Origin of the sequence: Gottfriedia acidiceleris (assembly GCF_002128425.1) — a bacterium.
In the GTDB taxonomy this organism is placed as follows: domain Bacteria; phylum Bacillota; class Bacilli; order Bacillales; family Bacillaceae_G; genus Gottfriedia; species Gottfriedia acidiceleris.
In genome coordinates this window covers 575,992-633,662 of the sequence record NZ_NESS01000001.1, presented here as the reverse complement: position 1 = coordinate 633,662, position 57,671 = coordinate 575,992, and the positions used below count along the sequence as shown (strand labels likewise).

Below are 57,671 nucleotides of genomic sequence, written 5' to 3'. Positions count from 1 at the left end.
AAGGTGGTATAGAAACAATTCATTCATTTTTTAAATTTGAAATTACAAATAAAAGAGGTCCTAATGAAGTAGCAGAATTAATGAAAGAGCAATTTGAATCTGAACTGCAATTTATTAAATCAAGACCTTTGTATTTCGAATGGGAACAATATGTATTCGTTCATGCCGGAGTCGATCTTAACCTTGAAGATTGGAAAGAAACGACAGACAAGGAATTTTACTGGATTCGCGATGAGTTCCATTACGGAAAAAATGAAACAAGCAAAACATTTATTTTTGGCCATACTCCAACATCAATCCTTCACAAGACTGAAGGTAAATTCGATATATGGTATTCACCTTGTAAAACGAAGATTTGTATAGATGGGGCAGCTGCATATGGTGGACTATTACATGGTATTAAGGTTAATAAAGATGGAATTCTGTCAACATATTCAATAACTTCTAAGACAATTTCTACCAAGTATGAAATTTAATTTTATAAAAACTTGAAGAGCTTCAGTGATTATATTTAGTAGAAATCAATTTAGTTTTCCAAGAAAGGTAGCCTTTTTTAAGAAGAAGGTGCCTTTTATTTGATAATAACCTGGTCAAATTAATTGAAAGTAAATGAAGTTGTAGGAATTGATATTATAAAAAAATAGGTACTATTATATGTTTTTGGACTATTATGATAAAATTAAACATATTCAAGTTCATTCTGAGGTAAATGGTAATTTGAATAGGAAGAAGAGCTATTTATGTGAGCTCTGACCTTTAATATTTCAGAGGTTGACTTTCCGACTACAAGAGAAGCCATTATGGCTAAGGAGGAATTAAAAATGACAAAACTAGACCTACTGAAAGATTTTATTCTTAACAAAGAATTAGACATCGATGTATCTTTACCTACGGATGATTATACAAATTTTTCTTATAATGGATTTGATGCGGGTACAGTCTATAATAATGACACCTACAGAATTTCTGTAGCTCGTGGAACAAAGGTAGAACGACTATTCCGTAAACGTAAATACAAAATGAAGGTTTCGAAAGACAATAACAATAATCTAGTTGCAATCTTTGAACTAGCAAGTGCTGAAGATTTTGTACAAGTTAAAACGTTGCTTTTGAATATGGATAAATTAGCTAGCAACGGACTTCGTGAAGAATTGAACCGCGCAAATTAATTTCATTTCATATTAATTTTATATGAATGTACAACTAACTATGAACGTTTGTTAAATAATATGATCGAACCCACCAATATAAGGTGGGTTTTGTTTTATCTTAATTCCCTACAATTCTTCTAAATAAGTCCTATCTAACTAATAAAGCATCCCGACATAAAGAAAATAGCATTAGTTATCTAGAACTGTTTTATACACCGATTTTTAGGTACACCGTCACGATGAAATCTAGTATCCAGTTCACTTTTGAATATTCAGATATTTTTGTAAAATTGAATAAAAGTAAATAAAAAGGTGATAAACATATGTGCAAAAATAATAAAACAATCATAACAATGAATAAATATTATGTAAGACCAGGTGACGAAATCGAATTTATGCCAAAAGAGGAAAATGTAAAAGAGATCAAACCGAATTTAGTAAAAGGAATTGTAACAAAAGTTCTTTCAAATTCTGTAATTGTAGATATGAGAAGTGACCGTACCCACCGCAATTATTACGAACATGATCATACTGTAATCAACCACAAAAAGTATAAAATTTTAGTTTCTATTTCAAAAAGCTAACAATGTTGATTTCCTAGAAAATAGCCTTATCCCACATTTAAGGGATAAGGCTATTTTTATCATTTTTTTGAAATCTATAGGCTTATTTCTTGCTGTCATTTTGCTTCATACATTGAGACATGAGTGACTATGAATTTATTCTGAACAAGTTACAAAAAAGGTGAAACTTACAACATTTTTCATAATTTAGTAACAATTAATGGAAAAAAAGTAAGTTGAAAAAGGTAATTAAAAATGGAAAAACTCAAATAAGTTAACAGAAAATACACCAATATTTCACTGAATTTCCACTATTTATGTAAAGAATTTATTGGAACTATATTAGAATATTTATAGAGCGCTCTATAACGTGATTGTTGATACTATCGTGTTAATTTATCAGAGTACATTGCCCCAAAACATTAATAAAAAGTAACAGAAAATCATCGCACCTATCTTTAAAAATGACTTTCTATTTTGATATAACCCATATATCCATAGCATTGTAAAAAATACAAAACCTATTTGTCTGATAAGAGAAGGATCGTTGAGTACATCAAATATGTTTATGATTAAAAACAATAAAACTATTAGAATTGACGTTACAACTATTAATATAGGCTTTTTCAAAATACATACCACCTTTTACTATTTTTTAACCGGGTATTAATTTACTTAATTATACTTTAAACTTTTTATTTTGAAAGGAGAAAAAATTATGAAAAAAAAGTTAATCGCAATGTCAACTACATTTTTACTATTGGGTTTAGCACCTTTTAAAACAAATGCAGAGGATATTACTAATGGAGAAAATCCTGAGAGTGTAATTAATGAATTTGAAGTTGTAGACGAGACACAAGAACAAGAAATTGTATCTAGTTTTACTGAGGTTGTTGAGTATAATCAAGGTGGTGAGTTTAAATCAAAAACAATTGTTGAAGAAGGTATACCAATGTCATCCCAAAAACAATCTCGTGTAGCAGTTGGCGAAGGAACTTCTATTGATTATAAATTAATAGATAAGTTTAATGGTTCTAGTAAAGTTATCAGATCATTAAGTGATTGGACATATTCTTTTGCATCAGCGTACATACCAGAAAAGTTTTTGAAAAAACCTTGGTCTAAAGCAGCTGCTACTGCTACACTAAACGCTTTATACAAAGGTTCACAAGTAAAATATTATACAACAAAAGTATATCAAACAAAGGATTCCGTTTATTATTACGGTAAAGCTGTATCTTATGAATACTCAGATTCCGCAAGAACTAAATTATCAAAAACAATCACACATATTTCAAGAGTAGCTAAATAATAACGATTCATTTTCCGTTCTAAATCAAATAAAACTAAATATTGCATAGAAAAGTACAATTGTACATCCGGTAAGCGCAATGGGGTTTAGAAAATCTTAAAAAAGTTGCAAGTACAAATAAAACGTCCCAAGAATGATTTTAAAATATTAAAGTAAACATAAAAATATTGTTATTATTAGAGTAGTTTTAAAGCAGGAAAAAACTGCTTTTTTTTTTCAGGAGAATAGGGATAAAATACTAATAGTACTGCCACTTTCATGGAATAATCTATGTTTATAGATTAATAAAGATGGATTATTTAAGTTAATAAATGTGTGAAGATCTCCTTGATATATACCACGATAAGCTACCTAAAATTACTCTTCTAAATTTACTAAACCCTCTTAAGAAGTAAATATTTCAAAAAACGGTGGCGAAACTGCAGATAATGTAATATTTTTTATATTTTTGTAATATTATCTTCCATTTTTTAACAAACTCAGACTTTAGACCGTTTTGTTCTCCAATTTGTTTTGTTAAAATGTCATTAGAAATTTAGAAAATATTGGAAATAAGGAGGACGAAATGAAAAAGGCAATTGTACAAATTAAGAACTTATCAAAGGAAATAAAAGGGAAGAAGATTGTTTCTGATTTAAGCTTTGATATTTTTGAAGGCGAAGTTTTTGGATTTTTAGGCCCAAATGGTGCTGGTAAGACGACTACAATCAGGATGATGGTTGGTTTGATGAATATTTCTGAAGGTGACGTTGTCATTAATGGTCATAGTATTAAGTCCAACTTTGAAGATGCAATTAAGAATGTAGGGGCAATTGTAGAGAATCCAGAATTGTATAAATTCCTAAGTGGTTATGATAATTTACTGCAATATGCTCGAATGGATAAGAATGTCACAAAAGAGAAGATTGACGAAGTTGTTGAATTAGTAGGTTTAACTAGTGCTATTCGTCAAAAAGTTAAAACGTATTCTCTTGGTATGAGACAGCGTCTTGGTTTAGCTCAATGTTTACTACATGATCCGAAGGTTTTAATTCTTGATGAACCTACGAATGGTCTTGATCCAGCGGGTATTCGTGAAATGAGGGACCACCTGCAGCTTCTAACGAAGAAAAAAGGAATGGCCATTATTGTATCGAGTCACTTATTAGCAGAAATGGAAATGATGTGTGATCGAATTGGTATTATTCAACAAGGTAAGCTAATAGATGTACAGACTGTTACAGAGCTTACAACTGAAGATGTTCAAACATATTCAATTGAAGTGAATAATAATGAAACTGCACTTAAAGTGCTATCTAAACATAATGTTCAAATTGTCGATGGAGAAATACATATTGAATTAACAAGGGAAGACGTACCGAATGTAATAGAATTATTAGTCGAAAATAGCATTCGCATATATGGATTTAAGGCAAATGCAAAAACATTGGAAGATCGTTTCTTAGAAATTACGAATGTTTAACTACCCTTAGAAGTCTCATTGTTTCTTAGAAATTTAAAAAGAAAGGAACTTAAATCATGTTAAAATTGATTCAAAATGAATGGATAAAGATTATTAAAAGACCAGGTACAATTGTGATGGTTGCTCTTATTATTTTACTAGTAGGAGCTACAGGTTCATTTGTAAAATATTATGAACATAAAAAAAATCAAAATGCAGATAAGAATTGGAAGCAAACACTACAAGTACAAACTGCAGAATACAAAAAGGAATTAAAAGGTTTAAGTGATAAAGATGACCTTCAAAGACCATTTTTAGAACGAAATATTGCAATTAATGAGTACAGAATAGAGCATAATATTTCACCAAATGAAAAGACGAATGTTTGGACTTTTATGGATGTTTCATCAAGTTTGATTATATTAGTAGGACTATTTACGATTATCGTTTCTGCTAATATAGTAGCGAGTGAATTTAATTGGGGTACGATTAAGCTATTATTGATCCGTCCGTATTCAAGACAAAAAATTATTATGTCAAAATATTTAACTAGTATTCTATTTGGTTTTGCTATGTTATTTATATTATTTCTTGTTTCGAATTTATTAGGTTTAGCACTATTCGGTGCAGGTAGTGGAAATACTTCATATTTAGCATATGTTAATGGTCATGTTGAAGAGCAAAGTAGACTTGTCTATTCTGCAAAACTTTACGTAATGAGCTTCATCGAAACATTTATGCTAGCTTCGATGGCGTTTATGGTTTCAACTGTGTTTAGGAACAATACAATTGCAATAGGTATTTCAATTTTATTATTAACAGTTGGAAGTACAGTGACTGGTATTTTGGCTGGATTTTTTGATTGGACAAAGTATATCTTATTTGCCAATACAGATTTAATGCAGTACGTTAAAGGTACTCCACTAGTAGAAGGAATGACGATGACATTTTCAGTAATTATGTTATTAGTTTATTTTGTAATTTTCCTAGGATTATCATTAGTTGTATTTTCAAAGCGAGACGTAACAGCTTAAGTTGTGAGATCAAGGGACTAATTTCATCAAAAAGCCTTATTCTGATTGAAGAATAAGGTTTTTTGATGTTCAATTAGTTAAACGATGTAATTTTTTACCATTAATTAGAATAATTTCCATCCCTTTTTCAAATCATAAAATAAAATCAAAATAGGGGAACAGTATGAGAACTTATAAAGATGGTATGAAAAGAGATTCCTCAAAAGAAAATTGGATTGATGAATTATCGAAATCAAATGATTTCGTTAAATTTAGAACTTCAAGTGATCTAGAGAATGATAGTTACTATAGCATTTATTTTTTCCGAACGTTAATTAGGTCTGAAGTTATGCATGAACAAGTACTTCCATATTTGACGAAGAACTATTCATTAGAAGATTTGATGTCTCAGCTTCCTGTCCAACAACTTACGATTACTTCAGATAGTTCTAAAATCATAAGTAAACTTCTAAAAGGCTATACTGCAATTCAGTATGGTGAGAATAAAACTGAATGTTTACTTATTAATATTTCGAATAATGTTTCAAGAACGATTGGTCCACCTATAATGGAAGCTACTACTTTAGGTCCACAAGTTGGATTTGTAGAAGATATGGATGTAAACATAAATTTAATTCGAAATAAATTACCAATTTCTGATCTTCATGTGGAGGAATTGGAAGTTGGAGAGCTATCAAAGACAAGTGTTGCGGTTATCTATTTAAGTGGAATTGCTGATGAGGAAAATATTAATACAGTTATACAACGGATTAAAGATATCCAATATGATCATATACCTGATAGTTCTTTTATTTCGTCTATGATTGGGGATAACACGCATTCTATTTTTCCACAATCAATTCCTACTGAAAGACTTGATCGAACAGTAGGAGGATTAACTGAAGGGAAAATTGCCATAGTTGTGGATGGTTCACCAAATGTTCTTCTTACACCTGCTTTAATTGACGAAACTTTTATAGCAATGGAAGACTATTATGTTAATTGGGTGCTTGCAACGTTTTTCCGTTTTCTTAGAATGTTTGGTTTTGGACTTTCGATATTTATTACGCCTTTTTATGTTGCTATTTTGACCTATCATTACGAGCTTATTCCACCACGATTACTCGAATCACTTGTTATATCCAGAGCTTCCGTACCCTTTCCACCAATTATTGAGGTCCTATTTTTAGAGATTACAATTGAGTTAGTGAAAGAAGCTGGTCTTCGTTTGCCATCAAAAATTGGCCAAACGCTCGGGATAGTTGGTGGGATTGTAATTGGTCAAGCAGTAGTTGAGGCAAAGCTAACAAGTAATATTCTCTTAATCTTAGTAGGTCTTGGTACACTTGCTTCCTATACATCTGCAATTTATAAGTTTAATAATACAATCCGGTTTATTAAGTTTCCAGTTGTATTAATGGCGCAGTTAATTGGACTATTAGGTATTTTCATGGGGTTTGTATTTTTAGTTGCTCATTTACTTAGATTGACGTCTTTAGGTAGACCATATTTGGGCACTTACCCTTTAAGAAAAACTGCATTTTATGACTTGTGGTTTAGAATGCCATTTGCTAAACAGACAAAAAGACCGACGAATTTGAGACCAGCTAAACTTTTTCGAGCAACAAATGATATAAAACGTCCTGGTCCACCTAGTGACTTTGATGAATAATCTATGAGGAGATTGATCTATGACAGTTTATAGAAGACAACAGGTTTCTCCCTATCTCCTGTTTTTTATTATTACTGGCTCACAAATTGGCGTGGGTGTTTTAGGGTTTCAACGAATTATTGCTAAAGATGCAGGCTATGATGCTTGGATAAGTGTCATAATTGCAGGGCTTTTTGTTCATATCGTTGTATGGTTAATGTTTAAATTATTAACAAATGCAAATGGAGATATAATCGATGCCCATAAGCAGTTTTTTGGTCATATAATCGGATCAGCCTTTAGTTTAGTCATTATGGCTTATTATACAATTGCTTGTATTTCTGTATTAAGATTATACATTGAAATAGTCCAAGTATGGATGTTTCCGACGCTCTCAACATGGTTATTAGCTATAATTATTCTTTTGTTATGTTATTACATCATTTCAGGTGGTTTTCGTGTTGTTGTTGGAATTGCTTTCTTGTCAGGAATTTTCACTGCACTTCTTTACACGCTATTATTTCATTTGCCACTTAAATATGTTCATTTGGATAATATTTTTCCTGTTTTTGATCATTCGTTTAAAGATTTATTATTATCTGCAAAACAGTCGGTTTACACGATGGCAGGTTTTGAAATATTGTTGATGGTATATCCCTTTATTCGCAATGGAAATTCTTCTCAAAAATATGCTCAATGGGGAGTCGCTTTTTCAACTTTAATTTTTACTTTATCTGCTTTTACAACATTTTTACTATTAAGTGAGAAACAAATAGAACATGTAGTCTGGGCAAGAATTTATATAGCTAAATTAATTCATTTTCCATTTTTAGAAAGGTTTGAATATATTTTAATTTCTACTTTCCTAGTTAAAGTGATCTCAATTTTAACTACATTATTATGGAGCACCAGTAGAGGACTAAAATTAATTTTTAAATGTAAACAGAAATATACATTAATTTTTATTAGTGTTATTAGTCTTATTGTCTGTCAATTGATGGAAACTCGTTACCAAATCAATTTATTCACAGATTATACAAGTAAAATCTCAATGTGGCTTTTTTATATTTATATCCCACTTTTCGCGATTATTTACACTTTTATAAAACCTAGGAGAAAATTATGAAGTATTTCGTCTATCTGATCATTTGTTTAATTAGTTTATTAAATGGATGTTCACTTGTTCCTGCTACAGATGTTAATGAATTAAATTTAATAGAAGGAACAGGATTTGATTTAACAAAGCCAACCGAGTATAGAGGAACTGTGATTTTTCCGAATTTTCGTTCAAATGGTTCGAGAGATTTTGACGTGATTTCTGCAAAAGGAGAAACAATAAAAAGAGTAAGGACTAAACTGGATAGTCAAGTAAGATATAGGTTAATATCTGGCCAGCTTAGGCTTGTTGCCTTCAGTATGAATTTTGCAAAGAATGGGATTTTCCCAATCATCGACACGTTTAATCGTGATCCAGTTGTAGGGAGTTTATTGCAATTGGCTATAGTAGATGGAGAAACATTTGATTTACTATCATTAAAGGAGTATAAAAAAGAAAATCTAGCACTATATCTCCACGATATGCTATTACATAATTCAGAAACTGGTCCATTACCTTATACTGATTTTTCAACATTTGTCTATCAATATTTTGAAATAGGTCAGGATCCCTATCTTCCAATTTTAAAAATTGATAAGAAAAAGATTAAAATATCTGGGATTGCTCTTTTTAAAGGCGACAAAATGGTTACAACTATTCCTTGGAAATACGTATTTATTTTTAAAAGTATAATGGAATCCTATAAACAAGGGTTGCACCAGTTTAAATTCAAAGATGGAGTTTATATAGCAATTGATAATGTAAAATCGAAAAAAAAAGTTGATATTAAAATTAAAAAAAATATGCCTGAATTTACTATTAAATTGAAGATGAATGCTAGAATTCAGGAATATACTGGTGATAAACCAATCATGTTTCCAAAACATATTAAAGAAATTAATAAAAAGTTAGAAAAACAAATTGAAAAAAATGGTCAGGAGCTAATATCAATACTTCAAAAAAATAATGTTGATCCACTTGGTTTAGGCTCAAAATTAGAAGCCCACCAAAGAGATTTTGATTTGAAAAAGTGGGAAAAACAGTATCCTAATGCGAAAATAAAAGTAAGTGTTGATTTAGACATACTACATAGCGGAATTGTTGAATAGATTTGTGTAAAATAATTAGAGGTTTTATTAAGAAGCAAAGATTTTTTTAATAGGCGTCTTAAGGTCATAGGTGACATAAAGATGTCTATTTTTATTTTGTCCTCATTCAAAGAAGTTCATTAATTGTATAAAGACAATGTTTTTCGAATAATTCCTATTTATTTTAAGGTAATTCCTGGAGGGATTATGCTTTTTAAAAATATTTTTATAACCCATGCAATCATCATTAGTTTTTTTTATCTAACTTCTTCCATATTATGGGGAGGAGCAAGACAAAGGTTTACAGGGAAATCGAAGTTACAAGAATTTTTTATTGGGATTCTATTGAGCGGTTTAACGATTTTATTAATTGATTTCCCAATTATCACAGATCATGGAATGAATATTCAAATTAGAGCTCTTGGAATGGAAATCGCAGCAATCTTTTTTGGGAATCTTACCTTAATTACAATGTTTTTCTTCGATATTATCGTATTTTATTTTATTAATGGATTTAATGATTTTTACATAATTGACTCACTTTTACTATTGTTTGTTTTATTTTTTGGATTTTATATGAATTATCAAAAATGGGATGAAAAGAAAAGAATTTTTTTTCTGACTCCTATTATCATTTTATTTAGAGGTATTAGTTTTTATATAATCGATAAATGGATGCTAACACCGATTGGTGAGATTGTATTAGGAAGGTTACTTCAAACGATTGGGTTGTGGGTTTTAATGTTTGTTCCAGCATTATTATTAAGTTACTTTATAGCTTATCAAACACGTAATACAGAAATTAAATTAAAGAAAATGGAAAATATCGCAAATGTTGACAGTCTAACTGGACTATATAACCGTAGATACTTTGAAAAACAACTTTTAAAGGGATGTTCCAATTCCTATCAATCATCAATACCAATGACACTATTAATGATTGACGTGGATTATTTTAAAAAATATAACGATTTATATGGTCACCCAAAAGGTGATGAATGCTTAAGAAAAGCAGCAGCAAGTTTACAATTAGAGACGACAAGCGCATCCGGTATAGTTGCACGGTATGGTGGAGAGGAATTCTCAATCTTGTTACCGAAAGCTGATCTGAATGATGCAATGAAAATAGGCAATCGAATATGTAAAAATATAAAAAAATTAAAGATTGAACATGAGCAATCAGATAAAAAATTAGTTACATTAAGTATAGGTGTAGCATCATTGATTGCTGAAACAAAACAAGATTATCAAATTTTAATTAAGCAAGCAGACCGAGCATTATACAAATCAAAGCATAATGGAAGAGATCAAGTGAATTGCTAAAAAGTGTTGAAAATATGTATAGTGTAATATGCGAAGTAGTGTCCGAAAAAAGGATATAATATAGATTCAAATCTAGTGAGACTTTAGGACTCACTAGATTTTTTTTGTAAATAAAAAATTAATGATAAATGAGCAGTTAGAATAATAATGTTAGAATAAGGTACATAAAACATATTTAGAGGAGAGATGTACATATGAAACAGCAAAGCTTAGATCATCACGTCAGATATCATCCAGTTTTCCACTTTTTTGGTGCACCATTAGCGTTAATTACAATCATTGGTTCAATCGTTAATCTATGTTTTTCGATTAAAAACAGCGATCATGTTTGGTTAGCGGTATTTATTTTAGTCACTTCGCTTTTATTAGTTATTTCATTTTTTTTAACAAGACTTTATTCCAACAAAGTTCAAGATCGTGTCATTCGAATGGAAGAAAATTTTCGTCACTATACTTTAACAGGTAAACCTTTAAATTCTAATATTACAATGGGTCAGATTATTGCTTTGCGATTTGCAAGTGATGAGGAGTTTGTAGAGTTAAGTGAAAGAGCGGTAATTGAAGGGCTGAGTTCGAAAGAGATTAAACAAAATATTAAAAATTGGCGTGCTGATGAGTATCGCGTTTAATTTAGTATTAAGGACCTTACTTAGTGTAGGTCTTTTTTTTATGCATTATTTTCGTTAATTAGTAGTAGGGATCGTTCTTCTTGAACTTTTACTTTTGAAATAATTACTTACGAGCTTAATAGATTAAAAGCCTTAGTTTAGGAATATTCCGTAGATAAATTGTTGGGTTTTTTAAATTATTTCGATAAATATAAAGGGTAAATTTGGAAAATTTTGAATCTTTATAGTTGTACTATAAACAAAAGGGGAGAGTATTGATGAGAAAAATGAAACGGATTGGTAGCAAACTATTGTTAAGTTCTGTATTGGCTTTTCAAGTTTTCACGCTACCAGCATATGCGAAGTCTTCTGAAACTACATCTGTAGTCAAGACCATTCCGCAAATTGATCGTCTAGTCGCTGATTTATCAAAAAACTCAAGCACAATCGGTATGCATGCAGGAATTGCAGTGTATAACATTAAAACAGGAGAAATATTGGATCAATACGACGCGGAAAAAACATTTGTACCGGCTTCTAACTTAAAGCTGTTTGTAACTGCAGCAGCACTTGATAAACTTAAGTCTAATTACCAATTTAAAACTGAAGTGTTCACGACTGGTCAAATTAACAAAAAAGGAGTGTTGCATGGCGATGTAATTGTCAAAGGGTACGGTGATCCATCCTTATCAGAAGTGGATATGCAAAATATGGCAAAGGAACTGTCAAAGAAAGGTATTACATCCATTAGTGGAGATCTATTAGTAGATGATAGTTACTATGATGACGTCCGACTTGGAGCAGGATGGATGTGGGACGATGAATCATATGGATATAATGCTCAAATCAGCGCATTAGCTGTGCATGAAAATATGATAAGTCTTTCTATTACTCCAGATGGTGCTACTGGTGAATCACCTTCATTAGGGATGAATCCTATTACCGATTATGTAACTGTTCAAAACAATGCGCAAATTGTTGATGGTAGCAAAAATAACATTACGATCGATCGACCTCGTGGAACAAATACAATTGTTATTAGTGGTACGATTGGTAAACTTTCATCGGCCTATACTGAAGATGTAGCGATAGACGACCCAGCTCTGTTTGCAGGTAATGTTTGGAAAAAAGCTTTGAATACGGAAGGAATTGACATAACAAAGAAAAAAGTGCAAGTAGAAAAGACTAAAATGACAACAGGTACTCCGATTCTTGTACATAACTCCAAACCCCTTAGTGAATTGATTGTTCAGTTGAATAAGCAAAGTGACAATTTCTACGCGGAGATGCTTTTGAAAGCATTAGGAGTAGTTGCTAAAAATGAGGGGAGCTTTGATGCAGGAGCAGACGTTATTGAGGAATTTCTCAAAAAAGCTGAAATTGATACAAACTATAGACAGGTTGATGGATCCGGTTTATCGCGTATGGATTTAATTTCACCAAAGCAAATGGCACAATTATTAACTTATGTGTCTAAACAAGAGTATAAGGATGTATTTGAACGGTCATTACCAATTGCAGGTGTTGATGGAACGATTAAATCACGAATGATCGGAACGAGTGCTGAAAAAAATGTACACGCCAAAACTGGTTCTATGAGCGGAGTAAATAGTTTATCAGGTTATGTAACAGATCAAAATGGTGATAAGCTTGCGTTTTCAATTTTCTTAAACGGTGTTCGCACATCATCTTCAGCCACAGCATTTCAAGATGCGGTTGCTGTTCTGTTGAGCCAGTATCCAAATCAAATAGGTGAAGGAGCACAAACAATAGCTGATACATTCTTACTTTCTACCATTATAGATCCTATTTTGGATCAAGAAAATTTAAAAGGTGTAACTACAGGTATAGTTGTTGGTTCACTTGACCGTAAGAGTGGGGAAGAAGTGCTGTATCAACGAGATGGTGATGATCTACTTACGCCTGCTTCAAATATGAAACTTTTGACGGGAGCTACTGCACTAAGAGAACTCGGTTCTGACTATGTATTCAAAACGGAACTTTATTTAACTGCGCAACCAAATAAGCATGGAAAAGTAGAAGGGGATGTCATTATTAAAGGATACGGGGATCCAACACTGCAGTCAGAAGATCCATCTGGCCAACAAGACGGTACAAAGATTGCAAAACTAGTGGAGGATTTAAAGAAAAGAGGAATTACTCAAATCACTGGTAATATTATAATTGATGAAAGCCAGTATGACTCACAGCGACTTGGAACTGGATGGGCATGGGATGATGAAACATATGGATACAATGCCCCGATAAGTGCGTTATCAATTAATAGGAGTTCAGTTCTAGTAAACTATCAACCTAGTGAAGTGGGGAAACAAGTATCCTATCATTTAGAACCTCAAACCGAGTATGTGCAAATTATAAATGAATCGAAAACAGTATCAGCTGATGCAAAGAATACATTTGCAATTGAAAAAGAACGAGGCAAGAACATAATTCACTTAAAAGGAGACCTACCTTTAGGTGTACAACCTAATAATGAACAGATCGCTGTAGAGGAGCCATCTTTGTATGCAGGTACAATTATTAAAGAAGAAATGGAAAAAGAGGGTATTAAATTAAATAAGCGAGTAGTGGTAAAGACTGGCGTTGTGACAGAAGGAAGTGAGAAAATAGCTCAAATAGCATCTCCTCCGTTAAGGGATATTCTTGGCTATATGAACAAAAACAGTGACAATTTCTATGCTGAAATGATTCTAAAGCGACTTGGAGCGGAAAAGAAAGGGGAAGGAAGCTCTTCTGCAGGTGTACAAGTTGTTAAAGACAACTTACTTAAGTTCGGTATTGAGCCAACATATAGAATGGTAGACGGATCTGGTTTAAGTAGATATGATATGATTTCTGCCCGCCAAATCGGATCTTTACTTGTAGGAATGAGTAAAGAACCTAATTTTGGTGTATATTATCAGTCTCTCCCGATTGCAGGCGTTGATGGCACATTGAAAAACCGAATGGTACAAACACTTGCTGAAAATAATATGCATGCTAAAACCGGTACCCTTACAGGTGTGAGCGGACTGTCAGGCTATGTGACTACTAAAGATGGTGAACATCTGTATTTTGCGATTCTAATGAACGGGTATACATCAACTTCAAGTACTCTTACAGATGCACAAAATAAAATTGGCGTAGCATTAGCTGGAGTTACATTTAAATAGAACAAAACTAAGATCAACAAAGCCGTCTATATGAAGAGACGGCTTTTATTCTTCAAAATAATTAATATATGTAACTTATGTAATTACTTTAGTCATATTTTGTAATATTCATTTAGTCTATAAAAGAATGAGCTAGAACCGAATACCACGGGGGATTAAACTTGAAAAGAGGCTGAAGAAATGCTTTTTTTGCCGATAATTCCATAATTTTTGATATATCACTGTAATAAACATGCTGTGAAAGTAAATGATTTATCATCTCCCTGTTACTTTTTTCTCGAAAATCTATGTTACGATTAGTCTAAATTAGCAAACGAAGGAACATGGAGGGTAAAAGAAATGCTTAAAAAATTAATAACGATTACAGCAGCTACTGTACTCTCAGTAACTGTAAGTGCTAATGTACAGGCTGCAACGATCACAGTAAAAAAAGGGGATACCCTTTGGGACCTATCTCGTACAAATAATACTTCTGTACAAAATACTAAAATGTTAAACGGTTTAACTTCAGACCTTATTCATCCTGGTGATGAACTAACGATTGCACCAGAAAAACATTATCTAGTTGAAGAAGGTAATACTTTATGGGATATTGCAAAAAATCATAATACAACAGTTTCACAAATTAAAGAATGGAACAACTTACATACGGATCTTATCCACCCTGGATTAAATCTATTAATCTTTGAAGGTGTAAAAAATATTGCTCCATCTGAAGTTGCAAATACTGCAACAAAAACAGAAACTACTTCAAATGTGCCATCAGAAACAGTGTCACAAAAGATTGTAGCTGCACCAAAAGAAGAAGTATCTACACCAAAAGTAGAAGTAGCTGCACCAAAAGAAAAAGTAGCTACACCAAAAGTAGAAGCATCTGCACCAAAAGAAAGTGCACCTGCACCAAAAGTAGAAGCATCTACACCAAAAGAAAGTGCACCTGCACCAAAAGAAGAAGTATCTAAACCAAAAGAAAATGCATCTACTCCAAAATCAAAAGGCTCTAAAGTAGTTACAGTGGAAGCTACTGCATATACAGCTTCTTGTAAAGGGTGTTCTGGGGTTACAGCTACTGGAATTAATTTAAAAAAGAATCCAAATACAAAAGTCATTTCAGTTGATCCAAATGTAATTCCACTTGGAAGTAAAGTGTATGTAGAAGGTTATGGTGAAGCGATCGCTGGGGATACTGGAGGAGCAATCAAAGGAAATCGAATTGATGTCTTTGTAGCAAATAAACAAGATGCGATTAATTTCGGAAGAAAACAAGTAAAAGTAACAATATTAAACTAATATCCTATAAAAAACACTGGAATTCCCAAAGGGATCCAGTGTTTTTTTATAAAAGGTGAGTGGATAGCATATATAGACTGCTCTTATTTAATAGATTACTACCGGCTCATACGTGCTAAGATTATCAAACACAGTTTTCATTATACTAGGTGGTGTGTTAACGCAGCCACCCGAACCAGCAGTTAAAAAGGCATTACTTGACCAGTTAGTTCGCCAGCTAGCATCGTGGAAACCTTGACCACTATTTGTGAATGGTGCCCAATAATCGACCTTAATTTCATAAGACCCACTACCTACGTGAGAGCCCTTGAGAATAGATGGTGTCCGTTTATAAAGGATATACCACACTCCTTTTGATGTATCTTCACCAGTAATGTGTTTACCGGTAACGACATTTGTTGTGACAACCAATTGGCCATTTTTATAAAGCCAAATACGTTGCTCTGCAATCGATACTTCGGCATAAGTATCGCCAATGCCATTGTTTGTTGTCGTAGTATAACCATAACCTTCGTTATTCCAGCCATGTCCTAAAGTATGAGTAGCAGAAATAGATTTTTCTCCTGATTCAAAAGCCGCCTGAACTTGTTTTGATTCTTTCTCAAGATCTAATGCCCAGCCATAGCCTTGTCCTTTAACTGAAATGACTGATCCTGAATGGGTTTTAAATGTAAAATTTTTATCTAATGTAGATTGAGAATCATTTATTTCAGCAATCTTGTTTTTCAGACCAACTGAGTCTATCGTTATCTTCATATCTTTTGAGACAGAGGCATTCTTAATTAATTCGCTAGCATTTAAAGAATAAGTTTTATCTTGAACCTTATAATCAACTGTGTGTCCTAGGAGTGCCTGTAGTTTTTTCTTTTCATTTTTTATTATTTGATTATCTTCTTTGATAGGTTGTATGTAAACAGGTTTTAGATGGATTATACTAGCATATTCTTGTCCTTTATAGTCTTTTAATAGACGATCGACATCATATTGCTCACCATTAATGCTTTTAGAGACAATAATTTTACCTTGTTTCAATTGAACAGCCGCATCTTTTGGAGCTTTTAAGCTCTTATTAAGAGTGAGAAGTTTATCTTCAATCTGTTTTTTCATTGTATGAATTTGATCTTCATTACGTTTACTTGGCATTAAAGTAAAATTTTTTTCTTTTGAAGAAGGCAAAAACGTCCGCTGGTTTTTTACTATTTTTTTAATCGCTGGCAGATCATTTTCCGTAAAGCTCATCTTTGTATCTTTACTATCCAAGATTTGCAAGTCGCCTACATAAACGATGTTTTTATGTTCGCTTGTTTTTAATTTATTAAGTGCTTGTTTAGCGCTCAGCCCACCTATATTTATGCCGTTTATCTTGATTTGAGCATTAAAATGGGTAGCTTGATAGCTGAATGCAATGATAAGTGCAATTATAATAATGATCCCAAGCGTAATGAAATGCCACGGTAAAGACCGTTTAAATGATCTTCTTTGTTGAATATTAGTTCCTTTAACATTTAAAGTGCTTTCCAAAACAATTCCTCCCATAATCAAGTAGTCCTAGTCCATCTATCCATGTTTACTTAACTTCAGATCGCAATATTACAATTATATTACATTATTTAATTATATGTGACTATTCTACAATTTTCTTCGGTCGAACTCTGTCACAATTTGTTTAGATGTAGAAATTTTTTCCTTTTTTTAGTTAAGAGGAATTAGGTCACTGAAATTCTAATAATAAATTTCTATCTACTAATGAAGAAAATGAAAAGTGTGATTGTTCAATTCAACATTCTATTAATGTATTCAAGTTTATAAAACTCTTTATTTATTATTCACTTTATTATATTTGAAAATTAAATTTAGTAGCGTGGCCATTTCGTGTAGCTTTCAAAATGCTTTTTTATGAGAGACAGAGTTGAAAATAATAGTTTACTAATGTATCATTAATAATAATCAGAATATTCCGTTAAGGGTAGGGGGAAATGTAAATGAGTAAACAAATTCCTGAAAAATGGTGGAGTCAGCTGAGAGTGCCAGCTATATCTGCACCTATGTTTTTAGTTTCTGGTCCTGAGTTAGTAGAGGCAGCATGCTTAAATGGTGTAATTGGGTCATTTCCAGCACCGAATGCTCGCCCGATTGAGGTACTTGATCAATGGATGAGTCAATTAAATGATCATCTTGCTTTGGCGCGCGCAAATGAGCCAGATCGTAAAATAGCACCATGGGCAATGAATATGGTCGTTCATAGCTCTTATAGCAGATTACAAGAAGAGCTTGAACTGTTGAAAAAACATAAGCCTGAGCTTGTCATTACTTCATTAGGTTCTCCAAAAGTAGTGGTTGATATTGTACATAGTTATGGTGGACTTGTATTCTCAGATGTGAGTGATATTAAGTTTGCTAAAAAAGCAGCAGAGGCTGGTGTAGATGGACTAATTTTAGTTTCATCAGGTGCAGGTGGTCATGCTGGAAATTTAAATGGATTTGCGTTTGTTGATAGTGTTCGTACGTTCTGGGACGGCATTATTGTGCTAGCGGGTGGTATTTCTACTGGTAAAAGTATATTGGCTGCACAAGCTGCGGGTGCTGATTTAGCTTATATGGGAACACGCTTCATCGTTGCGAAGGAAAGCTTAGCAAATGATGAATACCGTCAAATGTTAGTTGATGCAACGCAAGATGATATCGTATTGACTGATGCATTCTCTGGTGTAAAAGCAAATATGCTAATTCCTAGTATTGTGAAGGCTGGTCTTGATCCTGAAACATTGAAAAAGAAAGATAAAGTCGATTTCGATGGAATGAAAAATGAATCAAATGCGAAGGCTTGGAAAGAAATATGGTCTGCTGGTCATGGTGTTGGGGCAATTACAAAAATCAGTTCAATTGCCGATATTATAGATGAACTCGAAGAAGAGTATAGTGAGGCAGTTAATAAACTAAATAAAAACGCTGAAAAATTAAAATCAGCGGTAAGTAAATAATAATATTGTAAGCGTTTTACCTTTCATACCGTGTATCTATTGTTTAATTATCAATTTAAGATTATAATAAATTTATTGAGATGGAATCATAGTATGGAAAATGTTATGACTCTATCAATTTAGTAAACAAAAAAATGGATTGGTATGTTAGTACGATTTGCTAATAAACTATTCCACCATGAAGACATAAAACCTTTATTAGGTATGTGTATTTCATGGTGGATTTTTTTATGGAAAAAAGGGGAGGAAAACCGTGAAAAATAACATGGTTACAATCACGATTGACGGGAAAGAAGTAATCGCAAAGCAAGGTTCTACAATTTTACAAATCATCAATAAAAATGAAATTAGTCATCCGCAAATTTGTTATGTTCCTGAAGTCGATCCAATTCAAACTTGTGATACTTGTATTGTAGAAATTAATGGTGAGCTAAAGCGCTCATGTTCAACAGTAGTTATTGACGGAATGAATATTCAATTGACTTCACCTAAAGCGAAGGAAGCTCAAACTGAAGCAATGGATCGTTTATTAGAAAATCATTTATTATATTGCACAGTTTGTGATAATAACAATGGAAATTGTAAGCTACATAACACGGTTGAAGAAATGGGCATTGAACACCAAAAGTATCCTTACAAGCCAAAAGTTGCTTCTTGTGAAGTAGATCTGTCACATCCTTTTTATCGATATGATCCAAATCAATGTATTGCATGCGGTCAGTGTGTGGAAGTATGTCAAAATCTACAAGTAAATGAGACATTATCAATTGATTGGGAGGCAGAGCGTCCACGTGTCATTTGGGATAAAGGTGTTTCAATTAATGAATCTTCATGTGTTAGTTGTGGACAATGTGTAACAATTTGTCCTTGTAATGCATTAATGGAAAAATCAATGCTTGGTGAAGCTGGGTTTATGACTGGATTAAATGACGAATTACTTGATCCGATGATTGATTTAGTTAAAAAAGTAGAGCCTGGATATAGTGGTATTTTCGCAGTTTCTGAAGTTGAAGCGGCAATGCGCGAAACACGTACGAAAAAGACAAAAACAGTTTGTACTTTCTGCGGTGTTGGCTGTACATTCGAGGTTTGGACGAAGGATCGTAAAATCTTAAAAATTCAACCGAGCTCTGATGCACCAGTAAATGCAATTTCAACTTGTGTAAAAGGTAAATTTGGCTGGGATTTCGTTAATTCCAAAGAGCGTATTACAAAGCCATTAATTCGAAAAAATGGTGTATTTCTTGAAGCGAGCTGGAATGAAGCCCTTGATTTAGTTGCAAGTAAACTTGGTTCCATTAAACAAGAATTTGGTAAAGGCTCTGTAGGTTTTATTTCATCTTCGAAAATTACGAATGAAGAAAACTATTTAATTCAGAAGTTAGCACGACAAGTATTCGAAACAAATAATGTTGATAATTGCTCACGTTACTGTCAATCACCAGCGACAGATGGCTTATTCCGTACGGTTGGTATGGGTGGAGATGCAGGAACGATAAAGGATATCGCAAAAGCAGGACTAGTTATTATCGTCGGTGCGAATCCAGCAGAAGGACATCCTGTACTTGCGACTAGAGTTAAACGAGAACATAAGCTACATGGACAAAAATTGATTGTTGCGGATCTACGTAAAAATGAAATGGCAGAACGATCTGACATTTTTATTAGACCAAAGCAAGGTACAGACCAAGTATGGCTGATGGCTGTAACAAAATATATAATTGATCAAGGCTGGCACGACTTAAAATTCATTTATGAGAATGTTCATTTCTTTGAAGATTTTAAAGTTGTACTTGAAAAATATACACTTGAATATGCCGAAAGCGTAACTGGCATTTCAAAGGAAACGTTAATTCAAATTGCTGAAATGATTCATGAAGCTGATGGAACTTGTATTTTATGGGGAATGGGCGTTACTCAAAATACGGGTGGTTCTGATACATCTGCTGCAATTTCGAACTTATTACTTGCAACAGGAAACTATAGACGTCCTGGTGCTGGCGCTTATCCGCTTCGTGGTCACAATAATGTACAAGGTGCATGTGATATGGGTACACTTCCTGGTTGGCTTCCTGGATACCAACATGTAACGGATGACGCGGCACGCATGAAGTTTGAAAAAGCGTGGGGTGTTGAAATCGCTGGAAAACCTGGTTTAGATAATATCCAAATGCTTCAATCAATTGAAAAAGGCGAAATGAAAGCTATGTATTTAGTTGGTGAAGATATGGCGCTTGTTGATTGTAATGCAAATCATGTGGATGAAGTTTTATCAGATTTGGACTTCTTTGTTGTACAAGATCTCTTTTTCTCAAAAACAGCGCAATATGCAGATGTTATTTTACCTGCTGCGCCATCACTTGAAAAAGAAGGAACATTTACAAATACTGAGCGTCGAGTACAAAGATTATATCAAGCATTACCAACTCTTGGTGAATCGAAGGCTGACTGGTGGATTGTCCAAGAAATTGCAAACCGATTAGGTGCAAATTGGAATTATCAACATCCAAGTGATGTATTTGCTGAAATGGCAAGGTTGGCACCATTATTCTCTCAAGCTAGCTACGAAGTGATGGAAGGCTGGGATAGTTTCCTTTGGGGAAGCTTAGACGGAGCAAGTACGCCACTGCTTTATGAGGATGGATTTAATTTCCCTGATAAAAAGGCAAGATTTGTTTTATCTGATTGGATGGAACCTACTGAGTTTCCAGAAGAATTTGACCTATTAATTAATAATGGTCGTATGCTTGAACATTTCCATGAAGGGAATATGACGAATAAATCATACGGTATTCAATTAAAAGTGCCTGAAATTTTTGTGGAAGTGTCACCAGAGCTTGCGAATGAACGTGGCATTAAAGATGGCTCACTAGTTCGATTAGTATCGCCGTATGGAGCGCTAAAATTACCAGCACTAGTAACTGATCGAGTACAAAAAAATGAGTTGTTCTTACCGATGAATTCAACAAGTAAAGAATCTGCAATCAATTTCTTAACAGGTCCAGCAAAAGATCACCGTACAAATACACCGGCTTATAAACAAACGAAAGTACGAATGGAAGTACTACGTGTAGAAGGTGAAAGTCCGTTGCCAAAATCAAACCCAAGAAATAAAAAGCGAAACCCTCAAAATGGAGTTGAGGTACAGCGTAAATGGGAGCAAGAAGGATACGTCCACTTAACGACAAAATAAAGGGGAATAGATATGGCACAACCAATCACGACCATTCAAAAATACGTTCCAACTAAGGAAGAGCAAAACCAACAGAAACTAGAGGATTTGAAACTTCTATTAGCAGAAAATGAAGATTCGTTAAATAAAATTTTAAACATCGTGTCTGATTTAAATGACACGGGTGTCCTTGAAGCTGCTAATTCAATGCTAAAATCAAAAGAGAAAATTGCAAAAATTGCTTTAGGACAAATGAACCGCGAGCCAGTAACGAATATCATAAATAACTTAATGGGAGCTGCTGGAGCACTTTCAAGTGTGGACCCGGAGTTAACAACAAAGCTAATCAATTCCGTAACAAAAGGAATCGATGAAGGAAATAAACATCTTGATAAGGATGATAAAATAGGAATTCTTGATTTAGTAAAAGTTTTAAAAGATCCTGATGTAAATCGTGCAGTTGGTTTTGGTATTAACTTTCTAAAAGGTATGGGAAAAGGTCTAAAAGAATAATAGAAAAAACAATTTGTATTTCATAGAAAAGAGTTTAATAATAAGAGATGAACCTTTTAATTAAAAAACTAATTGATAGGTTTATATCTAAATGAATATTTTTTGAAAAAGATGATATTATTTCAGGAAGAAGGGAATCGATAACGATGCTACCAACTGAAGTGAGAAGAGGAATTCTCCGCTTTGAAAATGGTGAAACAAACGATATTGAAGACAGCGTTGTCACAGAATTTCCCGTCACAGTAAAAATCAATGGACAAGAATTTGTTACGATGGTCAGTACCCCAGAATATATTGAAGATATGGTCGTAGGATTTCTAGCATCCGAAGGGGTCATCCGAAAATACGAGGATATTGAAAACATATGGTTCCAAGAAAAAGAAGGATTTGTCCATGTAAAAACAAAAAATATTAATCCATATTATAAAGATATTCAAAATAAAAGATATATTACATCATGCTGTGGAATGAGTAGACAAGGATTTGTTTTTGTAAATGATGCATTGACTGCAAAAACAATGAAAGAAGTGAATGTTCAACTATCATTTCAAGATTGTTTTCGATTAATGAATGAGATGCAACAATCTGCATTTTTATTTCACGGTACAGGTGGAGTCCATAATGCTGCTTTATGTGATTTAAATGGGATTGTTTTGAATAGAATGGATATTGGACGTCATAATGCCTTAGATAAAATTTACGGGTATTGCTTGAAAAATAATATAAGCATCTCCGATAAAATTATTGTTTTTAGTGGTCGTTTATCGTCTGAAATTTTACTAAAAGTCGCTAAAATTGGGTGTGAGGTAATTCTGACTAAATCTGCTCCAACTGAATTGGCTCTGCAATTAGCTGAAGAATTAGGTATTACGACAGTTGGATTTATTCGAAATCAGTCACTCAATGTTTATACTCATTCAAAGCGAATTATAAAATAGAAACTTGAATAGATCATTTAAGAAATAAAAAGAAGTGAGGCAATGGTTATGAAAAATGTTGCATTGGATAAACATCAACGACCTTTACAGGATTTACGTATATCTGTTACCGATCGCTGCAATTTTCGTTGCCGTTATTGTATGCCAGAAGAAATTTTTGGTCCGGACTATTCTTTCTTATCACAAGATAAAATACTATCCTTTGATGAAATTGAGAGATTAACGCGTATTTTTGTATCTTTAGGTGTAAGGAAAATTAGAATTACTGGTGGAGAACCTTTATTACGTAAAAATTTACCTAAACTGATTGAACGTTTAAAAAAAATAGATGGTGTTGAAGATATTGCTTTAACAACGAACGGTACATTACTTAAAAAGTTTGCAAACGATTTATATGAAGCCGGATTAAGAAGAGTGACAGTAAGCATAGACTCTTTAGATGAAGAACGATTTTCATATATGAGTGGTAATCGCGGAAATGTAAAGTCTGTACTTGAGGGGATACAAGCCGCTGCTGACATTGGTATGAAGGTTAAAATCAATATGGTTGTTCAAAAAGGAAAGAATGAACAAGATATTATCCCGATGGCACAATATTTTAAAGAGAAAAAACATATTCTTCGTTTTATTGAATACATGGATGTTGGAAACTATAACGGCTGGAAGCTTGATGAAGTAGTAGCAAAACAAACGATTATCGATATGATCAATGAAATCATGCCTTTAGAATTTACAGAAGCTAATTATGTAGGAGAAGTTGCTAATCGATATCGTTACAAAGATAGTGATGATGAAATAGGAATTATTTCATCAGTGACCGATTCATTTTGTTCAACTTGTACAAGAGCACGTATATCTGCAGAAGGAAAATTATATACATGCTTATTTGCATCGAAAGGTTATGATCTAAAAGAATTGGTAAGGTCTAATCAAAATGATGAACAAATTAAAGAAACGATTCTTTCTATATGGAGCAATCGAACTGATCGTTATTCAGATGAACGATTAAGTAATACAAAAAAAATGAATGATAAATCATCACAAAAAATTGAAATGTCACATATAGGTGGTTAATCATTACCAATAATAAAAGGTTTGGAGTTTATGCAATTTCTGTATAGCGCTCTAACCAATAATTAGAAAGTGATGATTGGTATCTCTGTTCGTTTAGCAGGGAAATTAAGCAGCATTCAGAACTCCTTATATGATGAGGATTTCTTAATGCTGCTTTATTTAATACAGGAAAACCAAGAAAAGCAGAAAAATTGGTGAGGATACTCGGAGAAAACTTTTTTCTCTGATCGCAAGGATCCTGCTCTTAAATGGAGGATATCTTATGTCAGAACGTTATTCACGTCAGCAGCTTTTTACTCCAATCGGTGAAAAAGGACAAGAATTAATTAGAAAGAAACATGTTTTAATTGTTGGGGCAGGCGCATTAGGAAGTGCTAGCGCTGAGGCACTTGTAAGAGCGGGAATTGGAAAGTTAACTTTAATTGATCGAGATTATGTTGAAATGAGTAACCTGCAAAGGCAACAACTTTATAGTGAAGAAGATGCATTTGAGAAATTGCCGAAAGTAATTGCCGCTAAACGTCGTCTACAAAAAATAAATGCAGAAGTGAACATCAATGCACTAGTAATGGATGCAAGTGTAGATAATATGGACATTTATTTGAAGGACACGGATGTTATGATTGATGCAACAGATAATTTTGATATTCGCTTTATCATAAATGATTTATCTCAGAAATATGAAATTCCGTGGGTGTATGGCTCTTGTATTGGGAGCTTTGGGATGTGTTGCACCATTCTACCAAGTAAAACCCCATGTTTAAATTGCATATTAAAAGGTGTACCAGTACCTGGAGCGACATGTGATACAGCAGGGATTATTAGTCCAGCCGTTCAATTGGTGTCAGCATACCAGGTTGCGGAAGTATTAAAACTACTAGTTGAGGATGTTTCAGCTATTAATCCAAAATTCCTTACATTTGATTTATGGAATAACCAACATTTTTCATTTAAAGTGACGAAACTCAAATCAGATGATTGTCTTTCATGTGGAACAAATAGGACGTATCCTTATTTATCTTTTGAAAATCAAACGAAAACTAGTACACTTTGTGGGCGAAACACGGTTCAAATTAGACCTTCAATGACTAAAAATTATGATTTTAATGAACTAGAAAATCAACTAAAACAACACGGAAAAGTAGGGCGGAATCCGTATTTGATCTCTTGTCAATTAGAGGATTATCGATTTGTTGTTTTTCAAGATGGAAGGGTTTTTGTTCATGGCACAAATGATATCAAGGAAGCTAAAAAACTATATTATCGTTTATTAGGTTAATAGTGAGAGGATGAAAAGAATGGTCGAAAAACGAATTCCACTACCAATAGAAGAAGCAGTTCGTAAAGTGATGGATTTTGCTACACATGGATCACAAGAAATGGTATCAATTGATTTAGCATATGGACGACTATTAGCTGATGATATTAAAGCGGATCAGGATATACCTGCATTCGACCGCTCTCCATATGATGGTTTTGCGATTCGAGCTGAAGATACTATTCTTACAAGCAATGAAAATCCAACAATTTTTGAAGTAGTTGGAGAAATTGGAGCCGGTTCAGTTTTTCCAAGTGAAGTAGCGCCATTGCAGGCTGTTCGTATTATGACCGGGGCTCAAATACCTCAAGGTTGTTCAGCCGTTGTCATGCTTGAATTAGCGAAAGAGATTAAAACTGAAGGTAAAACGTTTATTGAAATTAAACGTTCTTATCAAAAAGGCGATAATATTTCATTCCAAGGGGAAGAAACGCATAAAGGTGATATTCTTGTTAAAAAAGGAACTGAAATCAACCCTGGAGTTATCGCTTTACTTGCTACATTTGGATATAGCCAAGTTCCTGTTGCGAAGAAGCCAGTCATCGGAGTCATTGCGACAGGGAGTGAGCTGCTTGATGTCGATCAAGAACTTGAACCTGGTAAAATTCGCAATAGTAATTCTTATATGGTTCTCGCTCAAATTCAAAAAGCAGGTGCGATTCCTAAATATTTAGGAAAGTTTAGTGATGATTTGGATACTTGTTTTTCAGAAGTTAAAAATGCCTTAGAGCAAGTTGATATTTTAATTACTACAGGTGGTGTATCTGTCGGTGATTATGACTATTTACCAGATATTTACGCCAGATTAGGAGCGACAGTTTTATTTAATAAAATCGCAATGCGTCCAGGAAGTGTAACAACAGTAGCGCATTTTGAAAATAAATTATTATTCGGTTTATCAGGAAATCCATCTGCTTGTTTTGTAGGATTTGAACTATTTGTGAGACCGATTATCCAAACTTATTTATTTAACGAAACACCACATTTTAAACGAGTAAGTGCAATTTTAGGAGAAAACTTTCCAAAACCAAATCCATTTACAAGATTTGTAAGAGGAAAAATTGTTTATCAAGAAGGTCAATTAACAGCAATTCCAGCAGGTTTTGATAAGTCGAGCGCTGTATCTTCGTTAGCTTATACAGATGCTTTTATTGTATTACCTGGAGGAACTAGAAAATATGAAAAAGGTATGTCAGTCGACTTACTATTATTAGAAGGCCATGAAGGAAGTAAATGGCCTTGGTATGAATTTATTCCAGCGTATAAATAAGCAGTAGTATTCTATTAATTTAAGAAAAGTGAAGTGGTTTACTTGGAACAAACATTATTTAATATTGTCGATACACCTATTGTTGTTGAGGAAGTTTCAGATAAAGTAAAAAGTAGAAATGCAGGAGCAATTACTGTTTTTATTGGTACAGTCAGGGAGTTAACAAAAGGAAAAAAGACTTTGTCGCTAGAGTATCAAGCATATGAAACAATGGCCGTAAAAAAACTTGCCCAAATTGGTGATGAAATCAAGCAAAAATGGCCAGAAGCAATTGTTGCGATTACTCATAGAGTAGGAAGATTAGAGATTAGCGATATTGCTGTAGTCATTGCAGTTTCTTCTCCGCATCGTAAAGTTGCTTACGAAGCAAATGAATTCGCAATCGAACGAATTAAACAAATCGTTCCGATTTGGAAAAAAGAGTTTTGGGAAGATGGTACGATGTGGATCGGTGACCAATTAGAAAATACACCATACGAAAAAGGAAAACCAAATATGGAGGAATTCAAATGATTAAAGTTTTATTATTTGCTCATTTACGTGAGAAAGCTGGTACTGATGAATTGACGGTAACTGATAAAAGTGGGATAAACGTAAAAGAGTTAAAAGACTGGCTTATGAATAACTATGATTTACCACAACTGAATCAGATTATGACTGCAATAAATGAAGAATTTGTAACAGATGAAGAAATTGTAAACGATGGAGATACGATCGCATTTATTCCACCAGTAAGTGGAGGATAATGGATTTAATTAGGCATGAAAGAAGGTGGAATGATGCATAAACATAATGAAAAAGCGGTTGTTACAGCTGCGGTTTTAACAGTTAGTGATACTAGAACTGTTGAAACTGATGAGAGCGGTAAACTAATTAAAGCTTTGTTAAATGAGAAAAATCATATTGTTCATGATTATAAAATGACAAAAGATGAAATAGCATTAATCGATTCGATTGTTAGAACGTGGAGTGAAGATGATTCGATTCAAATTATTATCATAACTGGTGGTACTGGTTTTACGAAAAGAGATGTTACATATGAAGCAATTTCTAAGATGCTCGATAAAGAAATGCAAGGATTTGGAGAACTGTTCCGTTCATTAAGTTACTCAGAAATCGGTGCAAAGGCTATGTTTAGTAGAGCAATCGCAGGTAGTTTTCATGATAAAGCGATATACGTAATTCCAGGTTCAAAGAACGCAGTAAATCTAGCAATGTCAAAACTTATTTTACCAACATGCCAACATTTTGTGGAAGAATTAAATAGACAATGAACATAGCTGGCGTCGTTTTAGCAGGTGGGAAATCCTCCCGTTACGGTAAACCAAAAATGTTTGAAACGTATAAAGACAAATTATTGTATGAATATAGTGTAGAAGCCTTAAAGGAAAATTCTATTTCACCTATTATCATTTCAACAAACGAAAAACTAGTTCCGTATTTTAGTAAAAATGATCTAGACTTTGTCATTGAAGGAGAAGCTGAAGAATACCAAGGACCTTTGTATGCGATGTACAACGCATTTTCAAACAGACCACGCTATGACTGGTATTTTGTCTTAGCCTGTGACACACCTTTTATTACAGCTGACTTTGTAAAAAATATGATCGCCAAGGCAGAAAATACGAATGTTGATGCAATCGTACCGATTCAGTCCGATAAACTACAACCACTATTTGCGCTTTATCATCGGAATAGCATCGAAAAAATGAAAGAGATTTTAGATAAAAACAATCGAAAAGTTCAGTTATTATTCAGTGAAGTGCATGTAATGACTGTCCAATTTTCAAGTGACGATATGATCTTTAAGAATATAAATCGTCCGAATGACTGGATTTGAAAAAATGAACAATCAAATTTAAGAATTACCAGGAGGAACTCCCATGAGTGAATTTTCCCATTGGAATAAAGAAGGAAGACCTAAAATGGTCGATATATCAGAAAAAGACATTACAACTAGAACAGCAATTGCGCAAAGTACAATTTCGATTTCAACGGAATTGTATGAAGCAATTCAAAATGGATTAATTAAAAAAGGTGATCCGCTAAATGTTGCACAAATTGCTGGCATTATGGGAGCTAAAAAAACTTCAGACATTATTCCAATGTGTCACCCAATCGCACTTTCTGGGACTGACTTTACATTCGAATATGTAGAGGCACCTAATGGTTACGATTTAATCATCCGTGCTACAGTGAAATGCAGTGGGAAAACTGGAGTCGAAATGGAGGCACTTACAGCTGTAAGTGTAGCAGGCCTTACATTTTACGATATGTGTAAAGCCGTTGATAAAAGTATGGTCATAAAGGAAACGTTTTTAGTTCAAAAAACAGGTGGTAAAAGCGGCGACTTTTTCCATAAATAAGATTGGAACATAAGCTTAATTAATTAATAGCATCTCCTATTTAATCAATTAAGTTTTCCAATTTTTTATCAAACACAAATACTGAAATCGCAATATCTTCTTCAACTTTCATATCGGAGAAAAGATTGATAAACTTAGCATCAACGATTTCTTCTAACTTAACTGGAGGATTTTTCGCATATACATCTTGAATCATCTTAGTTCTAGCATTATGTACGATATCACGCCCTTCAGAAGTTTGAGCGATAAATAGCTCGGTAGGAGTAAGATTTCCATACAAAGTTGAAACAGCCATATTTTCAACAAAAACAGTATGGATTCTTTCAGGCCCTTTACCAAATAGCTCTTTACGCAGTTTTCGTATATAGTCATTAAATTCATGGATGACTTTAGACATTACAAATACCCCTTAACTTAGTTCTGTTTTTCTTATCATAAAACAATGGTTAGAAAATTTAAAGAAAAAAACTTTTGTGCACATCTACAACTAAATTTTAGTTAAAGAAAGTTCGAAACTAGTAATTGAAATAAACTACTCAACCATGAATCAAAATCGATTAAATTGATTTTTGTATTTATGGTGTTTTTTAAAGTGGGCTCCTTATAATAAGAGTATTTCATAAAAAGGAATTGAGAGCGATGAATAAGAAACATTCCATTATACAAATCGTAGGCTATCAAAATAGTGGGAAAACAACACTGACTGAAAAACTAATCAAACAGGCAAATCATCAAGGATTATTAGCTGCTACTATAAAACATCACGGGCATGGCGGTGCTCCTGATTTAGAAACAAATCGTAAAGACAGTATTCGTCACTTGAATGCAGGAGCAATCGTTTCTAGCGTTGAAGGTGATGGAGTCTTACAATTAAGAACAAATTCAATCAATTGGAATTTAAAGAAAACAATTGAATTATATCGCTTTTTTTCTACTGATATTATTTTTATTGAAGGTTATAAAAGGGAAAGTTACCCAAAAGTAGTATTAATAAGAAGTGAGGATGATCTAGATTTACTTGATTTATTATCGAATATTAAATGTGTGATAAGCCATGTTGAGATTGAAGAGAGTAGATTGAAAGAGTATCACTATTTCCTTCTTGAGGATGAAGAGAATTATTTAGATTTCTTGATAAATGAAATTACAGGAGATAATTTCATAGAGGATTAAAAGGTAAAATATTTAAGAAATAGATGAAAAATGATTTGAAATGAGGAGATTAATTGTTAGAAGAGTTTTTAATACCCCTTAAGATTTCCCTTAAGGTTACGATCGTCGCAGGAGTTATCGTTATTATTTTAGGGACTATAGCTGGAAGAATTCTCTCTATGAAATCTTTTAAAGGTAAAACACTTCTAGAAACAATTTTAATGTTACCTTTAGTTCTTCCTCCTACTGTTGTAGGATTTTTACTATTAGTCATTTTCGGAAGACAAAGCTTTGTCGGAAAAATGATCGAATGGCTATTTAAACAGCCAATTGTTTTTACATGGTGGGCCGCTGTAATTGCTTCAATTGTAGTTGCATTTCCGCTTATGTATCAATCGGCAAAAACTGGATTTCAAAGTGTAGATAACGAGATTGAAGAGGCAGCTCGAGTTTGTGGAGCAAATGAATGGAACGTTTTTTTCTTTATTTCAATTCCACTTTCATTAAAAGCCATTATCTCAGGAAGCATTCTAAGCTTTGCTAGAGTACTAGGGGAGTTCGGTGCTACACTTATGTTTGCTGGAAACATACCAGGTGTAACTCAAACTGTCCCGACGGCAATTTATTTAGCAATTGATTCTGGAAATATGAAAATGGCTTGGTTATGGGTGCTTTCAATGGTCTTAATTTCTTTTATTATGCTTTTAGTAGTACAGTTGAAACAAAAATAATTTTGCAAATTTATATTGTCTCTTAATTAGTATATAATCTGTATGTAGGAGATTTTTCCTTTTAATTCCAGAATTCTAGTTTACATAAAATAAAACCGAGTTTTACCATTAGAAACCTTAAAAGGAGATGGTGGAAAGTATGGCAAATAAAGTTGAGTTAATTAATCTTGCAGTAGGATTACCGAGTAAAATGGAATACGGCGAAAACAAAGAGATGATAACGGGGATTTGTAAAAAGGAAATAGAAGAAGTTTACTTATCCAAAGAAGGCTTTAAAGGTGATGGAGTTGCCGACTTAAAGCATCATGGGGGCCCAGATCGAGCTGTATGTGTGTATTCATATGAGCACTACGAGCTATGGGAAAAAGAGTTTAATATAAATTTACCACTTTCTGCATTTGGAGAGAATATTACAGTTACAAATATGCTAGAAAAGGACGTATGCATTGGCGATATCTACCAAATTGGTGATGCTATCATACAAATTACACAAAGTAGAATACCTTGTGACACAATTACAAGGAGAACGAATGTAGCACTTAAGAGAATCGTAGAAACTGGTTTTACAGGCTACTTATGCCGTGTATTAAAAGAAGGAACGATCAGAAAAGATTCAAAAATAGAATTAATCGAAACTCAAAAAAACAAAGTTTCGGTTTTATATTGCAATGAGATTTATTTCCATCATCCAAAAGACGTTGAAGGGATTAAAGCGATATTGGAAGTTCCTGAGTTAGCAGAAGATTGGAGAAATCGGTTAAATAAGCGTTTGGAGAATTTAGTTTAATATTTTACTAGTTAAAGGGATGTGGATTGAGTTGGTGGGCTCCTTTTTATTAATAAATAGGCTATTTTAAATTAAACTGGTTTTTTTTGAATTAAATTAGACAATCCTAAAGTATAGTGTGACTAACTGCAAGCTATTTTACAATTTCTAATTAGTATAAAATAGGCTTAAGAAATTATATTTTAACGGGGTGGTAATGAAAATGAAGATTTTGTATGATGAAACTTACACTTCAGAAGACGGAAAGCGAACAAGTAGGAATATATGGTATGGAGATGCTGATTTAACTGTTGAGGGTAAATTTGGAAAAGTCATTAATCTTAATGAAGATTTTATGGATAATTTATGCGAAATAATAAAAAATGACTTATCTAAAAATGCAAATAAAAAGCCAACTGAAACTAACTGGTATATTTATGGAAGTGGTGTAACGGCGGAATCGATTGGTGAAAATAACCGTCCGACAATTATGGTTCGTGAAAGGTCTGACGAGTTTATAACTAATTTTAATATCAGTGACCACGATTTTGCTGTAAATATTGATGCTATTCTGTTGTTTAAGGCGAATTTTGAAAAACGTTTAGCTAGTAAATGAGGAGTCACTATAAGTATTTTCAAACTATTTGGAGGATGATTTCATAATGAATTCATTCTCCTTTTTCATTTTATGTGAGTGGAGGAAAAGGATATTTATTGAATCAAAAAAGAGATGCCGAAGCACCCCTTGTTGTTAAAAATAAAAATCTATTAACGATCGACTGAAAATGTAGTTGTATGCCAATGTTTCGAACTTGTTTTTTTATTTGCTATCCAACCATTCTTTTTAAGTTCTTTAGCAATCAACAGATTAAAAAATCCATGGCCAACCAATACAATATGCGAATGTTCTTGGGCATATTGTATTAATAATTTTGATGCTTTTTCAGCTCTAATTTTTGCGTCATTCAAAGACTCACAGTTACTTGAATACCCGCCAAACCAAAGACATCTCAATATAACTGCCCAAATACTTGGTTTTAACCTCATTCCAAACAAATTTGTTAAAGAGGTTTCATCAGGCAAACGAGCCTATCATACCCACCTCTCCAAGTAAAGTCCTATCGTTGTTTACGTTGAAAACTATAATTAATTATTAAATATAATAAGTAAACAAAGATAGAAAATAGGCTGTTTTTATATCGTTATTTACGTTGAATACGGGTAAAAACGATACTACAGATAAGCATGCGTTAGTTGAATAAGTATATCGTTTTAATCATTAAAATAATGATTATACCTTCTAAATAAAGAGTTTCTTCTTTTATTAATTGGCTCATTGTAATGATCAATAAACCCATTACCTAAAGTCATACTACAAAAGTCTTTACTTACTCCAAATGTGTATTTTCCAGGTACAAATGGGAATTCAACTACTTCCCATTTTGCTTCTTTATGATTTTGTACAACTACTTCTCCAAAATAAATTGCCATTACTTTTTCAAATTCATTTCTATTTATTCCTAACTTAACAAATTCATTATTTTCATATAACTCAAAATACCATTTTTCCAAATTTTTTAAGCTTACAATTATATAATCAGCTTTAAAAATGTCGGATTCTTGGCTAATTAATTCTAATTGTTTTAGTAAATCATCTTTATACTTCAAAAAGAACTTCTCTGCTTCCTTAATATTATCAAACTCTTGGAGTTTTTCTCCATACTCAATAGCAGCTTTTAATCCCTCTTTAGACATCAAATTCACCTTTCCAATTACGCGATAACATATTTTATTATATAGAATTCTAAGATTTTAAGCATAAACCTTCTTCAACTATATTGCATTATGTTGAATAACAAAATCAAACCAATAACAATACCAAAAAATAAAAAAACACGTTTACCCAAAAATAAAGTAAACGTGTCAAAACAGCGAAACATTTGTATTCTTTAAGTTCCCATTATTCTAAAACCCGATCATTCCCGCTTTCCTAACTCACCAGTTGATTCCCTAATAATTAGTCTTGTAGGTAATAAAATTTCATGTATTGGCTCGTCTTTGTTTTCAATTCTCCAGCATAATTGTTCAACTGCTTTTTTACCGAAGAAGTTTAGGTCGATATCCATTGTCGTCATTTTTGGTGTTGCAATTTGAGAAAGCTGACCATTGTCAAAGCTACAAACAGATACATCATCTGGTACATTGAATCCTCTTTGTTGTAATTCAGTTTGAACTAGAAAACCAAGTCCATCATTTACACAAAAATAGGCAGTAGGTTGTTTTGAAAATTGATCAAGGGAATCTTTAATATGAGCCTGTTCTTCTTTTGCGTGATTTAACAGTAGGGCTTCATCATGTTCTATTCCATATTTTTTTAGAGCTAAAAAATATCCTTCTAATCTTTCCTGGTAGCTTGGTGAAATGTCTACATCTCCAACGAAGCTAATTTCTTTATGTCCTAATTTAATTAAGTGCTCAACAGCTGTAAATGCTGCAAAGCGATTATTCGTTAAAATTGAATCAGCATGAAGGAATGGTTCATGGTGGTCAATTAAAACGGTAGGAATACCGGAGCTTATAACTTTTGCAGTGTAGTCTGTATTAATATGAGACAAAATCAATAATCCATCAATTTCTTGATTCGTTAATAAAGTAGGCATAATTAAATTTTCAACCGAATGCTGATCGATTGATTCAATTAAAAAGTTTATGTCTTTAGTTTTTAATTCTTTTTGAATACTTAAATAAATTTCACCAAAAAATCCAGTTAAAGAAAACGCAAGATCTGAAGCAATTAATCCAATGGTTTTTATTGTTTTTTCTTCTACTTGTTTTTGGGTACGAATAGTTGAATAGGAATAACCTAATTCATCTGCAGTATCTTGAATTAGCTTTCTTGTTTCTTCACTAACGCCAGGTTTTCCGGATAAAGCCTGCGATACGGAGTTTTTTGAGATGTTTAATCGTGTTGCAATGTCTTGCATTGTAACTTTCTTTTCCATTTATAAATTTCTCCCCTAAATAATCTATCTAAATTATATCCTAAAATTTATTGTAAGTTTATTGTAACGTTACAAAACTAGTAATGCAACTATTTGTAATGTTGTTTAATTAATTTTATTGTTAAAAAACTATGAAAATAGTAAAAATTCACTTGACTAATATTATGTTAGGTGAAATAATCAGCTTATAAGTTTGTTAATAACGTTACAAATTAGCAATTACATATATTTGTAATGTTGTAGTAATGTTTGTTTGTGTATTTGTAGTATTAATTGAATAAAGGGCACAAATAACTATTTTTATGAATGACCTAACAACTATTATACCTTTTTTTCGAGTATTTGTTAGCGCTTCCAGGTTAATGAATTACATAAGTGTATTAAAAATAGTCAACGTGTTTTTCTTTTAAAAAGAGTTTTGATTCTATCTTAATCATTGGAGGAAATACCAAATGAAAATGAAAAAAGTATCATCAGTCTTATTAGCAGCTTCTTTATCTGTAGCTGGTTTATCTGCATGTTCTACAGGTAACAAGGAAGTAAAAGGTGGAGCAAAAGATGGTGTAACGACGATTGAATTTTGGGCTGCACCAAATCCAACTCAACAAGTTTATTGGAAAGAAGTAGCTGAAAAGTTTACAAAAGAGAATCCAAATATCAAAGTAAATGTAAGTCCGATGAAGGAAAGTCCAACATCAGAAGCTAGTATTCAATCTGCAATAGCAGGTGGAAGCGCTCCAACAATGTCTGAAAATATTAACCGAGGATTTGCAGCTCAGTTGGCTGATAGTAAAGCACTAGTTCCTTTAGATGAATTAGATGGCTTTGACAAAGTGAAAGAAAATCGTCATATGAACGATACAATGAAAGGTTGGCAGTTTGCTGACAATCACCAATACGTAGTACCAATCTACTCAAATGCAATGTTATTTGGTTGGAGATTAGATATTTTAAAAGAATTAGGATTTAACACGGCACCTAAAACGTACAATGAAATGTTAGCGGTTGCGAAAAAGTTAAAAGAAAAATATCCAGATAAATATGTTTGGGCTAAAGCAGACCTTGCAGATCCTACAGCTTGGAAAAGATGGTTCGACTTTTTCATGCTATATGATGCAGCATCTGGAGGTAACAAGTTCGTAGAAGGTTCTAACTTTACAGGTGATAAGAAAGCCGGAGAGCAAGTATTTGATTTCGTGAATGACTTACGTAAATCAAATGCATTACTAACTAGACAAGCAAAAGATCCATTTGAAACTGGATTAGGAATCTTTACTGATATTGGTCCTTGGACAATCTCTTATTGGGCAGATAAATTCCCTAATATGAAGTTTAATGAGTCATATACATTATCTACACCACCGGTTCCAGATGGTATGTCTACTGAAAATGTTAAAACATTTGCAGATACAAAAGGCTTAGTAATTTATGCTTCTGCTACAAAAGAACAACAAAAAGCAGCGATGAAGTTTATCAACTGGGTGTATTCAAATCCTGAAAATGATTTGAAATGGCTTGAGAAAACGAACTTACCACCAGCACGTGATGATTTAACAACAAATGATACATTTAAGTCGTTCTTTGATAAAAATCCAGCATTACAACCATATGCAGCAGCCGTTCCTAATGCGATCCCGCCAATGGATAACGCAAAATACAATGATATTCAAACTTATATTGGCCAATATGCATTCAATCCTGTAGTAAAAGGTGAAAAAGATTCTAAATCTGCATGGAAAGACATGAAAGAGGCTATTGAGGGGGCTCTTAAGTAATGAGCACGAAACAAGGAAGGTTGGGCTGGCTATTTGCCAGTCCTTATCTTATTTATGCAATAGTTTTTTTTCTAATTCCTCTAGTGTGGTCTTTGTTTCTATCACTAACTGATTGGAATTTAATCGCTCCTACTTTTAGCTTTGTAGGAATCGAAAATTATACAGAAGCTTTTAAGAGTCCAGGAGTACAAAGCGCATTTTTCGTTGCGTTCAAGTTTATGGCACTGTTTGTACCGATGGTTGTAGCATCTTCAATCATTGTAGCTTTAATCGTTCAAGGTTTACCAAAGTTTAAAGGGTTATTTTTAATCGGATTTTTTCTTCCGTATCTAGCATCAGGTGTAGTTTCTTCATTAATTGTAAAAGGGCTATTATCATACAACAGCCCGATTAACGAATTCTTAAGAAATTCATTAGGTTTAGATATTAACTGGTTAGGGTCGCCGTTTGGTGCTTTATTCACTGTAGCGGTAATTATTGCTTGGAAATTTACGGGATACTATGCACTAATCTTAACTTCAGGTTTTGATAGTATCGATAAAGAAGTTTATGAGGCAGCATTAATTGATGGTGTAACACCAATGCAGCGTTTTTGGAAAATTACATTTCCTTTATTATATCCTGCATTATTTACAGTATTAATTTTAGCAATCGGTGTAACATTTGGTATTTTCACAGAGGTATATCAATTAACAGGTGGGGGTCCGAATTTCGCAACGAATACATGGCAAATGGAAATCTTTACGAGAGCATTCTCGAATCTTCAAGCTGGTTATGCATCTGCCATTGCGATAATTGCCTCTGTAGTAACATTTATATCAATCTTTATTATTCGAAAACTTTTAGAAATGTGGGGAAAACGAAATGGTTGGAATTAAGAAAAAAAGACTATGGTTTCGTTACCTAATTGCCTCAATTCTCTTACTAGTTATGATTTTTCCATATATTTATATGGTTTTAAATTCATTCGCTGATTGGAGTCAAGTAGACCGAAAATTAATTCCAACCGGTTTTACTTTGAAATCATATAGCTGGTTATTAGCTGGTGGTGAATCAGCAATACCAAGGCCATGGATCAATGCCTTTTTTAATAGTTTCTTTGTATCAGCTGCATCTACATTATTAATGATGGTGACAGCAGTTATGGTAGCATACGCACTTGCTAAAATTCCTTTTAAAGGAAGAAACTTTATTAATAACTTTATTTTATTTCAAATGTTTTTCCCTGCGATTATTTTATTAATCCCTACATTCCTGGTCATTCAAAAAATTGGGATGTATGACTCATATTTGGGGATGATATTGCCAAAAGCAATGAGCTTATGGGCAGTCTTTATGTACACAAACTTTTTCAAAGCTATTCCAGAAACATTTATAGAAGCAGCTAAATTAGATGGTGCTAGTGAGTGGCAAATCATGTTTAAAATCGTCTTGCCGATGTCCAAATCAATCACAACTGTTATTTTCCTCTTCTTATTTATGGAAAGATGGACAGAGCTTTTATGGGACATGCTAGTTGCAAAAAGTGACAATATGCTGACGCTAAACGTTTTATTATCTCAAATGTTTGGACCTTACGGTGGTTACCCAGGGCCAATGTATGCTGCAGCAGTATTACTAACCATGCCTATCATTATTATCTTCTTATTATTTGCTAAAAAGTTTAAAGAAGGTATGCAATTTACACTTAAGTAATTCATGGATCGGAGTTCTAACAAAATGGCAAATTGGTGGAAGCAAACTACTTTTTACGAAATTTATATGCCGAGCTTTATGGATGGTAATGGAGATGGAATTGGCGACTTTCCTGGTATCATTTCAAAACTCGACTATTTAAAAGAATTAGGAATTGGTGGAATATGGCTAACTCCGTTTTATCCATCACCTAAGGTTGATAATGGATATGATATTTCAGATTATTATTCAATTGATCCGGATTATGGAACAATGGAGGATTTCGAATTATTTATCGAAGAATCACATAAACGAGGAATACGTATTATTGCTGATTTAGTTTTAAATCACACTTCCTCTGATCATAAATGGTTCAAAGAATCAAAATCCGCTAAGAATCATCCAAAACGAGATTGGTATATTTGGAGAGATAAACCAAATAACTGGGAATCATTCTTTGGTGGGACAGCTTGGGAATATGATGAAATCACAAACCAATATTATTATCATGCATTTGCAAAAGAACAAGTCGATTTAAACTGGGCAAATCCTGAAGTGAAAAAAGCTATGTTTGATGTAATGGACTTTTGGCTTCAAAAAGGAATAGATGGTTTTCGTTTAGACGTCATCAATTTTTTAAAGGTAAATAATTCGTTCAAAGATAATCCAAATGAAATTGAAAAGAATGAGCAACTTCATTTGCATGATAAAGATCAAGAGGGAGTCCTATCAATCATTTCTGAAATAGCTGAGTTTGTAAATCGCTATAAGGATAAGTTTTTAGTTGGCGAAGTTGGATCAGAGGATTTATCAATTCTTAAAGACTACTCAGGTGTTAATAAATTAGACGTAGTTTTTAATTTTAATATTGGAAGTATTTCAGAGTTTGATCCAAATAGGATTTTTCAACAATTATATGAAACGGAACAAGCTTATGATGAAAACCAACTTCCTACACTGTTTTTCTCAAGTCATGATATGTCCCGTTTTACTTCAAGATTTGGCGGAGATGAGGTGCGAGCAAAGCTAGTTGCTACTTTGATGCTTACAGCTAAAGGTGTCCCATTTATTTATTATGGTGATGAAATTGGCATGCGAGATTGGACTACTGATGACATAAAAAAAATGAAGGATGTTCAAGGATTGACCGCATACGAATTAAAAATGCAATCGACAAATTCAGAAGATGAAGCATTAAAAGTAGCCAATGAGAAATCGAGGGATAAATCTCGAACACCAATGCAATGGAACTCCCAAGTCAATGTTGGTTTCTCAACTGTTGAACCATGGATTACAATCCCAAGTCAAACTCTTGATATTAATGTTGAAAATCAAATGCAGTATTCAAATTCAATGCTTTCTTTTTATAAGAGCTTGCTTAAATTAAGAAGCCAGTATACTTCATTGCAATTAGGTCAGTACGAATTATTAAAGTATGAAGAAGATTTACTCTATTATATTCGATCATATAAAGATGAAAAAATAATTGTAATTTTAAATTTTTCAAATGAACCAAAATCAATAACGTTAGATTCTTATAGACAATTAAAATTTGAATTACTACTTTCTTCTCAGCGTATGGATTTAGGGATTACTAAGGATCTAAAAGCTTTACCAAATGAAGCATTAATTTTAAAAGGGGAATTAGAGGAATGACATTTAATCAGATGCAAAATGTTCAAACTTGCGAAGAGTTAATTCTTGAATTTACAACCAAAAAGCAGCCAACAACTCCAGAAAAAATCGTTTTTACTGGAGTTGGAAATAATGATGTTTATAATATCAGTGCTCCTTTTGAAGACGAAGGTGAACTAGTTATTGCTGGCCGGGTCGAATCTCGTGATAGTGAGCATTCAGTTGTTTATTTCTTCGTTGAAAAAAATGGAGAGTGGGTACGTAGAGAAGAGTCTCCTATTCTTGAATTACAAGATCCATTTTTTACAAGAATCGCCGGAGAACTAGTGATCGGGGGAGTGCAAATCTTTCCACATCCAGAAAAAGAAGGGCAATTAGGATGGAGAACAGTTTTTTACAAAGGTGATTCAATTGCAAAGTTAGAGAGGTTTGCAAAAGGTCCTGATGGAATGAAAGATCTACGTTTAATTGAGTTGAAAGATGGAACGATTGGTGTATTAACTAGACCACAGGGTGAAAAAGGTGGTAGAGGAAAAATTGGTTGGACAAAGATTCAATCACTTTCTGATTTAACACTTGATGTAATCAATAATGCTCCATTACTTGAAAATCAATTTATTGATGAGCAGTGGGGAGGAGCAAATGAAGCACATCTATTATCGAATGGAACGATTGGTGTGTTAGGTCATATTGCTAGTTTTGATGAAGAGGGTAATCGTCATTATTATCCAATGATATTTGGTCTTGATCCAGAAACAGGATCATTTTCAAAGATGGAATTAATTGCGACAAGAAGTAATTTTTTACCTGGTCCTTCCAAGCGTCCAGACTTAATTGATGTTGTCTTCAGCGGGGGATTAGTTCGTAATACCAATGGCACGGCTGAACTTTATGCCGGAATTAGTGATGCAGATGCCCAAAAAATTACGATGGTTGATCCGTTTTTACAATTCGAACAATAAGTACTAATCAAACACCAACAAAGGAGCTAATAAAAATGAATGTATATAGATATGAAGAAAACCCAGTAGTAACACCGAAAAACGTAAAACCCCATCGTCCTGACTTTGAAGTAATTGGAGCTTTTAATGCAGGAATCGCAAAATTTAATGATGAAATTATCATGCTCCTACGTGTTGCAGAACGCCCAATTAGTGAAGATCCTAACATTATCAAATCACCAGTCTTTAATCCAACTACAAATGAACTTGAAATTTTAGAGTTTAATGTAAATGATTCAAAATACGATTTTTCAGATGTACGTACGATTAGTGAAAATAGTGATAAACAAGGCTTTAAATACTTAACTTCACTTTCGTATTTACGGATTGCTCGTAGTAAAGATGGGCATCAGTTTACCATTGATGAAAAACCATTTATTTATCCTTCAAATGAATTAGAATCTTTCGGGATTGAAGATCCACGAATTACTCAAATTGATGATACATACTATATCTATTTTAGTGCCGTTTCTCCAGTAGGTGTTGGTGAGTCAATGGTTTCAACGAAGGACTTTGTCTCAATTGAGCATCATGGAATGATTTTTGCACCTGAAAATAAAGATGTATTAATTTTCCCTGAAAAAATTAATGGGAAATATTATGCACTTCACCGTCCGGTACCGAAAAGTATCGGTGAACCAGAAATTTGGATTGCTGAATCTCCGGATCTACTACATTGGGGAAATCATAAACATTTATTAGGTCTAAGAGAAGGAATGTGGGATAGTGCTCGAATGGGAGGAGGAGCTGTTCCTTTTAAAACAGAAAAAGGTTGGCTTGAATTATATCATGGCGCGACTGAAGATCACCGTTATTGCATGGGTGCCGTTTTACTAGATTTAGAGGACCCTACTAAAATTATCGCTCGTTCTAACCAACCAATACTTCAACCAGAAGCAGATTATGAAGTAGAAGGATTCTTCGGAAATGTAGTTTTTTCATGTGGAGCGCTAGTTGAAGGTGACGTTGTAAAAATGTTTTACGGTGTGGCAGACACTTCAATGGCATGTGTTGAATTAAGCCTTCAAGAAATAGTAGATTCACTAACTTATTTATAAACAATACGTTTGTAGAAAGGATGACATAAAACAAGGAAAAGAAATTTGCACCAAATCTAACGAAATGAAATTTTGTGGAATGTGGGGTAAACGAAACTTGATTTATGCATCCTTTTTTCTATCTATAAATTTTTAGGAAGGTGAAATCGATGAAAAAGAATAACAGCTGGAAGCTATTAAACTTAAATTCAGAGGTTGCTAAGGAAAGGAATCGAAGGCGGTTAGTCGTCCTTGTAAATAGCCCTTCTTAATAGAGGAGAAATTATTAATGCTTCAAATTTTTAAATCTTTTTCGGCAGAATTAAAGTTCTACTTATTGATGAATACTTTTTTTACTTTTGGAGGAGCGTTATCGGGGATCTTTCAAAGTGTATTTTTATGGAAGCTTGATAAAACTTATTCTCTACTAGCCTATTTCAGCTTATATTGGTCAGTTGCCATTATTTTTTGCTTTGGTATTTGTGCATGGATTGCTAGAAAAACGAGTCCAATGATTACGATGCGATTAGGTTTTATCTGTTACTTAATAACATATTTAATCATGTTATTTTACCATTCAACTTTGAACGAGCATATCTTATTACTAGGATTCTTAAATGGATTAGCAATGAGTTTGTACTATGTTGGAGTTCATTTAGCCATTTTAGATTTAACGACAAATGAACAAAGAGACAAGTTTTTGTATGTTCAAGGAATCTTAATGACAATCGGAGGAGTAATCGCACCGCTCCTGTCAGGTATCATAATCTCTCAATTTAATGGAATGATGGGATACTATGCCGTTTTTACTGGTACTTGCGTATTCTTCTTTATTTCTTTTTTAACATCCTTAAAGGTAAAAGGAAAACCTATTTCTTCTAAAAGTCAATTTTGGGAGGTTATAAAAAGTCCTTCTAGGGAATGGAAAAAGATGTACTTAGTCATGTTATCAGATGGAATAGTATCTGGGGTGTACACAACCTTTTTAATTACTATGATGACGTTCAAAATAGCTGGCGGGGAATTAAATCTTGGAATCTATAATACCGGTGCACAGCTTGTGGCGGTTGCTGCATTTTATTTTTTAGCGAAACTAACGAATCAAAACGATCGTATTAAGATTTTTGCTGTCGGGTCGATTGGTATATTGGTGAGCTCTATTCTAATTTCATCACTTCCTTTCCTTATTTCATTAATAATTTTCGGTATTATTTCTCCAGTTGCAATGAATATGATTAATACATCAATGAACGCGATGATTTATGAATCAATTGAAAGAGATCCGAATTATAAGAATAAACGATTGGATTATATTATTATTCGCGAAATTCCACTTGGGATCGGAAGAATAATCGGGGTAATTATTTTTCTAGTAATGGGGAAATACTTTGATCTCGATTCACTTTTACCAATTTCGTTTAGTTTTTTTCCAATTATATATGTAGTAATGATTCCAATTCTCTATTTGATTTGGAAGAAACCAGTCACAAAGGCCGCGCTTCACTCGAAGGAAATATAAAAAATAGTTTATACGGGAGGAAAGTTTATGTTAGGTGCAATCGAAGCAGGGGGAACAAAGTTTGTCTGTGCAGTTGGAGATGAAAATGGAAACTTAATTGAGAGAATTCAACTTCCGACAACTATACCGGATGAAACAATCCCAAAGGTGATTGAATTTTTCGATAAGTTTCCAATACGAGCAATTGGAATCGCTTCATTTGGTCCAATCGATGTAAATAAAGAAAGTGCAACTTATGGAAATATTACTTCAACACCAAAAACGGCGTGGAAGAATTATCCTTTTCTTCAAGTGTTTAAAGAGCATTTTTCAGTCCCAATTGGTTTTAATACGGATGTGAATGCAGCGGCACTAGGTGAGGCTACTTTTGGAGCAGCGAAAGGTTTAGATAGCTGTCTTTATATTACTGTTGGTACTGGAATTGGGGCTGGCGCCATTGTTAATGGAGAATTGCTTCAAGGGATGACTCATCCTGAGATGGGACATATTTTAGTAAGGCGTCATCCATTAGATCAGTACGAAGGTAAATGTCCTTATCATCGTGATTGTTTAGAGGGGTTAGCTGCTGGTCCAGCTATTGAAGCTCGTTGGGGAGAAATTGGTTCAAACCTCGTTAATAGAGAAGAGGTTTGGGACTTAGAAGGCTACTATATTGCACAAGCACTTATGCAATATATTTTAATCTTATCACCTAAGAAGATTGTTCTTGGTGGGGGAGTTATGAATCAAAAGCAAGTTTTCGATAGCATCTATAAATATTTAAATGAACTAGTTTGTCATTATGTTAGTTTACCAGAGTTATCTGAATATATCGTACCACCAGGCTTAGGAGATCGTGCTGGAATTACCGGAGCTCTTATGCTTGCACATAATGCTTTAAATAAAAATGCACTAGTTTAAATAGCTTATAGGAGGAAATTAGCATGCAACCATTATTTTTAAAACCAGTATTTAAGGAACGAATTTGGGGAGGAACAGCTTTAAAATCAGATTTTAACTATAATATACCAAATGAAAATACAGGTGAATGCTGGGCAATTTCAGCTCATCCTAATGGTGCTTCCATTATTGAAAATGGTCCATTTGCAGGTCTTGCATTAAATGAATTATGGAAAAAGCAACCCGAATTATTTGGTTATCCAAAGGAAGAGGTTTTTCCACTTTTAACGAAAATATTAGACGCAAATATGGATTTATCTGTTCAAGTACATCCTGAAGATTCTTATGCAAAAGTTAATGAAAATGGTGATCTTGGGAAAACAGAATGCTGGTATATTCTTGACTGTAAAGAAGATGCACATATGATATTTGGCCATAATGCCAAAACAAAAGAAGAACTAATTAGCCAAATTAAAGAAGGCGAATGGTCAGATTTACTTCGACGAGTAAAAATTAAGCCAGGTGATTTTTTCTATGTCCCAAGCGGAACCATTCATGCATTATGTGAAGGAACTCTCGTATTAGAAACTCAACAAAGTTCTGATACAACTTATCGGGTATACGATTATGATCGAAAAGACCATGAAGGAAATTTAAGAGAGCTTCATTTAAATAAAGCAATTGATGTAACAACAGTTCCTCATCAAGAAACAAAAGTGGAATTTAAGACGGAAGAAAAAGAAAATATAAAGATTAATACATTTGTAGATTCGGAATTTTTCACCGTATATAAATGGGATATTAATGGAAAAGCTTATTTAACTTATAATGATCAATATTTACTTTTAAGTGTAATAAACGGTAATGGAAAACTGATTCATAGTGGAGAAGAATATAGTTTATCAAAAGGCTCGAACTTCATCATTCCTGTTGGATTTGGGGAATTTGTTTTAGATGGAGATTGTGAAATAATTGTTTCGCATACTTAAGAATTAAAGGAAAACAAAGTTATCCCTCCAGAATGAACTCAGATTGAATGCAAGCGCTTGCCTTGCGATGTGTGAATTTACCTAAGGCTTAAAACCACCGCAGATAGGCGAGGCAAAGAAGAAAGTGAGCGTTTGTTAAGAAAAAAAGGTAGCTAAAAAGCTGCCTTTTTAAAATTCAACATCACTAGTAGTTTTAGGATCAGTTAGCCAGCGCAGAGTCTGATTATGGTGTTTAATAATTTGCTCAGCCGTTAGCCCATCTGAATCCCATGTACTATGAGCATCCGTAACAAGTGTAACTTCATAGCCATTTCCAAAGGCGTTTCTAGTCGTTGTATCAACACAGATTTCCGTTTGAATTCCCGCCATGACTAAATGATTAATTTCCAGTTTTGCCAACTCTTCTTTTAAATTCGTCTTAAAAAATGAGTCTGGTGTTGTTTTATGTATAATGATATCTCCATCAATTGGAGCAATATCTGACTGAATTTCCCAACCAGGTGTACCGTATTCAAGTGGAGAACCTTCTTCAGAATGCTGTATATAAAATATTGGCGTATTCGTAGCTCTTGCTTTATCAATCAATTTGTTTAGATTATTTAATAATGTTTCCCCGTTATATACCGGATTAGATTCCGAGAACATAAAAGCCTGTACATCAATTACTAAAAGAGCTGTTTTTTTCATTTATAAATCTCCCCTTAGAAAATTGGATATTTTTTACACCTTATAGAAAAAAATATATCATTATTAACAGTAGAGGAGAAGGGTTATTTTCAGAAAATTATTAATTGTTGCTATAAAAACTATTTTACGGCAGTTTGATACCGTGCCAGCTACTTACATCACATTGGCTAAATTCATTACTACCCGCTGCAACCATAGTGCCATCCGATTTAAGTCCGAGAGTATGAGTGCAACCCGCCGAAATCGCTACAATATCGCACCAGTCACTTACATTACATTGACCATGCCTATTCAACCCCGCAGCTATAACAGAACCGTTCGATTTAAGTCCAATCGTATGATTACTACCCGCCGAAATCGCCACTATGTCGTGCCAACCACTTACATCGCATTGGCCATCCTTATTCAATCCGACAGCTACAACCGTGCCATCTGATTTAAGCCCGACGGTATGAAGATATCCCGCTGAAACCGCCACAATATCTTGCCATTCACTTACTTTGCATTGGCCATACCGATTATTACCCACGGTTGTAACCAAGCCATTCGAATTAAGTCCAACAGTATGCCAGTCACCTGCCGTTGTTGCCACTATGTTGTGCCAATCGCTTACATTGCACTGACCATCATTGTTTCGGCCTATAGCTACAACCGTACCATCCGATTTAAGCCCGACTGAACGACGCCAACCGGCCGAAATCGCCACAATATCACGCCATTCACTTACATTGCATTGTTCATGCTTATTCCATCCCACAGCCACAACAGTTCCGTCTGATTTAAGCCCAATGGTATGAGAATTACCCGTGTGAGCGTTACCCGCCGCAACTGCTACAATATTTCGCCAATCGCTTACATCAACTTTTCCATATTTATTATCACCCACAGCTGTAACCGTGCCATCCGATTTAAGTCCGACGCTATGACGATAACCAGCCGCTATAGTATTTTTAGGCCAGATATTTCCTTTTATCTTTATTTTGTTCGGTGAAATATGATCCATGTTTTTATCACTCCTTATCTAACAGGATTTAAAACAGTAAATCTAACTATAGTTCTTTAGATTTAATCAAATACTCAACTTTTAATCTACAATTTTGAGACCCATCAATGATGCAAATTGAACTGCTTGATTTGATGAAACTTTGCAACCTTTTAAATTACTTATTGAAACTGTTAATTCATTAAAAGTAGAAGAGCTAATATCGATCCCATTGAGAGATGTTTGTTCAAAATTTGCTCCATCAATATTACAACGATTGAAGTCAATTTTCTTGAATTTACATTCATAAAAATCGGTACTTTTTAGAACAGAGTCTCGAAAAATTACTTTTTCTAGCTTTGAATCTCCAAATAGTGACAAATTTAAAACAGAATTTTCGAACTGTACATTCCCAATGCTAGATTCCGTGAAATTTGCACCTAATAACTTACAATTTTTAAATACAACTTTGTGAATAGAAGAATTTCTCATATTGCAATTTGACAAATCACAGTCTTCAAAATATACATCAGTCATACTGATACTTCTAAAATCTGTATTGGTGAATTTGCAATTCTTGATTACCGCTTTATATAAAAATACTCGATCTACAACTTCATTTTCAAAAACAGAGCCAGAGATTTCACACATTCCTAATTCTGGATCCTCTTCATAAAAAATGTCATAAAAATTTTTAGATATTAATTCTTTGGGAATAGTAGGTGTATCGATTTTCATAGTGATTCCTCTCTTTAAATAGGTTGAATGATTAACTACTCATTACTATAAAGATTTTTAGGTTTTAAAAAAAGACTATTAATTTTACAGGGTTTGTGTACAAAAGAGGCTTGTTACTACTCTTTATATAAACAGCTTTTTGCTAAGGATAGATTAATTGCTGTTATTGATGGACCAGAGAAATGTACAACTCATCTTCATCCTTTTTTCAGTAAATTTAGCTCCGGGGAATAGGGGGCAAGGAATTTATAAGCACCTTGATCTCATATAAAGCAGTTTGGAGTATAGTGATCTAAATCCCAATTTAAAATAGCATAAGTGAGTGACAAAAAAACCAATTTCTCAATTTAACTGAGAAATTGGTTTTTTTAGTGTAAGCTACTTTGAATTGTGAAACTCAAGTATTTAATCATCGTTATAAATATGAGCGCTTAGCTGGCCATGAACCTTGGAGTTTACGAAGTTGTACAATTTGTCCAGTATGATAAGCATCGTGTAAAAGGATATTCTGATATTGTTGCCAAACTGGTAGAGAAGGTCTTGGTTGATCTAGTTCTGCTTCTTGAAGGGATGCTAATGTAGATTGCAAGGCATCATGAGCTTGAAGTGTTCGCTTAACTGTTTGTTCCCAAGCATCATCATCATTAGGTTTACCTTGGACAAACGTGTCATCATTATTTTTGGGAGCAACAAATGTATGATCTTGATGTATGCGGGAGAGTAAACGCTCTTTAAAGATTAGTAAATGGTTTACATTTTCCCAAATTGTATTACTGGTATTTCCTTCTGGTTGCCAACATGCTTGTGCAGCAGTAAGATTCTTTAACGCTTCTGAAATCGGTGGGTACCATTCTTCTTCGTAAAAAACTTGCTTGACTCCATTTTGCAAAATTTCTTTTTTACTCAATTGTATATCCTCCTTCTTTGTAAATTCCAGATTAAAAGAACAGTGAAAATATACTTAGCATTTTAATGAGCCCAATTCTTAATCAACGATAGGGAAGGGGTGCGTAAAATTTAACTACAGTTCTTTATTTAACTACTATGCCATTTACTGGAATAAAAAAACTCATATTTGCAGCTAAATGTTGTTTAACTAATGCAATGTGTTAGTTGAAAATCTTGAGCGAATCTTGGTAAAGAAAAAATTATAATTTGACACCTAAATGAATATACTTCAATATTATAAATAATGAGTGAGTAACTCACTCATTTTAAAAAGAAAAGAGGTCATGTATACATGAGCAAAACGAATATCCTGCTAGAACTCCTTTTGCGAAAACGAAATCAAAGAAAGAATACTAAAGTACTTCAGATTAATACAGATAACAGCATCGTCGAAAGCGGTTATGTTAATATTGGTGGCATTGCTCAATGGATTAGTATTCGCGGTGAGAATCGGAACAACCCCATTTTATTATTAATTCATGGCGGTCCAGCTTCTACGTATTCCATCTTCAGTCCATTATTACGTTCATGGGAAAAGCACTTTGTTGTCGTTCAATGGGATCAGCGTGGCGCAGGAAAGACTTTCGGCAAAAATGGAAAAGAAGGATGTGGAACCATCACTTTTAATCGTCTTGCTCAGGATGGGGTAGAGTTGACGGAATACTTGACTGCAAGGCTAGGCCATCAAAAAGCCATTCTCATCGGAAGCTCTGTAGGAAGTCTAATTGGTGTTATAATGGCAATGCTTCGACCGGAACTTTTTTATGCATATGTAGGGACAGATCAGAATTCCCCAGATTCAAATAATCTTTTGCATGAAATAGCAATGAATGCTGTCCGCACAGCAGGAAATACGAAGGGGGCTCAATTGATTGAAAAAATGGGAACAGATCAATCTAAGTGGAGTCGTAAGGACTTTGACAAGAGAAATCGAATTCTTGTAAAGGCTATTAATGGAGTTCCTAATATGATTACAGACTTAATTTTACCGTCTATGCTCTCTTCTCCAGAACATAAATTGAGTGATATAATTTATATCTTTAAAGGTATGAACTATACGATTGACCATTTATATGATGAAATAAAAACCTTTGATTTTAAAAATTTAGGGATGAAATTTGAGATTCCAGTCTTTATTTTTCATGGAGATAACGACATTATCACTCCAACTGAACTGGCAAAAGTTTTTTACAATGAGATAAAAGCTCCTCAAAAGGAATTTGTTCTAATCAAAAACGCTGGTCATTTAGCATGCTTTGCTCGTGCCGATCAGTTTCTTGAGGAGTTGATAACTAGAGTTCTTCCTTTAACTAAAAACTCCTGACTAAAACTTCTAGAGAATAATGGTATAATGAACATAACATTTTTGAAAGATCTGGAGGTTGGAACGATTGTCTCCATTAAACAAAGAACAGTTTGATCAAATCCGTGATCAACGCAGTGAGCAAATAAAACAGGCGGCACTTAAAGTGTTTGCTCGACGTGGGTATACGGGAACAAAAACAAGCATCATTGCAAAAGAAGCAGGTATTAGCGAAGGACTTATTTACCGCTATTTCCATTCTAAAGAGGAACTTTTTACAACGATTGTTCAAGAATTGATGGAAGAAGCAAAAAGAGAAATAAATAATGTTCAATATTTGCCTGGAACTCCCTTCGAACAAATTAGAAATTTAACAAAAAATATGATGGATGAAAACAATATGTATTCATTTATGCTAATGGAACGGGCTCGCAAGGCAGATGATGTCCCGGAAAAGGTCTCTTTGATTTTTAAACAGGTTTCAACTAATGTTCTCATTGATCCACTTGTTCCTATCTTCGTCAAAGGTCAGGAGCTAGGTGAGTTTTCACAAGGGGAACCACGAAGAATGATGTCCTGGTTTTTTACCATTATCAACAGTCTTCTCAGTCAGGACGAGGTGGATGATGAGTATGGTCTTCCAGATGTAGATGTATTAATGCGTATTTTGACAAAATAATATATTCAAATAAAACAAAATTTCAAGACCCCTTGGTTTAAAACGACTTTATTGTTGGTTAATTAAGTAAAAATGTATATAAGATGAAGAAAATAAACACCGTTCTATATCCGAACGGTGTTTATGTGTATAGAATTAATTTTCGTTCAATAAGGAAAAAGTAAAATTAATATTATTTATATAATCGATTATCAGGCTCTCCATTTTATTTAATTCATTTGTAGTTACTGATAATCCACTATGGAAAAATAAGATACTCTTTAGAGTGTCTTTACAAATAGTTTAATAGCAACAATACTTACGAAAACAGCCAACTATAAAAAAGGAGATTTAGATGAATATAAAAACATTAAAAGCAAACGGACATATTATTGCAATCGCAAATCCAGATTCAGTAATACTCATGAATGAACAAAGTGCTTTAGACCTTATTATGACAATAAGTTATGATCATAAAAGTAATCGTATAGCACTTAACAAAGAAGCGATTTCAGAAGATTTTTTCAATCTTAGTACAAAACTTGCAGGTGCGGTGCTTCAGAAGTTCGTTAACTACAATATTAAGTTTGCGATTATAGGTGACTTTTCTAGTTATACAAGTAAAGCACTAAAAGATTTCATTTATGAGTGTAATAAAGGAAAAAATGTATTTTTTCTTTCAACAGAACAAGAAGCAATTGATAGATTATCTAAAGCAAACTAATCACTATTTTTGACAAAAGATAAAATGATCATCGTTGTTCCAAACGTGTAGATGATCGGCATGATATCCGCGAAGCCATAGTACACCATTAATTCGTCTAATGTAAAAACCTTTCGGAAAATCTTCATCTTCAGATAGTGCCTCAGATGCAATTGTGATTGAACCGGATGGAGCTTGATGTTGCTTTACAGAATTCCCTGAGTAACCTTCTGGTTGATCTAAATACGACAGTCTTAGATAAGGTCCTAGCTCAATAGGGCACAATTCCAAATTTAGTTCCTTTGCTTTTTTATAAATTTGAGGTGTTGTAGCTCCTTCTAAAAATCCAAGATCGCCAACCGTTAGTTCAACTGTTTGAAGGCTGTAATTTGTATTTGATATTGTAAAGTGATTATCTTTTAATAGCATCTCACCATATTCGTTCATTGAAATAGAGGCTTGTTGTAGTTTCTGGATTAGCTGGGATTTCGTTTGGCCACCAATTTCTACTATTCTAGTAATAAATGGACAATTAGGGTATATTTTTTCTTTTTCAATATGCATCTTGTTCTCTCCTACTTCATAATATTGTGCTTAAACTATTCTATAGTTCTCGATAAATTTCCTTGTTAAACTAAGAGATAATAATAGGTCTTGATTTTTTGATGAACAGATGAGTAAAAATTTAAAAAGAAATTGGAGTTGAATGATAATGAAAACAATTGGACTGATTGGTGGAATGAGCTGGGAGTCTTCATTACTGTATTATCAAATAATGAATGAACGTGTGAAAGAAAAACTTGGCGGTCATCACTCCGCAAAAAGCTTACTTTATTCAGTCGATTTTCAAGAAATTAAAACGCTTCAGTTTGAGGGTCGATGGGATGAGTTAACGAAAATTATGATTGAAATTGCTAAAAAACTTGAGACTAGTGGAGCAGATTGTCTTGTTATTTGTACAAATACAATGCATAAGATGGCGAAGGAAGTTGAAGAATCCGTCAAAATTCCTTTAATACATATTGCTGATGCAACTGCTAAAGAAATTGTAAATAACGGGATTAAAAAAGTTGCTTTGTTAGGAACAGCATTTACAATGGAGCATGATTTTTATAAAGGAAGATTAATTGAGCAGTTTGGTTTAGATGTTATTGTTCCAAATGAAGCTGAAAGAAAACTTGTACATAATATTATTTATGAGGAACTTTGTCTAGGAATTGTGAAAGAGGAATCTAAGCAAGTTTATTTAAACATCATCGATCAGTTAATTGAACGAGGAGCGGAAGCAGTTATTTTAGGATGTACTGAAATAACAATGTTAGTCTCTCAAGAACAGGTCAGTATTCCTGTTTTTGATACGACAAGAATTCATGCAGAACGTGCTGTGGATTTTGCTTTAAGTAATAAATAATAGGCTCTGTTAAAAAATAATGTTGATTTTCTTGTTCAACTAAATAGCATTATAGTTGCATAAGGAATTAGTTAATTATGCTATTATTTTTTTATGTTAGAGGAAGTAGTGAGGATGACAAATTAATGGAAATACCCTTTCCAGAACTTTAACCCAGAGGAGGAATTACTAATGAAATTTATGATGGTTGTGAAGGCTTCGAAGGATTCTGAAGCAGGGACAATGCCAACGGAGCAGATGGAGCTGATGTTTGCTGCGATGAAGAAATACAATGAAGAACTGAAGAAAGCTGGAGTTCTGGTGTCAGTCGGTGGACTCCATCCAAGCTCTAACGGTATTCGTATTACTTACCCTGTTCCGGGAGAACCGCCGACCATTACAGAGGGCCCTTTCGCTGAAGTCAATGAGTTGATTGCAGGATACTGGTTCATAGATGTGAAATCTCGTGAGGAAGCCATCGAGTGGGCGATGCGCGCGCCAGATCCTCATGGTCTTGGAGAAGGACAGATTGAGCTTCGCCAAGTATTCGAATAGATCGATAAGCTATACATCGGATTAACAAGGATTTAATAGAAGTGTTTCTAGTCATTCATCAAGTTAGATCGGAGGAGCCGTGTACATTAAGCGTGGTTCTGAGAGGGGATGGAGTTCGATTTACCATAGGGTAAAAAGACTCCTTTCTACTCGACTAGTTGCATAAGAAAAAGCAAAGACCTCAATTTTATGTGGTCTTATACTTTTGTTAAAATCAACAATTTACTTTAACAAATCCAAATAATTAAAGAAACCCACAAGGTATAAAAATTTCCTTGTGGGTTTTCATATTTTCACCATTCAGAACTTTTTTAGCGAAGGTGTACAGTCATTAACCTTCAATAGGAAAATCGTTGTTTGCTTGAGCAAGTGTATTCTCTTTTCGAATCATGAATAAATTGAAGACAATATAATAGGCAAACATGATTAACATTAGTCCAGCAGACCATCCAGAAGCCATTGCTTGTAATCCGTTAGACAATCCATCATTTTGTAATCCATGTAGTTTTTCAATTGAATAAATATCATAAATTCGATAACCGAAGCGACCTAAGAATAGTAATGTAACAGTACTGCTAATCCAAATATTTGTATTGTAGAACCACGCTCCATTTCTCATTTCAAAATTTGTTTTAATTGAAGCGAAATAAGCAAGTCCTATTCCGATTAAAATACCAACAACATCTGATGTTAAAATAATTGGTTTTAATCCGCCTTGAACTAGTATTAATGTTCCAATTATAAAAAATATAACTGTACTTATACGCATTTTCTTTTTATTCAATTGCTGCCATCCGAAACTTCGACGAACCCTTTTAAAGATGCGATAAACTATTAGTAAAATAATGATTCCGATAAACATATATTGTTGATTCATTGTTTTTCTCCTTAATTTGTATTGTATGTTTATATGATATTCTATTATTTCTTTTGAATCGTCTTCTATTTGATAGAAATTTATTCATAAAGTCTATAACTAGAGATAGAGGAAAACAGGAAGAATATTGATTAAAATTAAAAGTGAATTTTTTAGGGTAAATGAGAGGAGTAAGTTTATTTTGAAGGAGAACAATGTCTTCTTATTAAGACCAATCATAGGTGCTACGATCATTTTAATTTTCATGAGCACTGGGAAATTATTTAGTGGACCACCTCTTAAAACGGCACTTTATATAACGATTTGGGTTACGTTAACATGTATTTTATTGATTCCTAAATATAAATGGTCGAATGTAAATTTAGTTATTGCGTTTAGTATTATGGTGATTGAAGCATCAATAGGATTAATTATGTTTAAAGAAATCAATGTGTTGTATTTTTCAGCATTTATGTTTCACGTAACGATTATTCGGTCTTCTTTATCGAGGACCCCGATTACATCAATAATCGTTATGATTGTCATAGCTTTAATCTATACGCGATTCGGACACCAGGACTTATTAAACGTTTTAACCTATATTTTGATTTCAATTATTATTTATTTAAATATTCGAAGTAGAATGCAGCGAAATGAAATGTATGAATTGAACAAACAACATGTTGTTAATTTAGAAAAAGCATACAGTCAACTACAGGAAGCGTCTTCTACTGTTATGCAAAATGCAATTCTAGAAGAGAGAAATCGAATTGCAAGAGATATTCATGATGCGGTGGGACATAGTTTAACGTCAATCATCGTTCAAATGCAAGCTGTACAATATATGATAAAAAAGGATCCAAATCAGGCCGAACAAAGTTTAAAGGATATGTTAGTAGTTGCTCGAAAAGGTTTAGAAGATATACGTAAATCTGTTCATTCACTTGCTGACGATCTTCCTCAATCTGCAATTTGTACATTAGAAACCTTACTGACACATATGGAGTCTTCATCAAATATTCAATATTCCTTTAAAGCGGAAATTGGTGATGTTGAATTAGGCGTCGAAGTATACAAAATCCTGTTTAGAATTTTACAAGAATCAATTACAAATGTTATACGTCATTCTCAAGCTACAAAACTTGATGTTTTGCTTCGAAAGGAATCTGAAGGCATCAATATGACCATTAGGGATAATGGGGATTTAGAAAATGCTCAAAAAATTAGTGAAGGATTTGGATTAAAATCAATGAGAGAAAGACTAGAGAAAATGAATGGTAGTCTTTCCTATTCGGTTATTTTTCCACATGGTTTCGAAATCGTTGCAAAAATACCATTGTGACGAAGGAAGGGTTGAGAAAATATGTCATATGAAAAAATAAAGGTTTTGCTAGTTGATGACCAAACGATGATTAGGCAAGGCTTTAGCTATGTAATCAATCTACAAGATGATATGAATTTAATCGGTGAAGCATCCGACGGAAAAGAAGCAATCAAATTAGCAAAAGAAAAACGCCCAGATGTCATTCTGATGGATATACAGATGCCTAACCTTTCAGGTATAGATGCTACAAAAGAAATAATGAAACAATTACCATCGACGAAAATTGTTATTTTAACTACATTTAATGATCAAGAATATATTTATCAAGGAATTCGATCAGGAGCTGTAGGATTTTTATTAAAGGATGCTGATGTTGAGGAAATGCTTGATGCGATACGCTCATCCTATCGGGGTGAAGCTATTTTTAAAACAACTCTTGCAGCAAATGCACTTTCTAGAGCGATTGTTTCTAGATTTGCCGTGCCTAGTAAAGAAGGTGAATCAATACTAATTGAAAAACTAACAGAACGTGAACAAGAAATTCTCCAGGAAATGGCTTATGGACTTCGAAATGATCAAATCGGTAAGAAATTATTTATAACGGAAGGTACTGTAAAATCACATGTCCATCGTATATTACAAAAATTTGGTTGTGAAGACCGTACTCAAGTTGTCGTAACAGCACTTCGGAATGGAATGGTGAAGTAAGAGGATTTAGGAAAGTAAATAAAAAGTAGATGTTATTTCTATCTGAGATAACACCTACTTTATTGGACCGAGATCTACATAAATGAAATTTTCGAAATGGCTTGTATTACTTTTAAGATCAATTCGGAGGAAAAAGTGGAAAGGGTAGTTTGGGAGAAGAAGTTATGAATTGAATAGTGCTTATTTTTGATTAAATTTAGAAATAGAAGAATTAATTATAGGGATGAATTTATTATTAGTAATAAAATGTTGTAGAAAATCTTCGTTACATAGACTCGGTAATAAATATGAGCATAAAATACATCTAATTAAATAGATATAATATTAGATGGTCGAAAGGAAGAGTTTGTGCTAGACTATGAACTATTTTGTTAAGTAAAGCACAAGATTTTTTTACGATAAAAAAAGAGGAAAAAATAAAAATACTACGAACTATTATTATTAATAATTTATTTAAGTTAATCGAAGGTACTTCTTTCATTAAAAATTGGATATGTATTTTATTAAGTAAGTTAGTTAACAATACAAAAATTAAATAAAATTTACTAAAGAGGTGTAGTCAATGAGCGTCCATGACCCAAACGAATTTGATGAATTGATACCAAATGATACCGATTTAAATTTTATTAAGAAATTTCCAGAAGTTGAAGAAGCGATTGGAATTGATGAAATTCTGAAGTGGTTAGAAGATTAACGAAATGATTGAATGATCGATTTAAAAGAAAAAAGTACTTTCTACTAGTTAGAGAGTACTTTATTTTTTTCATTTTTATTTGTTCCGAAATATATTATAGGTTTAATGCAACTTCTTTAAAGGTATTACATTCCTATGTATAGAAGTAGTTTAAGTGAATAATTTGTAAGGGTTTTCATTTTAGATTTTTTACTTTAATTAACATTAGATCAACACGGCACTTAATTAAGGAGGATATTTAGAAATGAAGAAAAATCAGTTTGATACAAAGTTGATTCACGAAGGCTACAAAACTAGTGAGTATCAAGGGAGTTTAACTCCTCCATTATTCCATACGTCTACCTATACATTTCCAACTGCACAACATGGAGAACAATCCTTTGCTGGAGAGAGAGATGACTTTATTTACTCAAGGTTAGGAAATCCAACCGTTCAAATTTTGGAAGAACGAATGGCTGCGTTAGAAGAGGGAGAAGTAGCGTTAGCATTCGGTTCTGGAATGGCTGCCGTATCTGCTACAATTTTCTCTTTAATTAGCACCGGAGATCATATTTTATGTTCAAAAGGCATATACGGATGTACATATGGCTTTTTAGAAATGCTTGAAAGTAAATTTGGCATTGA

The 57,671-nt window shown here is 33.4% G+C and carries 58 protein-coding genes (2 of these 58 only partly in view); 47 read left to right on the top strand and 11 right to left on the bottom strand.

Translation table 11 applies throughout. The annotated features are described in order from the left end of the window. From B6K90_RS03375 to B6K90_RS03310, 13 genes are all read left to right on the top strand, one after another. Positions 1-476, top strand: the 3' portion of a protein-coding gene (locus B6K90_RS03375; protein WP_088011193.1) for a metallophosphoesterase family protein. 268 nt of this gene lie to the left of the window's left edge; 476 of the gene's 744 nt are visible here — the last part of the coding sequence; the start codon falls outside the window, past its left edge; its stop codon occupies positions 474-476. 345 nt (positions 477-821) lie between these two features. Next, a complete protein-coding gene (locus B6K90_RS03370) occupies positions 822-1,169 on the top strand; it encodes a hypothetical protein (protein ID WP_088011191.1) in 348 nt (115 codons plus the stop codon). Positions 1,170-1,474: 305 nt separating this feature from the next. Then, positions 1,475-1,735, top strand: a complete 261-nt coding sequence (locus B6K90_RS03365; RefSeq protein ID WP_088011189.1) for a DUF2187 family protein — start codon at positions 1,475-1,477, stop codon at positions 1,733-1,735. Between the two features lie 697 nt (positions 1,736-2,432). After that, on the top strand, positions 2,433-3,026 hold the full coding sequence (locus B6K90_RS03355) for a hypothetical protein (protein ID WP_088011185.1): 594 nt from the start codon (positions 2,433-2,435) through the stop codon (positions 3,024-3,026). 565 nt (positions 3,027-3,591) lie between these two features. Further along, a complete protein-coding gene (locus tag B6K90_RS03350; RefSeq protein ID WP_088011182.1) occupies positions 3,592-4,488 on the top strand; it encodes an ABC transporter ATP-binding protein in 897 nt (298 codons plus the stop codon). A 56-nt stretch (positions 4,489-4,544) separates the two neighbouring features. Further along, on the top strand, positions 4,545-5,501 hold the full coding sequence (locus B6K90_RS03345) for an ABC transporter permease (RefSeq protein ID WP_088011180.1): 957 nt from the start codon (positions 4,545-4,547) through the stop codon (positions 5,499-5,501). A 163-nt stretch (positions 5,502-5,664) separates the two neighbouring features. Next, positions 5,665-7,152 carry a spore germination protein gene (locus B6K90_RS03340; RefSeq protein ID WP_088011178.1) on the top strand — a complete coding sequence of 496 codons (1,488 nt, stop codon included), beginning with the start codon at positions 5,665-5,667 and terminating at the stop codon, positions 7,150-7,152. Positions 7,153-7,171: 19 nt separating this feature from the next. Continuing rightward, positions 7,172-8,257, top strand: a complete 1,086-nt coding sequence (locus B6K90_RS03335; RefSeq protein WP_088011176.1) for a GerAB/ArcD/ProY family transporter — start codon at positions 7,172-7,174, stop codon at positions 8,255-8,257. Continuing rightward, a complete protein-coding gene (locus B6K90_RS03330) occupies positions 8,254-9,336 on the top strand; it encodes a Ger(x)C family spore germination protein (RefSeq protein WP_088011174.1) in 1,083 nt (360 codons plus the stop codon). Before B6K90_RS03335 ends, B6K90_RS03330 begins: the two co-directional genes overlap by 4 nt. Positions 9,337-9,522: 186 nt before the next feature. Then, positions 9,523-10,638: a GGDEF domain-containing protein gene (locus B6K90_RS03325; protein WP_088011172.1), complete on the top strand. Its 1,116-nt coding sequence runs from the start codon at positions 9,523-9,525 to the stop codon at positions 10,636-10,638. Positions 10,639-10,832: 194 nt separating this feature from the next. After that, positions 10,833-11,267 (top strand): DUF6526 family protein, encoded by a 435-nt coding sequence (locus tag B6K90_RS03320; protein ID WP_088011170.1) that lies wholly within the window; start codon positions 10,833-10,835, stop codon positions 11,265-11,267. A gap of 257 nt (positions 11,268-11,524) precedes the next feature. Beyond that, entirely contained in the window at positions 11,525-14,419 is a 2,895-nt protein-coding gene (gene dacB / locus B6K90_RS03315; RefSeq protein WP_088011168.1) for a D-alanyl-D-alanine carboxypeptidase/D-alanyl-D-alanine endopeptidase, read from the top strand. A gap of 339 nt (positions 14,420-14,758) precedes the next feature. Further along, positions 14,759-15,709 carry a LysM peptidoglycan-binding domain-containing protein gene (locus tag B6K90_RS03310; RefSeq protein WP_088011166.1) on the top strand — a complete coding sequence of 317 codons (951 nt, stop codon included), beginning with the start codon at positions 14,759-14,761 and terminating at the stop codon, positions 15,707-15,709. An 87-nt stretch (positions 15,710-15,796) separates the two neighbouring features. Here the strand turns inward: B6K90_RS03310 and B6K90_RS03305 are convergent, their stop codons facing one another. Further along, a complete protein-coding gene (locus B6K90_RS03305; RefSeq protein ID WP_088011164.1) occupies positions 15,797-17,245 on the bottom strand; it encodes a L,D-transpeptidase family protein in 1,449 nt (482 codons plus the stop codon). Positions 17,246-17,691: 446 nt separating this feature from the next. On the opposite strand from B6K90_RS03305, the gene B6K90_RS03300 reads away from it, so the two are divergent. From B6K90_RS03300 to moaC, 12 genes are all read left to right on the top strand, one after another. After that, positions 17,692-18,690, top strand: a complete 999-nt coding sequence (locus B6K90_RS03300) for an NAD(P)H-dependent flavin oxidoreductase (protein WP_088011162.1) — start codon at positions 17,692-17,694, stop codon at positions 18,688-18,690. 265 nt (positions 18,691-18,955) lie between these two features. Further along, positions 18,956-21,883 (top strand): formate dehydrogenase subunit alpha, encoded by a 2,928-nt coding sequence (gene fdhF / locus B6K90_RS03295; RefSeq protein WP_139840677.1) that lies wholly within the window; start codon positions 18,956-18,958, stop codon positions 21,881-21,883. Positions 21,884-21,895: 12 nt separating this feature from the next. After that, the gene (locus tag B6K90_RS03290) at positions 21,896-22,375 is read left to right on the top strand and encodes a DUF1641 domain-containing protein (RefSeq protein ID WP_088011157.1); all 480 of its coding nucleotides are present in this window, start codon (positions 21,896-21,898) and stop codon (positions 22,373-22,375) included. Between the two features lie 146 nt (positions 22,376-22,521). Beyond that, positions 22,522-23,313 carry a formate dehydrogenase accessory sulfurtransferase FdhD gene (gene fdhD, locus B6K90_RS03285; RefSeq protein WP_088011155.1) on the top strand — a complete coding sequence of 264 codons (792 nt, stop codon included), beginning with the start codon at positions 22,522-22,524 and terminating at the stop codon, positions 23,311-23,313. Positions 23,314-23,361: 48 nt separating this feature from the next. Next, positions 23,362-24,387 carry a GTP 3',8-cyclase MoaA gene (gene moaA, locus B6K90_RS03280; protein WP_088011153.1) on the top strand — a complete coding sequence of 342 codons (1,026 nt, stop codon included), beginning with the start codon at positions 23,362-23,364 and terminating at the stop codon, positions 24,385-24,387. 262 nt (positions 24,388-24,649) lie between these two features. Next, entirely contained in the window at positions 24,650-25,666 is a 1,017-nt protein-coding gene (locus tag B6K90_RS03275) for a molybdopterin-synthase adenylyltransferase MoeB (protein ID WP_088011151.1), read from the top strand. A gap of 19 nt (positions 25,667-25,685) precedes the next feature. After that, a complete protein-coding gene (locus B6K90_RS03270) occupies positions 25,686-26,975 on the top strand; it encodes a molybdopterin molybdotransferase MoeA (RefSeq protein ID WP_088011149.1) in 1,290 nt (429 codons plus the stop codon). A 42-nt stretch (positions 26,976-27,017) separates the two neighbouring features. Continuing rightward, a complete protein-coding gene (locus tag B6K90_RS03265; protein ID WP_088011146.1) occupies positions 27,018-27,488 on the top strand; it encodes a molybdenum cofactor biosynthesis protein MoaE in 471 nt (156 codons plus the stop codon). After that, positions 27,485-27,721: a molybdopterin converting factor subunit 1 gene (gene moaD / locus B6K90_RS03260; RefSeq protein WP_088011144.1), complete on the top strand. Its 237-nt coding sequence runs from the start codon at positions 27,485-27,487 to the stop codon at positions 27,719-27,721. The genes B6K90_RS03265 and moaD overlap by 4 nt, the downstream gene beginning before the upstream one ends. A 33-nt stretch (positions 27,722-27,754) precedes the next feature. Next, on the top strand, positions 27,755-28,249 hold the full coding sequence (locus B6K90_RS03255; RefSeq protein WP_088011452.1) for a MogA/MoaB family molybdenum cofactor biosynthesis protein: 495 nt from the start codon (positions 27,755-27,757) through the stop codon (positions 28,247-28,249). Further along, positions 28,246-28,815, top strand: a complete 570-nt coding sequence (locus B6K90_RS03250; protein WP_088011142.1) for a molybdenum cofactor guanylyltransferase — start codon at positions 28,246-28,248, stop codon at positions 28,813-28,815. Before B6K90_RS03255 ends, B6K90_RS03250 begins: the two co-directional genes overlap by 4 nt. A gap of 43 nt (positions 28,816-28,858) precedes the next feature. After that, positions 28,859-29,341, top strand: coding sequence for a cyclic pyranopterin monophosphate synthase MoaC (moaC, locus tag B6K90_RS03245; RefSeq protein WP_088011140.1), 483 nt, complete (start codon positions 28,859-28,861; stop codon positions 29,339-29,341). 40 nt (positions 29,342-29,381) lie between these two features. On the opposite strand, the gene B6K90_RS03240 is transcribed toward moaC, so the two are convergent. Next, complete coding sequence (locus B6K90_RS03240) at positions 29,382-29,738, bottom strand: DUF2294 domain-containing protein (RefSeq protein ID WP_088011138.1); 357 nt, start codon at positions 29,736-29,738, stop codon at positions 29,382-29,384. A 242-nt stretch (positions 29,739-29,980) separates the two neighbouring features. On the opposite strand from B6K90_RS03240, the gene mobB reads away from it, so the two are divergent. From mobB to B6K90_RS03220, 4 genes are all read left to right on the top strand, one after another. Next, positions 29,981-30,514, top strand: a complete 534-nt coding sequence (gene mobB / locus B6K90_RS03235; protein ID WP_088011136.1) for a molybdopterin-guanine dinucleotide biosynthesis protein B — start codon at positions 29,981-29,983, stop codon at positions 30,512-30,514. Positions 30,515-30,567: 53 nt separating this feature from the next. Continuing rightward, the gene (gene modB, locus B6K90_RS03230; RefSeq protein ID WP_088011134.1) at positions 30,568-31,224 is read left to right on the top strand and encodes a molybdate ABC transporter permease subunit; all 657 of its coding nucleotides are present in this window, start codon (positions 30,568-30,570) and stop codon (positions 31,222-31,224) included. Positions 31,225-31,363: 139 nt separating this feature from the next. Further along, on the top strand, positions 31,364-32,011 hold the full coding sequence (locus B6K90_RS03225; RefSeq protein WP_088011131.1) for an MOSC domain-containing protein: 648 nt from the start codon (positions 31,364-31,366) through the stop codon (positions 32,009-32,011). Positions 32,012-32,213: 202 nt separating this feature from the next. Then, positions 32,214-32,606, top strand: a complete 393-nt coding sequence (locus tag B6K90_RS03220; RefSeq protein ID WP_088011129.1) for a hypothetical protein — start codon at positions 32,214-32,216, stop codon at positions 32,604-32,606. Positions 32,607-32,758: 152 nt separating this feature from the next. Here B6K90_RS03220 and B6K90_RS03215 read toward each other — a convergent pair whose 3' ends face one another. From B6K90_RS03215 to B6K90_RS03205, 3 genes are all read right to left on the bottom strand, one after another. Continuing rightward, complete coding sequence (locus B6K90_RS03215) at positions 32,759-33,073, bottom strand: hypothetical protein (protein ID WP_088011127.1); 315 nt, start codon at positions 33,071-33,073, stop codon at positions 32,759-32,761. Positions 33,074-33,262: 189 nt separating this feature from the next. Continuing rightward, a complete protein-coding gene (locus B6K90_RS23955; protein WP_212667531.1) occupies positions 33,263-33,745 on the bottom strand; it encodes a hypothetical protein in 483 nt (160 codons plus the stop codon). A 221-nt stretch (positions 33,746-33,966) separates the two neighbouring features. Next, a complete protein-coding gene (locus B6K90_RS03205) occupies positions 33,967-34,992 on the bottom strand; it encodes a substrate-binding domain-containing protein (RefSeq protein WP_088011124.1) in 1,026 nt (341 codons plus the stop codon). A 452-nt stretch (positions 34,993-35,444) separates the two neighbouring features. Here B6K90_RS03205 and B6K90_RS03200 point away from each other — a divergent pair, with 452 nt between their 5' ends. The 9 genes from B6K90_RS03200 (at position 35,445) to manA (ending at position 45,501) form a co-directional block, all read left to right on the top strand. Beyond that, positions 35,445-36,767: an ABC transporter substrate-binding protein gene (locus B6K90_RS03200; RefSeq protein ID WP_212667530.1), complete on the top strand. Its 1,323-nt coding sequence runs from the start codon at positions 35,445-35,447 to the stop codon at positions 36,765-36,767. Then, positions 36,767-37,645: a carbohydrate ABC transporter permease gene (locus B6K90_RS03195; RefSeq protein ID WP_088011122.1), complete on the top strand. Its 879-nt coding sequence runs from the start codon at positions 36,767-36,769 to the stop codon at positions 37,643-37,645. The genes B6K90_RS03200 and B6K90_RS03195 overlap by 1 nt, the downstream gene beginning before the upstream one ends. After that, positions 37,632-38,462 (top strand): carbohydrate ABC transporter permease, encoded by an 831-nt coding sequence (locus B6K90_RS03190; RefSeq protein ID WP_088011119.1) that lies wholly within the window; start codon positions 37,632-37,634, stop codon positions 38,460-38,462. Before B6K90_RS03195 ends, B6K90_RS03190 begins: the two co-directional genes overlap by 14 nt. Positions 38,463-38,486: 24 nt before the next feature. Then, positions 38,487-40,097 carry a glycoside hydrolase family 13 protein gene (locus tag B6K90_RS03185; RefSeq protein WP_174567629.1) on the top strand — a complete coding sequence of 537 codons (1,611 nt, stop codon included), beginning with the start codon at positions 38,487-38,489 and terminating at the stop codon, positions 40,095-40,097. Beyond that, complete coding sequence (locus B6K90_RS03180) at positions 40,094-41,038, top strand: MTP-1 family protein (RefSeq protein ID WP_088011114.1); 945 nt, start codon at positions 40,094-40,096, stop codon at positions 41,036-41,038. Before B6K90_RS03185 ends, B6K90_RS03180 begins: the two co-directional genes overlap by 4 nt. Positions 41,039-41,073: 35 nt before the next feature. Next, the gene (locus tag B6K90_RS03175; RefSeq protein WP_088011112.1) at positions 41,074-42,135 is read left to right on the top strand and encodes a BtaManbiosPhlase; all 1,062 of its coding nucleotides are present in this window, start codon (positions 41,074-41,076) and stop codon (positions 42,133-42,135) included. 268 nt (positions 42,136-42,403) lie between these two features. Further along, positions 42,404-43,633 carry an MFS transporter gene (locus B6K90_RS03170; RefSeq protein WP_088011110.1) on the top strand — a complete coding sequence of 410 codons (1,230 nt, stop codon included), beginning with the start codon at positions 42,404-42,406 and terminating at the stop codon, positions 43,631-43,633. Positions 43,634-43,660: 27 nt separating this feature from the next. After that, positions 43,661-44,533 carry an ROK family protein gene (locus B6K90_RS03165; protein WP_088011109.1) on the top strand — a complete coding sequence of 291 codons (873 nt, stop codon included), beginning with the start codon at positions 43,661-43,663 and terminating at the stop codon, positions 44,531-44,533. A gap of 23 nt (positions 44,534-44,556) precedes the next feature. After that, positions 44,557-45,501: a mannose-6-phosphate isomerase, class I gene (manA, locus tag B6K90_RS03160; protein WP_088011108.1), complete on the top strand. Its 945-nt coding sequence runs from the start codon at positions 44,557-44,559 to the stop codon at positions 45,499-45,501. Positions 45,502-45,669: 168 nt separating this feature from the next. Here the strand turns inward: manA and B6K90_RS03155 are convergent, their stop codons facing one another. The 4 genes from B6K90_RS03155 to B6K90_RS03140 all read right to left on the bottom strand — a co-directional run bounded on the left by B6K90_RS03155 (position 45,670) and on the right by B6K90_RS03140 (position 48,815). Then, a complete protein-coding gene (locus B6K90_RS03155) occupies positions 45,670-46,188 on the bottom strand; it encodes a cysteine hydrolase family protein (RefSeq protein WP_088011093.1) in 519 nt (172 codons plus the stop codon). 124 nt (positions 46,189-46,312) lie between these two features. Beyond that, positions 46,313-47,191, bottom strand: a complete 879-nt coding sequence (locus tag B6K90_RS03150; protein ID WP_088011091.1) for an RCC1 domain-containing protein — start codon at positions 47,189-47,191, stop codon at positions 46,313-46,315. Between the two features lie 81 nt (positions 47,192-47,272). Continuing rightward, the gene (locus B6K90_RS03145; protein WP_088011089.1) at positions 47,273-47,908 is read right to left on the bottom strand and encodes a pentapeptide repeat-containing protein; all 636 of its coding nucleotides are present in this window, start codon (positions 47,906-47,908) and stop codon (positions 47,273-47,275) included. A gap of 415 nt (positions 47,909-48,323) precedes the next feature. Continuing rightward, a complete protein-coding gene (locus B6K90_RS03140; RefSeq protein WP_088011087.1) occupies positions 48,324-48,815 on the bottom strand; it encodes a DinB family protein in 492 nt (163 codons plus the stop codon). Between the two features lie 333 nt (positions 48,816-49,148). Between B6K90_RS03140 and B6K90_RS03135 the strand changes: the two genes are divergently transcribed. The 3 genes from B6K90_RS03135 to B6K90_RS03125 all read left to right on the top strand — a co-directional run bounded on the left by B6K90_RS03135 (position 49,149) and on the right by B6K90_RS03125 (position 51,541). Next, the gene (locus B6K90_RS03135; protein ID WP_088011085.1) at positions 49,149-50,180 is read left to right on the top strand and encodes an alpha/beta fold hydrolase; all 1,032 of its coding nucleotides are present in this window, start codon (positions 49,149-49,151) and stop codon (positions 50,178-50,180) included. A gap of 67 nt (positions 50,181-50,247) precedes the next feature. Continuing rightward, positions 50,248-50,838 (top strand): TetR/AcrR family transcriptional regulator, encoded by a 591-nt coding sequence (locus B6K90_RS03130; protein ID WP_088011083.1) that lies wholly within the window; start codon positions 50,248-50,250, stop codon positions 50,836-50,838. A gap of 334 nt (positions 50,839-51,172) precedes the next feature. Further along, positions 51,173-51,541, top strand: a complete 369-nt coding sequence (locus B6K90_RS03125; protein WP_088011080.1) for a DUF4180 domain-containing protein — start codon at positions 51,173-51,175, stop codon at positions 51,539-51,541. 3 nt (positions 51,542-51,544) lie between these two features. On the opposite strand, the gene B6K90_RS03120 is transcribed toward B6K90_RS03125, so the two are convergent. After that, complete coding sequence (locus B6K90_RS03120; protein WP_088011078.1) at positions 51,545-52,084, bottom strand: bifunctional DNA primase/polymerase; 540 nt, start codon at positions 52,082-52,084, stop codon at positions 51,545-51,547. 148 nt (positions 52,085-52,232) lie between these two features. Between B6K90_RS03120 and B6K90_RS03115 the strand changes: the two genes are divergently transcribed. Further along, the gene (locus tag B6K90_RS03115) at positions 52,233-52,931 is read left to right on the top strand and encodes an aspartate/glutamate racemase family protein (protein WP_088011076.1); all 699 of its coding nucleotides are present in this window, start codon (positions 52,233-52,235) and stop codon (positions 52,929-52,931) included. A 171-nt stretch (positions 52,932-53,102) separates the two neighbouring features. Beyond that, the gene (locus B6K90_RS03110; protein ID WP_088011075.1) at positions 53,103-53,465 is read left to right on the top strand and encodes a YciI family protein; all 363 of its coding nucleotides are present in this window, start codon (positions 53,103-53,105) and stop codon (positions 53,463-53,465) included. Positions 53,466-53,796: 331 nt separating this feature from the next. Here B6K90_RS03110 and B6K90_RS03105 read toward each other — a convergent pair whose 3' ends face one another. Next, positions 53,797-54,342: a hypothetical protein gene (locus B6K90_RS03105; RefSeq protein ID WP_088011073.1), complete on the bottom strand. Its 546-nt coding sequence runs from the start codon at positions 54,340-54,342 to the stop codon at positions 53,797-53,799. Between the two features lie 181 nt (positions 54,343-54,523). On the opposite strand from B6K90_RS03105, the gene B6K90_RS03100 reads away from it, so the two are divergent. The 4 genes from B6K90_RS03100 to megL all read left to right on the top strand — a co-directional run. After that, on the top strand, positions 54,524-55,663 hold the full coding sequence (locus tag B6K90_RS03100) for a sensor histidine kinase (protein WP_088011071.1): 1,140 nt from the start codon (positions 54,524-54,526) through the stop codon (positions 55,661-55,663). A 21-nt stretch (positions 55,664-55,684) separates the two neighbouring features. Beyond that, entirely contained in the window at positions 55,685-56,353 is a 669-nt protein-coding gene (locus B6K90_RS03095; protein ID WP_088011069.1) for a response regulator transcription factor, read from the top strand. A gap of 562 nt (positions 56,354-56,915) precedes the next feature. Further along, positions 56,916-57,047: a hypothetical protein gene (locus B6K90_RS24305; protein WP_268875886.1), complete on the top strand. Its 132-nt coding sequence runs from the start codon at positions 56,916-56,918 to the stop codon at positions 57,045-57,047. Between the two features lie 244 nt (positions 57,048-57,291). Then, positions 57,292-57,671: the 5' portion of a methionine gamma-lyase gene (gene megL, locus B6K90_RS03090; protein ID WP_088011067.1), read on the top strand. The gene runs 817 nt beyond the window's last position; only the first 380 of its 1,197 coding nucleotides appear in the window; it begins with the start codon at positions 57,292-57,294; its stop codon lies off the right edge, out of view.

Bases quoted from the DNA above. Each gene is read 5' to 3' on its own strand.
- B6K90_RS03370 (WP_088011191.1), top strand. From the start codon at position 822: ATGACAAAACTAGACCTACTGAAAGATTTTATTCTTAACAAAGAATTA.
- B6K90_RS03365 (WP_088011189.1), top strand. From the start codon at position 1,475: ATGTGCAAAAATAATAAAACAATCATAACAATGAATAAATATTATGTA.
- B6K90_RS03355 (WP_088011185.1), top strand. From the start codon at position 2,433: ATGAAAAAAAAGTTAATCGCAATGTCAACTACATTTTTACTATTGGGT.
- B6K90_RS03350 (WP_088011182.1), top strand. From the start codon at position 3,592: ATGAAAAAGGCAATTGTACAAATTAAGAACTTATCAAAGGAAATAAAA.
- B6K90_RS03345 (WP_088011180.1), top strand. From the start codon at position 4,545: ATGTTAAAATTGATTCAAAATGAATGGATAAAGATTATTAAAAGACCA.
- B6K90_RS03340 (WP_088011178.1), top strand. From the start codon at position 5,665: ATGAGAACTTATAAAGATGGTATGAAAAGAGATTCCTCAAAAGAAAAT.
- B6K90_RS03335 (WP_088011176.1), top strand. From the start codon at position 7,172: ATGACAGTTTATAGAAGACAACAGGTTTCTCCCTATCTCCTGTTTTTT.
- B6K90_RS03330 (WP_088011174.1), top strand. From the start codon at position 8,254: ATGAAGTATTTCGTCTATCTGATCATTTGTTTAATTAGTTTATTAAAT.
- B6K90_RS03325 (WP_088011172.1), top strand. From the start codon at position 9,523: ATGCTTTTTAAAAATATTTTTATAACCCATGCAATCATCATTAGTTTT.
- B6K90_RS03320 (WP_088011170.1), top strand. From the start codon at position 10,833: ATGAAACAGCAAAGCTTAGATCATCACGTCAGATATCATCCAGTTTTC.
- dacB (WP_088011168.1), top strand. From the start codon at position 11,525: ATGAGAAAAATGAAACGGATTGGTAGCAAACTATTGTTAAGTTCTGTA.
- B6K90_RS03310 (WP_088011166.1), top strand. From the start codon at position 14,759: ATGCTTAAAAAATTAATAACGATTACAGCAGCTACTGTACTCTCAGTA.
- B6K90_RS03305 (WP_088011164.1), bottom strand. From the start codon at position 17,245: ATGGGAGGAATTGTTTTGGAAAGCACTTTAAATGTTAAAGGAACTAAT.
- B6K90_RS03300 (WP_088011162.1), top strand. From the start codon at position 17,692: ATGAGTAAACAAATTCCTGAAAAATGGTGGAGTCAGCTGAGAGTGCCA.
- fdhF (WP_139840677.1), top strand. From the start codon at position 18,956: ATGGTTACAATCACGATTGACGGGAAAGAAGTAATCGCAAAGCAAGGT.
- B6K90_RS03290 (WP_088011157.1), top strand. From the start codon at position 21,896: ATGGCACAACCAATCACGACCATTCAAAAATACGTTCCAACTAAGGAA.
- fdhD (WP_088011155.1), top strand. From the start codon at position 22,522: ATGCTACCAACTGAAGTGAGAAGAGGAATTCTCCGCTTTGAAAATGGT.
- moaA (WP_088011153.1), top strand. From the start codon at position 23,362: ATGAAAAATGTTGCATTGGATAAACATCAACGACCTTTACAGGATTTA.
- B6K90_RS03275 (WP_088011151.1), top strand. From the start codon at position 24,650: ATGTCAGAACGTTATTCACGTCAGCAGCTTTTTACTCCAATCGGTGAA.
- B6K90_RS03270 (WP_088011149.1), top strand. From the start codon at position 25,686: ATGGTCGAAAAACGAATTCCACTACCAATAGAAGAAGCAGTTCGTAAA.
- moaD (WP_088011144.1), top strand. From the start codon at position 27,485: ATGATTAAAGTTTTATTATTTGCTCATTTACGTGAGAAAGCTGGTACT.
- B6K90_RS03255 (WP_088011452.1), top strand. From the start codon at position 27,755: ATGCATAAACATAATGAAAAAGCGGTTGTTACAGCTGCGGTTTTAACA.
- B6K90_RS03250 (WP_088011142.1), top strand. From the start codon at position 28,246: ATGAACATAGCTGGCGTCGTTTTAGCAGGTGGGAAATCCTCCCGTTAC.
- moaC (WP_088011140.1), top strand. From the start codon at position 28,859: ATGAGTGAATTTTCCCATTGGAATAAAGAAGGAAGACCTAAAATGGTC.
- B6K90_RS03240 (WP_088011138.1), bottom strand. From the start codon at position 29,738: ATGTCTAAAGTCATCCATGAATTTAATGACTATATACGAAAACTGCGT.
- mobB (WP_088011136.1), top strand. From the start codon at position 29,981: ATGAATAAGAAACATTCCATTATACAAATCGTAGGCTATCAAAATAGT.
- B6K90_RS03225 (WP_088011131.1), top strand. From the start codon at position 31,364: ATGGCAAATAAAGTTGAGTTAATTAATCTTGCAGTAGGATTACCGAGT.
- B6K90_RS03220 (WP_088011129.1), top strand. From the start codon at position 32,214: ATGAAGATTTTGTATGATGAAACTTACACTTCAGAAGACGGAAAGCGA.
- B6K90_RS23955 (WP_212667531.1), bottom strand. From the start codon at position 33,745: ATGTCTAAAGAGGGATTAAAAGCTGCTATTGAGTATGGAGAAAAACTC.
- B6K90_RS03205 (WP_088011124.1), bottom strand. From the start codon at position 34,992: ATGGAAAAGAAAGTTACAATGCAAGACATTGCAACACGATTAAACATC.
- B6K90_RS03200 (WP_212667530.1), top strand. From the start codon at position 35,445: ATGAAAATGAAAAAAGTATCATCAGTCTTATTAGCAGCTTCTTTATCT.
- B6K90_RS03195 (WP_088011122.1), top strand. From the start codon at position 36,767: ATGAGCACGAAACAAGGAAGGTTGGGCTGGCTATTTGCCAGTCCTTAT.
- B6K90_RS03190 (WP_088011119.1), top strand. From the start codon at position 37,632: ATGGTTGGAATTAAGAAAAAAAGACTATGGTTTCGTTACCTAATTGCC.
- B6K90_RS03185 (WP_174567629.1), top strand. From the start codon at position 38,487: ATGGCAAATTGGTGGAAGCAAACTACTTTTTACGAAATTTATATGCCG.
- B6K90_RS03180 (WP_088011114.1), top strand. From the start codon at position 40,094: ATGACATTTAATCAGATGCAAAATGTTCAAACTTGCGAAGAGTTAATT.
- B6K90_RS03175 (WP_088011112.1), top strand. From the start codon at position 41,074: ATGAATGTATATAGATATGAAGAAAACCCAGTAGTAACACCGAAAAAC.
- B6K90_RS03170 (WP_088011110.1), top strand. From the start codon at position 42,404: ATGCTTCAAATTTTTAAATCTTTTTCGGCAGAATTAAAGTTCTACTTA.
- B6K90_RS03165 (WP_088011109.1), top strand. From the start codon at position 43,661: ATGTTAGGTGCAATCGAAGCAGGGGGAACAAAGTTTGTCTGTGCAGTT.
- manA (WP_088011108.1), top strand. From the start codon at position 44,557: ATGCAACCATTATTTTTAAAACCAGTATTTAAGGAACGAATTTGGGGA.
- B6K90_RS03155 (WP_088011093.1), bottom strand. From the start codon at position 46,188: ATGAAAAAAACAGCTCTTTTAGTAATTGATGTACAGGCTTTTATGTTC.
- B6K90_RS03150 (WP_088011091.1), bottom strand. From the start codon at position 47,191: ATGGATCATATTTCACCGAACAAAATAAAGATAAAAGGAAATATCTGG.
- B6K90_RS03145 (WP_088011089.1), bottom strand. From the start codon at position 47,908: ATGAAAATCGATACACCTACTATTCCCAAAGAATTAATATCTAAAAAT.
- B6K90_RS03135 (WP_088011085.1), top strand. From the start codon at position 49,149: ATGAGCAAAACGAATATCCTGCTAGAACTCCTTTTGCGAAAACGAAAT.
- B6K90_RS03125 (WP_088011080.1), top strand. From the start codon at position 51,173: ATGAATATAAAAACATTAAAAGCAAACGGACATATTATTGCAATCGCA.
- B6K90_RS03120 (WP_088011078.1), bottom strand. From the start codon at position 52,084: ATGCATATTGAAAAAGAAAAAATATACCCTAATTGTCCATTTATTACT.
- B6K90_RS03115 (WP_088011076.1), top strand. From the start codon at position 52,233: ATGAAAACAATTGGACTGATTGGTGGAATGAGCTGGGAGTCTTCATTA.
- B6K90_RS03110 (WP_088011075.1), top strand. From the start codon at position 53,103: ATGAAATTTATGATGGTTGTGAAGGCTTCGAAGGATTCTGAAGCAGGG.
- B6K90_RS03105 (WP_088011073.1), bottom strand. From the start codon at position 54,342: ATGAATCAACAATATATGTTTATCGGAATCATTATTTTACTAATAGTT.
- B6K90_RS03095 (WP_088011069.1), top strand. From the start codon at position 55,685: ATGTCATATGAAAAAATAAAGGTTTTGCTAGTTGATGACCAAACGATG.
- B6K90_RS24305 (WP_268875886.1), top strand. From the start codon at position 56,916: ATGAGCGTCCATGACCCAAACGAATTTGATGAATTGATACCAAATGAT.